This window comes from Rhizobium sp. 01L419, from assembly GCF_056400025.1.
This window is the reverse complement of record NZ_JBFTSM010000029.1, coordinates 1-51,263: the sequence shown is the minus strand read 5'-3', so window position 1 is coordinate 51,263 and position 51,263 is coordinate 1. Positions and strand designations below refer to the sequence as shown.

Annotated in this window: 45 protein-coding genes, 1 tRNA gene and 2 pseudogenes; 24 read left to right on the top strand and 24 right to left on the bottom strand. The window is 60.0% G+C overall.

The window, feature by feature from the left end; genetic code table 11:
• The 6 genes and pseudogenes from AC1DUP_RS34425 to AC1DUP_RS34400 all read right to left on the bottom strand — a co-directional run.
• Positions 1–124, bottom strand: a pseudogene (locus AC1DUP_RS34425) (IS5/IS1182 family transposase); the annotation flags it as partial.
• A gap of 74 nt (positions 125–198) precedes the next feature.
• Positions 199–1,029: a glycoside hydrolase family 16 protein gene (locus AC1DUP_RS34420; protein WP_477836995.1), complete on the bottom strand. Its 831-nt coding sequence runs from the start codon at positions 1,027–1,029 to the stop codon at positions 199–201.
• 50 nt (positions 1,030–1,079) lie between these two features.
• A complete protein-coding gene (locus tag AC1DUP_RS34415) occupies positions 1,080–2,561 on the bottom strand; it encodes an oligosaccharide flippase family protein (protein WP_477836993.1) in 1,482 nt (493 codons plus the stop codon).
• Between the two features lie 97 nt (positions 2,562–2,658).
• Positions 2,659–3,903, bottom strand: coding sequence for a glycosyltransferase (locus tag AC1DUP_RS34410; RefSeq protein WP_477836991.1), 1,245 nt, complete (start codon positions 3,901–3,903; stop codon positions 2,659–2,661).
• Positions 3,900–5,291 carry a glycosyltransferase family 4 protein gene (locus AC1DUP_RS34405; protein ID WP_477836989.1) on the bottom strand — a complete coding sequence of 464 codons (1,392 nt, stop codon included), beginning with the start codon at positions 5,289–5,291 and terminating at the stop codon, positions 3,900–3,902. Before AC1DUP_RS34405 ends, AC1DUP_RS34410 begins: the two co-directional genes overlap by 4 nt.
• Before the next feature lie 118 nt (positions 5,292–5,409).
• Positions 5,410–6,147 carry a Crp/Fnr family transcriptional regulator gene (locus AC1DUP_RS34400; protein WP_113299902.1) on the bottom strand — a complete coding sequence of 246 codons (738 nt, stop codon included), beginning with the start codon at positions 6,145–6,147 and terminating at the stop codon, positions 5,410–5,412.
• A gap of 471 nt (positions 6,148–6,618) precedes the next feature.
• Between AC1DUP_RS34400 and AC1DUP_RS34395 the strand changes: the two genes are divergently transcribed.
• The 5 genes from AC1DUP_RS34395 to AC1DUP_RS34375 all read left to right on the top strand — a co-directional run bounded on the left by AC1DUP_RS34395 (position 6,619) and on the right by AC1DUP_RS34375 (position 13,178).
• Positions 6,619–7,332, top strand: coding sequence for a sugar transferase (locus AC1DUP_RS34395; protein ID WP_113299903.1), 714 nt, complete (start codon positions 6,619–6,621; stop codon positions 7,330–7,332).
• A gap of 86 nt (positions 7,333–7,418) precedes the next feature.
• The gene (locus AC1DUP_RS34390) at positions 7,419–9,170 is read left to right on the top strand and encodes a Wzz/FepE/Etk N-terminal domain-containing protein (protein WP_113311930.1); all 1,752 of its coding nucleotides are present in this window, start codon (positions 7,419–7,421) and stop codon (positions 9,168–9,170) included.
• Positions 9,167–10,117 (top strand): glycosyltransferase family 2 protein, encoded by a 951-nt coding sequence (locus AC1DUP_RS34385; protein WP_477836986.1) that lies wholly within the window; start codon positions 9,167–9,169, stop codon positions 10,115–10,117. The genes AC1DUP_RS34390 and AC1DUP_RS34385 overlap by 4 nt, the downstream gene beginning before the upstream one ends.
• An 8-nt stretch (positions 10,118–10,125) precedes the next feature.
• On the top strand, positions 10,126–11,493 hold the full coding sequence (locus AC1DUP_RS34380) for a polysaccharide biosynthesis/export family protein (RefSeq protein ID WP_113299906.1): 1,368 nt from the start codon (positions 10,126–10,128) through the stop codon (positions 11,491–11,493).
• 233 nt (positions 11,494–11,726) lie between these two features.
• Positions 11,727–13,178 (top strand): hypothetical protein, encoded by a 1,452-nt coding sequence (locus AC1DUP_RS34375; protein ID WP_113299907.1) that lies wholly within the window; start codon positions 11,727–11,729, stop codon positions 13,176–13,178.
• Positions 13,179–13,207: 29 nt separating this feature from the next.
• On the opposite strand, the gene AC1DUP_RS34370 is transcribed toward AC1DUP_RS34375, so the two are convergent.
• Positions 13,208–13,504, bottom strand: coding sequence for a hypothetical protein (locus tag AC1DUP_RS34370; protein WP_477836984.1), 297 nt, complete (start codon positions 13,502–13,504; stop codon positions 13,208–13,210).
• Positions 13,505–13,609: 105 nt separating this feature from the next.
• Here AC1DUP_RS34370 and AC1DUP_RS34365 point away from each other — a divergent pair, with 105 nt between their 5' ends.
• From AC1DUP_RS34365 to AC1DUP_RS34315, 11 genes and pseudogenes are all read left to right on the top strand, one after another.
• Positions 13,610–13,795 carry a hypothetical protein gene (locus AC1DUP_RS34365; RefSeq protein ID WP_162747205.1) on the top strand — a complete coding sequence of 62 codons (186 nt, stop codon included), beginning with the start codon at positions 13,610–13,612 and terminating at the stop codon, positions 13,793–13,795.
• Entirely contained in the window at positions 13,788–14,699 is a 912-nt protein-coding gene (locus tag AC1DUP_RS34360; protein ID WP_477836982.1) for a glycosyltransferase family 8 protein, read from the top strand. Before AC1DUP_RS34365 ends, AC1DUP_RS34360 begins: the two co-directional genes overlap by 8 nt.
• Positions 14,700–14,766: 67 nt before the next feature.
• Positions 14,767–15,870, top strand: coding sequence for a glycosyltransferase family 2 protein (locus AC1DUP_RS34355; RefSeq protein ID WP_477836980.1), 1,104 nt, complete (start codon positions 14,767–14,769; stop codon positions 15,868–15,870).
• 131 nt (positions 15,871–16,001) lie between these two features.
• Entirely contained in the window at positions 16,002–17,213 is a 1,212-nt protein-coding gene (locus AC1DUP_RS34350) for an alpha/beta hydrolase (RefSeq protein ID WP_113299911.1), read from the top strand.
• 184 nt (positions 17,214–17,397) lie between these two features.
• Positions 17,398–19,031, top strand: a pseudogene (locus AC1DUP_RS34345) (arylsulfatase).
• Positions 19,032–19,102: 71 nt separating this feature from the next.
• Positions 19,103–20,080, top strand: coding sequence for an AAA family ATPase (locus AC1DUP_RS34340; protein WP_113299913.1), 978 nt, complete (start codon positions 19,103–19,105; stop codon positions 20,078–20,080).
• A complete protein-coding gene (locus AC1DUP_RS34335) occupies positions 20,077–21,030 on the top strand; it encodes a DUF58 domain-containing protein (RefSeq protein WP_477836977.1) in 954 nt (317 codons plus the stop codon). The genes AC1DUP_RS34340 and AC1DUP_RS34335 overlap by 4 nt, the downstream gene beginning before the upstream one ends.
• Positions 21,030–21,542: a DUF4381 domain-containing protein gene (locus AC1DUP_RS34330; RefSeq protein ID WP_477836975.1), complete on the top strand. Its 513-nt coding sequence runs from the start codon at positions 21,030–21,032 to the stop codon at positions 21,540–21,542. The genes AC1DUP_RS34335 and AC1DUP_RS34330 overlap by 1 nt, the downstream gene beginning before the upstream one ends.
• Entirely contained in the window at positions 21,529–22,518 is a 990-nt protein-coding gene (locus AC1DUP_RS34325) for a VWA domain-containing protein (RefSeq protein ID WP_115034141.1), read from the top strand. Before AC1DUP_RS34330 ends, AC1DUP_RS34325 begins: the two co-directional genes overlap by 14 nt.
• Entirely contained in the window at positions 22,515–24,071 is a 1,557-nt protein-coding gene (locus AC1DUP_RS34320; protein WP_477836973.1) for a VWA domain-containing protein, read from the top strand. The genes AC1DUP_RS34325 and AC1DUP_RS34320 overlap by 4 nt, the downstream gene beginning before the upstream one ends.
• A complete protein-coding gene (locus AC1DUP_RS34315; RefSeq protein WP_477836971.1) occupies positions 24,068–25,366 on the top strand; it encodes a hypothetical protein in 1,299 nt (432 codons plus the stop codon). Before AC1DUP_RS34320 ends, AC1DUP_RS34315 begins: the two co-directional genes overlap by 4 nt.
• 36 nt (positions 25,367–25,402) lie before the next feature.
• Here the strand turns inward: AC1DUP_RS34315 and AC1DUP_RS34310 are convergent, their stop codons facing one another.
• On the bottom strand, positions 25,403–26,158 hold the full coding sequence (locus AC1DUP_RS34310; RefSeq protein WP_477836998.1) for a transporter: 756 nt from the start codon (positions 26,156–26,158) through the stop codon (positions 25,403–25,405).
• A gap of 231 nt (positions 26,159–26,389) precedes the next feature.
• Between AC1DUP_RS34310 and AC1DUP_RS34305 the strand changes: the two genes are divergently transcribed.
• Both AC1DUP_RS34305 and AC1DUP_RS34300 read left to right on the top strand, forming a co-directional pair.
• A complete protein-coding gene (locus AC1DUP_RS34305; protein ID WP_477836969.1) occupies positions 26,390–27,424 on the top strand; it encodes a formylglycine-generating enzyme family protein in 1,035 nt (344 codons plus the stop codon).
• Complete coding sequence (locus AC1DUP_RS34300; protein ID WP_477836967.1) at positions 27,399–28,415, top strand: HAD family hydrolase; 1,017 nt, start codon at positions 27,399–27,401, stop codon at positions 28,413–28,415. Before AC1DUP_RS34305 ends, AC1DUP_RS34300 begins: the two co-directional genes overlap by 26 nt.
• Positions 28,416–28,456: 41 nt before the next feature.
• On the opposite strand, the gene AC1DUP_RS34295 is transcribed toward AC1DUP_RS34300, so the two are convergent.
• From AC1DUP_RS34295 to AC1DUP_RS34285, 3 genes are all read right to left on the bottom strand, one after another.
• A complete protein-coding gene (locus AC1DUP_RS34295) occupies positions 28,457–29,239 on the bottom strand; it encodes a DUF481 domain-containing protein (RefSeq protein WP_113311916.1) in 783 nt (260 codons plus the stop codon).
• Between the two features lie 252 nt (positions 29,240–29,491).
• On the bottom strand, positions 29,492–31,237 hold the full coding sequence (locus AC1DUP_RS34290; protein WP_477836965.1) for a hypothetical protein: 1,746 nt from the start codon (positions 31,235–31,237) through the stop codon (positions 29,492–29,494).
• Positions 31,238–31,363: 126 nt separating this feature from the next.
• Positions 31,364–31,663 (bottom strand): hypothetical protein, encoded by a 300-nt coding sequence (locus AC1DUP_RS34285; RefSeq protein WP_477836963.1) that lies wholly within the window; start codon positions 31,661–31,663, stop codon positions 31,364–31,366.
• Between the two features lie 240 nt (positions 31,664–31,903).
• Between AC1DUP_RS34285 and AC1DUP_RS34280 the strand changes: the two genes are divergently transcribed.
• The gene (locus AC1DUP_RS34280; protein ID WP_113311913.1) at positions 31,904–33,841 is read left to right on the top strand and encodes a mechanosensitive ion channel family protein; all 1,938 of its coding nucleotides are present in this window, start codon (positions 31,904–31,906) and stop codon (positions 33,839–33,841) included.
• Between the two features lie 132 nt (positions 33,842–33,973).
• Here the strand turns inward: AC1DUP_RS34280 and AC1DUP_RS34275 are convergent, their stop codons facing one another.
• The 4 genes from AC1DUP_RS34275 to AC1DUP_RS34260 all read right to left on the bottom strand — a co-directional run bounded on the left by AC1DUP_RS34275 (position 33,974) and on the right by AC1DUP_RS34260 (position 36,948).
• A complete protein-coding gene (locus AC1DUP_RS34275; protein ID WP_477836996.1) occupies positions 33,974–35,029 on the bottom strand; it encodes an NAD(P)H-dependent flavin oxidoreductase in 1,056 nt (351 codons plus the stop codon).
• 66 nt (positions 35,030–35,095) lie between these two features.
• A complete protein-coding gene (locus AC1DUP_RS34270; RefSeq protein ID WP_477836961.1) occupies positions 35,096–35,341 on the bottom strand; it encodes a tautomerase family protein in 246 nt (81 codons plus the stop codon).
• 62 nt (positions 35,342–35,403) lie between these two features.
• Positions 35,404–36,117, bottom strand: coding sequence for an SDR family NAD(P)-dependent oxidoreductase (locus AC1DUP_RS34265; RefSeq protein ID WP_477836959.1), 714 nt, complete (start codon positions 36,115–36,117; stop codon positions 35,404–35,406).
• Positions 36,118–36,165: 48 nt separating this feature from the next.
• Positions 36,166–36,948, bottom strand: a complete 783-nt coding sequence (locus AC1DUP_RS34260) for an MBL fold metallo-hydrolase (protein ID WP_113299928.1) — start codon at positions 36,946–36,948, stop codon at positions 36,166–36,168.
• Positions 36,949–37,026: 78 nt separating this feature from the next.
• Here AC1DUP_RS34260 and AC1DUP_RS34255 point away from each other — a divergent pair, with 78 nt between their 5' ends.
• Positions 37,027–37,914 carry a LysR family transcriptional regulator gene (locus AC1DUP_RS34255; RefSeq protein ID WP_113311909.1) on the top strand — a complete coding sequence of 296 codons (888 nt, stop codon included), beginning with the start codon at positions 37,027–37,029 and terminating at the stop codon, positions 37,912–37,914.
• Between the two features lie 31 nt (positions 37,915–37,945).
• Here AC1DUP_RS34255 and AC1DUP_RS34250 read toward each other — a convergent pair whose 3' ends face one another.
• From AC1DUP_RS34250 to AC1DUP_RS34220, 7 genes are all read right to left on the bottom strand, one after another.
• A complete protein-coding gene (locus tag AC1DUP_RS34250) occupies positions 37,946–38,710 on the bottom strand; it encodes a FadR/GntR family transcriptional regulator (protein ID WP_477836957.1) in 765 nt (254 codons plus the stop codon).
• Between the two features lie 24 nt (positions 38,711–38,734).
• Positions 38,735–39,796: a four-carbon acid sugar kinase family protein gene (locus AC1DUP_RS34245; protein ID WP_477836955.1), complete on the bottom strand. Its 1,062-nt coding sequence runs from the start codon at positions 39,794–39,796 to the stop codon at positions 38,735–38,737.
• Positions 39,793–40,785 carry an ABC transporter ATP-binding protein gene (locus tag AC1DUP_RS34240; RefSeq protein WP_477836953.1) on the bottom strand — a complete coding sequence of 331 codons (993 nt, stop codon included), beginning with the start codon at positions 40,783–40,785 and terminating at the stop codon, positions 39,793–39,795. The genes AC1DUP_RS34245 and AC1DUP_RS34240 overlap by 4 nt, the downstream gene beginning before the upstream one ends.
• A complete protein-coding gene (locus tag AC1DUP_RS34235; RefSeq protein ID WP_113299933.1) occupies positions 40,785–41,789 on the bottom strand; it encodes an ABC transporter ATP-binding protein in 1,005 nt (334 codons plus the stop codon). Before AC1DUP_RS34235 ends, AC1DUP_RS34240 begins: the two co-directional genes overlap by 1 nt.
• Positions 41,789–42,748 carry an ABC transporter permease gene (locus AC1DUP_RS34230; RefSeq protein ID WP_477836950.1) on the bottom strand — a complete coding sequence of 320 codons (960 nt, stop codon included), beginning with the start codon at positions 42,746–42,748 and terminating at the stop codon, positions 41,789–41,791. Before AC1DUP_RS34230 ends, AC1DUP_RS34235 begins: the two co-directional genes overlap by 1 nt.
• A 2-nt stretch (positions 42,749–42,750) precedes the next feature.
• A complete protein-coding gene (locus tag AC1DUP_RS34225; RefSeq protein WP_113299946.1) occupies positions 42,751–43,707 on the bottom strand; it encodes an ABC transporter permease in 957 nt (318 codons plus the stop codon).
• Positions 43,708–43,840: 133 nt separating this feature from the next.
• On the bottom strand, positions 43,841–45,481 hold the full coding sequence (locus tag AC1DUP_RS34220; RefSeq protein WP_477836948.1) for an ABC transporter substrate-binding protein: 1,641 nt from the start codon (positions 45,479–45,481) through the stop codon (positions 43,841–43,843).
• Between the two features lie 276 nt (positions 45,482–45,757).
• On the opposite strand from AC1DUP_RS34220, the gene AC1DUP_RS34215 reads away from it, so the two are divergent.
• The 4 genes from AC1DUP_RS34215 to pdxA all read left to right on the top strand — a co-directional run bounded on the left by AC1DUP_RS34215 (position 45,758) and on the right by pdxA (position 50,340).
• A complete protein-coding gene (locus AC1DUP_RS34215; RefSeq protein ID WP_477836946.1) occupies positions 45,758–46,663 on the top strand; it encodes a dihydrodipicolinate synthase family protein in 906 nt (301 codons plus the stop codon).
• 11 nt (positions 46,664–46,674) lie between these two features.
• Entirely contained in the window at positions 46,675–47,859 is a 1,185-nt protein-coding gene (locus AC1DUP_RS34210) for a sialidase family protein (RefSeq protein ID WP_477836944.1), read from the top strand.
• A 320-nt stretch (positions 47,860–48,179) separates the two neighbouring features.
• Positions 48,180–49,313: an iron-containing alcohol dehydrogenase gene (locus tag AC1DUP_RS34205; protein ID WP_113311902.1), complete on the top strand. Its 1,134-nt coding sequence runs from the start codon at positions 48,180–48,182 to the stop codon at positions 49,311–49,313.
• A 28-nt stretch (positions 49,314–49,341) separates the two neighbouring features.
• Positions 49,342–50,340 carry a 4-hydroxythreonine-4-phosphate dehydrogenase PdxA gene (gene pdxA, locus AC1DUP_RS34200; RefSeq protein ID WP_477836942.1) on the top strand — a complete coding sequence of 333 codons (999 nt, stop codon included), beginning with the start codon at positions 49,342–49,344 and terminating at the stop codon, positions 50,338–50,340.
• Positions 50,341–50,464: 124 nt separating this feature from the next.
• On the opposite strand, the gene AC1DUP_RS34195 is transcribed toward pdxA, so the two are convergent.
• Positions 50,465–50,695 (bottom strand): hypothetical protein, encoded by a 231-nt coding sequence (locus AC1DUP_RS34195; RefSeq protein ID WP_477836940.1) that lies wholly within the window; start codon positions 50,693–50,695, stop codon positions 50,465–50,467.
• A 413-nt stretch (positions 50,696–51,108) separates the two neighbouring features.
• Positions 51,109–51,185, bottom strand: a tRNA-Met gene (locus AC1DUP_RS34190).
• Between the last annotated feature and the right edge of the window lie 78 nt (positions 51,186–51,263).

Below are 51,263 nucleotides of genomic sequence, written 5' to 3'. Positions count from 1 at the left end.
GGACGTGGATAATCCCGCTGATCACCCGGCGGTCATCAGTTCGATGAGCGCCGGGTTGGTTCGTCGGAAGCAGAGGAGCGATCACCGCCCACTGTCGGTCATCAAGCCAGAATTCTCCTGCCATGATTCAAACTCCCATTATTACCGAAGTGACTCATACAGAGATAATTTAATCAATAGTTTGATTGGGTTTTAACCCTAGTCCTTATTCGCGGAAACGAGGCTCTTGCGCTGATAGACATGGATATAATCGACCAGCAGATAGGACGGGTTCGGCGTTTCATCGATCGGCCAGCCTGACCCGAGCGCGAGGTTGACCAGCGGATAGAAGGGCATCTCGAACTCCGGCGGCGTATCGAAGCTCCAGAGAGGGTTGCGATCCAGATAAAAGGTCGATTTCTGCGGGCCGATATCGACGCCAAAAGTATGGTAGTCGCTGCTGAGCGAGCCTTCGGGCACATTCGTCAGATGGCCGTCTGTCGTATGCTGGTTGCTCGGCCGCCAGACATGATAGCCCATGCTGAACTCGCCGGGCGCTCGCCCGTAATATTCGATCACGTCGATTTCCGAAGTGAATTTGGATCGGTCGAGGCCGATCAACCAGAAAGCCGGCCAGACGCCCTTGCCGGGCGGTAGCTTCATGCGCGCTTCAAAATAGCCGAACTTCTGGGAGAAACCTTCTCCCTTCGGATTGGTGGAGGCGAGCAGACCGGAGCGCCACTTACCATCCGCATCCTTCCGCGCCTCGATCCGCAAGATGCCGTTATCGACGCTGAAGGGGAAACCGTCCATGGGGTCGGTAAAACGGGCATCGCCGAAATCGCCGTTCCATGGCGTATGCGCAATCCAGCGTGATCCGTTCTCGCCCCAGGCCGAAACGTCGAGCGTGTTGAAGTCTTCGGCAAAGGTCATCTGGAAATCGTCGAGGTTTAGCGGCTCTTCCGCCTGGCTCACACGGGGGCCTGGCGGGCCGAAAAGGCCAATGATCATAAGAAGCGCAAATCTTCCGGCGAATTTCGTATAGCGCATTTTCTCCCTCCCGGAGATTCCAGACCTGTTGTTGGGTTTTTGAAAGCCGATCATGAAACGACGGCTCCGTTTCGCCGGGGCATGATCTTCCTGACGACGATGGCTTCCAGCCCGTCGGGCCGCCCGACGACCTGCCACAAGAGCAGGGAGGAAACCCAGAAGATTGCAAACGCGGCACCGCTGCAGAGGCCGACGCCGACAACGAGTTCGATGCCGAGCGGCATGGCAATCAGAGCGGGCTGCACCAAGAGCAGGAAACCGATCATCGGCAGGCTGGCCGCGAGCGGCCGGATGAATGCATAAAGCTGCGCGCCGATCGAGACGCCGATCAGTTTCCATGTGATGGCAAGGCAGACGACATAGGCAACAACGGCAGCGATGACGCGCGCCGCCAACGCACCGTCAAGCCCGAACATGACGACGCCGAGCACGGTAACTGGCGCCCTCACTGCAAATTCAGCGAACATCCGGAGCGCCACGTAGCGGGTCTTGTCGAGAACCATAACGAGCGGCGGCATAATGGTCGTCGGCAGGCCGATCAGGCTGGCGATGCAGAGCCACTGCAGGATCGACGCCGCAAAGGCCCACTTCTCGCCGACGACGATGCGCAGGATCGGTTCGGCCAGGAAAATGATGACGAGCAGGATGGGTGCCGCCACGACCATGATCGCATTGGTCGCCTTCAGATAGGCTGTGATCTGCTTGTCCCGGTCGCTGACATTGGAAAAGGCAGCCATCAGCGGGCGCATCAGCGGCCCGACGAACGTCTGATAGGGAATGCCGGCGAGATTATCCGCGACGCTGAAGGCGCCATAAGTGGAAAGGCTTGTGAAGCGTGGCAGCAGCAGGCGGTCCATCTGCCAGTTGAGCGAGTTGAGGACCTGAGAAACCGTATTCCAGCCGATCATGTCCTGGAAGTGTTTCCATTCCGAGAGGCTGAGCTTCAGCCGCATCGGCGCGAAGATATAGGAGGCGATGGTTCCCGCGGTCGGCCCGGCGACAGCGCCGATCGCCAGCCCCCAGTAACTGTCGGTCGCAAGCGCGACGCCGACACCGAAGATCAGGGTCGATCCCTTGGTAATGAGATCGATGGCGAATTCGCGGCGGAAGTCGAAACGCTGCATGAAAATCACCATGCGCGGGCTGATCACGCCCCGCATCGCAGGCGCAATCGAAACCACGGCCACGAGCGAAAAAAGCCGCGGATCGTCGTAGATGAGAGCCATCGGCCAGGCGATGATGATTATCAGCAGGCTGATCGCCGTCCCTCTGATGAGGCTCAGCGTAAAGGCAGTGGCGAACATCCGCTCGGATGGCGATGCAACGCGCACCAGCGCCTGGGTGAGTGGCAGGTCGAGGATCGCCTCGACGATGACGAGAACCGACGTGGCGATAGCGACGATCCCGAAATCGGCCGGGCTCAGAAGTCTCGCGAGGACGAGCAGGCTCACGAAATCGAGAAGCCGTGCCAGGAATTTTCCGCTGATTGTCCAGATACTTGCTGTCGCCGTTCTATGCGATACGCTTGACACGATCTATTCCTTGGCCATGTACAACGAACCTCTTCCGGGGAGCGCCGGGGTGCCCGCCGCTCCGGGGTTTTGCCGACCTTTCGGCCGGTTGGGCGTGTCAGCTTGCTTTCTTCCTGTTGGGATTTGCGGCCTGATGGCCATGCTTGGCGAGTTGCTCGTCGATGAGTGAACCGAGGCGGTCGCGGAAAACTGATGCGGAGAATTTCAAGGAGTGGTTATGGATCGCCACCGGATCAAGCGTGTCCTCGACCGCTTCGAAGGCAGTGATCGTTTCCATCAGCGCTTCCGTACTCTGCTCGGCAAAGCGGAAGCCGACATGCGGTGCGCAGACGGTCTCGCGCGCGCCACCCGCATCGAAAGCCAGAACCGGCCGGCCGGACGCCATCGCTTCCACCGGGAGAATGCCAAAGTCCTCGATGCCGGGAAACAGCAGCGCGCGGCAGCGCGACAGGTGATCGCGCAGAACCGGGAACGATTGATGACCGAGGAACTGCACCGTCGGTCCGGCGATTGATCTCAGATAGGCTTCCTGCTCGCCCTCACCGATCACGACGAGATTGCGGCCCATTTCGGTGCAGGCCTTCACGGCAATATCCGGCCGCTTATAGGCGGTGAGTTGGCCCGCATAGAGATAGAATTCGCCCTTGCCTTGCCCGATGGTGAAATCGTCGGTCGCAACCGGCGGATAGATAACGACGGCGTCGCGGTCATAGAAGCGGCGGATACGGCCCGCGACATAGCTGGAATTCGCTACGAACGTGTCGACGCGTGAGGCGGTCGTCACGTCCCAGGCACGCAGCATCGGTGCCGTGAGTGACATCATTGCCTTGCCGATCCAGGAAACACCGCGCCGATAAAGGTGAAACTGATCCCAGATGTAGCGCATCGGCGAATGGCAGTAGCAGATGTGAAGTGCATCCGCCCGTGTGATGATACCCTTGGCGGGACCAGATTCGCTCGAAATGACAAGATCATAGTCCTGAAGGTCGAAGTGCTCCAGCGCGAAGGGCATGAGCGGCAGCATCTTCGTGTAATGGCGCGTCGAACGCGGGATCTTCTGCAGGAAGGACGTACGGATGTTGCGGCTGTTCAGGAAGTCGCTGGTGCGATCGGGATTATACACCAGCGTGAAGATGTCTGCCTGCGGGAACATGCGGCAGAGTTCTTCCACCACCTTTTCGCCACCGCGCATCGATACCAGCCAGTAGTGGACGATAGCGACACGAAGGGGCTTCGCATCGGCCCTACTGCCTGCTTCGATGGCTCGGCTTCTTGCCACGACGGGCGCATCGCCACGAAATGCCATTGCTTCGGGCAGAGAGCTTGCTGCTTTTACGGTCACCTGAACGCTCCTTGTACGATCGCCCCGCCCCTCGGCTCGGGCACCACATGTGTCGGAATCAGACTGCGGTATTGTGCGAGAAGGGCATCGCGCCATTCTTCGTGTGTCGTTGCCAGATTGGGCGACAGCCGGAAGGCACGTTCGCTCATGAGGCGGACATCCTCTTTCGGCAGGCTGCGGAAGGCCGTCAGCGTTGCGGCGAAGCCTTCCTCGTCCATCGTGTTGCAGGAGATCGCCATTCCGGCCCTCTCCATTTCCTCGGCAAGGAAGGCGCCCTTGGTCATGATCACAGGAAGGCCGCTGCGCGCCGCCTCGATCGCCACAAGGCCGAACGGCTCCGGATAGCGGGACGGCATGACAAGCGCACTTGCAGTGCGGATGATCCGGCCGATCTCCGCATGCGACTGCCAGCCCATGGCCCTGACATGATCACCGGCCGCCATGACCTTCGGCATCAGCGGCCCGTCGCCAACGACGCAAAGCCTTGCTCCGGCCCTGCGCACAGCGGCAAGCGCGTCTTCGATGCCTTTTTCCTCGTCCAACCGGCCGATGAAGACGAACTCGTCATTATCCTCGGCCGTGATACGCTCGGCCGTCAGTGGCGCGACCGGATTGCGGATGGTGACGAGCCGTTCCGGCCGATAGCCGGATTGCACCAGGAACTCGGCCATTTTTTCATGGAGCAGGATGATCCTGCCGAAGGCTGGACGGCTCCTCAGCGCACGGAAGAGATTGGCGCCGCGAACCGTCCGCCACAGCTTTTGCGCATAGCTGCGCTTGTCGCAGGAGGTGGAAATGCAGCCTGTCCCGAGCGGACGCCGCTTGCAGATCTCCTGCGCCTGATAATCGAAAAAGGCCCCATTGGGACAACCGTTGAAGAAATCATGTGCGTGAACGACGCATCGATCGGCAACAGGTGTGAGCGCGTCGAAGACAGCCGGCGACAGTATCTGATGCCAGCCATGGACATGATAGGCTGTCCTGGGCGTATCGTTGGCGCGTACCCAGGCGGAAATCATGCTGCCGGCTGCGGGATTGTGAATGCCGGTCGCGAAAGCCTTGGCGCGGCTGGAACTCAGGAGGTCACGGCTATTCAGGTTGACGATTGAAACGCCGAGGGATGCGAGCTCCTGGTTCGCTCCATCGTCGCCGCAGATATAGGTCACGGCAATGCCGAGTCCGCAGAAGAGCTTTGCCGACAGCACCGCAAGGGCGGTCGCCCCACCCCTCGCCGTCGAATAGTCATCGATGATGACCACACGGTCGAGCGCCGGGCACGCAGCGATGCCGTCCCTCCATAATTTTGCATAGCGACCTGAAGCCGGCCACCGTAACGTCGAAACGGCGGACCCACTCTCATCAGGACGCAGTTGGCCGATGTCGTTCATAGAAGCTCTCCGACGACAGACACAATGGATGCTTTGACGGCTAGGCCCCTACGCCGTCCATGAGGGGTGAAGTGGTCACGGACCGGCTGCGGATGGCAGCCGGATCGTGACGAAGGCGTTATTTTGCCGACGCTGCACCGTCGGCATAGGCTTCCAGTGCCTTGCGGTTGAGGATACGGATCTTGCCCTGGGCTCCGTCGATCACCTTGCATTCGCGCAGGCGCCGCAAGCACTGGTTGACTTTTTCACGGGAAGCCGGAAGCGTCGCCGCCAGATCGTTCTGGGAGATGACCAGCACGTCCCGGTTGGCCGGCGTGTCCTTTCCGTAAACCGAAGATAACCGCAGAAGCATTGCTGCCAGCCGCGACTGCAGGCTCGATCCGGCATTCGAAATGATGCGGCGCTCCAGCTCTGAAACACGCGCAAGCGTTCTCGAAAAGACCTTCTCCTGAAACTGCGGATCGGTTGCGTACCTTTCCCGCAGCAGACGGCCTTCGAAGAAGTATAGCTCGCAATCCGAACTGGCTCTATACTCCAGATTCAGAATTTGCTTGCGCAATACTTCAAGCTCGCCGATCAAACCGCCCCTCGGAATGATCTCGACGATGAACTCCCTGCCGTCCGGCAACATCGTGCTGGCGCTAACAAGTCCGCGCTGCACGCGGGCGAACATATCCACGAAGACTCCAGCACCTGCAATAAGTTCGCCGCGACGGAAGTTGCGTATAGTCGCGCGGCAGAACGGGAAGTCGTCGTCACTTGAGATGCGGTTGTTCAAAGATGTATCCGGAACAACGCTAATAGCCGCTTTGCCCATAGCGACCCGATAGTCTCGCGTTTGTGTAGCTCCGTCCATGCGCATAACTCCCCAACAAACAGATTGGTCGTAAGCTGATGCTGCACTGCATCATTTATATTGTCCTAACTTGAGAGTCAAATAACAATCGAATATGACAAGAGCATCTCAAATAATAGTGACAACACCAGCAGTTATAGAGATTATATTTTTCTAGCATCCGTCGAATTCGGGGGGCGTATTAAGCCGAATTGCCCATTTTTGGGGCGATCCAAATTAAAATTGTCTAAAAAATAGTTACAACGCCCGGCTTTATCTATTCAAGCCGTGCGCGTAGAACGTCATATAAGTTAAATTCTCGAATAAAATTAGGATGTAGAAATCCCCTGCCGCCGAATTCGTAGAGAACTCCATAGCATCGTAGTATTAGCATAAAGAATTTGCTAATCATTATGACCGCGGTCACAGACAAGCACATTGCGCTGCACCAGACTTCATTAGGTTCTAACCGGAAACTTTTGGAGTCGGTCGATGACTTGGGAAGCACAGAGTATTGAAGTTCGTGAACCCTGGCCGAACGTTGAGCAGTCCGGGCCGAATAACGATCGCCGCATAGTAACGCGGCCTCATGTGGTCGGCAGAGCATCCAAGCGGGCGGTTGATATCGTGATGGCAGGCACCGCTCTTGTCCTGCTTTCGCCTCTGATGCTGATCGTAGCACTCATCGTAAAGTTGAGCGGCCGGGGGCCGGTCTTCTATTCGCATACGCGCATTGGATATGGGGGGGCGGCCTTCGGCTGTCTCAAGTTCCGCACCATGAAGACCGATGCCGCCGCCCAGCTCGCCGACTTGCTGCGCGCCAGTCCGGCTGCGCGGGCAGAGTGGGAAACGACGCGGAAGCTGAAGAACGATCCGCGCATCACCGCCGTCGGCGAGATTCTGAGGAAGTCCAGCATCGATGAGCTTCCGCAACTCATCAATATCCTGCGTGGCGAAATGAGCGTTGTAGGCCCGCGGCCGGTGACGGCTGAAGAACTCGCCCGCTACGGCGAGCATGTCACGAGCTACATGGCCGCAAGACCAGGCCTGACCGGACAGTGGCAAACCAGCGGCCGAAACGATGTCAGCTACGAGTATCGTGTCGCGCTCGATGTCCAATATGTCCGCGACTGGTCGCTGACACGCGATTTCATCATCATCGCCAAGACCGTTCCCGCCCTGTTTTCGCAGCGCGGCTGCTACTAGTCCAAAACGGCGTATGGCCCGCCTGGGCCAAACGCACCTGCTGGATCTCAACAAAGAAGACCCTCTCGCCCTTGGATCAGGACACTATGAACTCAAATCACGTCTTCAGCAGCGTCTCCCCGATATCTTTGCCGGCCACCGCCAGCGGCAATTCGTCGCTGACGCTGCGGGACATGTCCTTTTTCGTCAGGATGCGCTGGCCGTGGATCGTGTTTACCACACTGGTCTTCCTGGCACTGGCCGCCGGCTACCTCTTCATTGCCAAGCCGACCTACGTGGCCAGTACCCAGCTCATGGTCTTTCCGCAGGTAAACGGCTCGGACGCTCAAAGGGCCTTCGCCGAAGATGCCTTCATCGATGCTCAGCTTGAAATAGCGAAGTCCAGCGACGTTCTTGGCGGCGCCACCAGTGCGCTCAACCTCGCCAACGATCCGGTCTTCTCCAATCAGACCATTTCCCTGCAGGACAAGGTCAAGGACTGGCTAACGGGCAACCTCGCCGGCACCACCCAGTCCGAGCCTGCACCGGGCGATGCAGCCTCGGGCGGTGCCCAGTCCGTTGCAGCAAGCCAAGAAGCGCGGCGGACCGACCGTGCGATCGCGCGGCTGCGCAATATTGTCGCAATGCGCCGCATTGGCCAGTCGACGATCCTCGAGATCTCCGCATCCGCTCCCAACCCGCAGAAAGCGGTCGAGATCGCCGACGCAGTCGCCCAGCAGTACATCAGCAAGAACGTCCAGATGAAGGCAGCTGCTGCCCAGCAGTACAGCGAATGGCTGGAGCAGTTCGTCGATGAGCAGCAGCGCGGCCTTGCCGAAGCCGCCAGCGCCCTTGCCACCTTCAAGGCAAATCCGCGTGACCAGTTCAAGCTTGCAGAGTTGCAGAGCGCGACCGATGCCCGCCGCACGCTCTTTGAAAACACCCTCACGCAATATACCGAGGCCAAGCAGCGCATCTCCTATCCGGTTTCAGACGCCACCATCGTTTCGCGCGCCACCTCACCACTCGCCAAGGCACAGCCGAACAATTCGCTGATCCTCGCCTTCGCGCTGGTGGTCGGCGCCGGTTCCGGCCTCGGCCTTGCCATGATCCGCCATGTCAGCGACCGGCGCATCATGCGCACGCAGCAGCTCTCGCAGGCGGCTGGCCTGTCTTTCGTCACGCCGCTGGGACGTGCAAAGCGGACCGGTCGTGCTGCGACGCTGCCTGCTGCCACCGATAATGGCACCGTCGCCTATCCGCTGATCCCCGGAATGGCTGAACTTGGTGCGACTGTCACCGGCTTCCGCCGCAGACGGCGCGTGGTGATCGGTATCGTAGCCGTCAACCCTGGCGGCGGCGCATCCACCATCGCCTGTGAGCTCGCCGTTCTCTCGGCAATATCAGGCTCGCGTACCCTGTTGATCGATGCTGCGGCGACAAAATCTTCCCTGAGCAAGTCCATTGCGCCGAACAGCTCAGCGGGCCTGATCGACGTGCTTGACAATATCGAGGCGATCCGCACCGCCACCCTGTCGCTGACGCCGACGCTGAAGTTCCTGCCGCTCGGCAAAGTCCGCGCAGTGACTCCCGCCATCCGCCTGAGCTCGCGTCGCACCCAGCTCAACTTCAATGACCTGAAGAAGGAGTACGACGCCGTTTTCGTCGATATCTCCGCCTTCACCTCGTCGCCGGACGCCAACGCGATCGCTCCAGAGCTGGACGGCGTCCTCGTCGTAACCTCTTACGGTCGCACGTCGATTGACGAGACCGTTCGCGTCGTCGACAGCATGCGCAATGTCGGCGCAGAAATCCTCGGCGCGATTGTCAACAACACACCATCGAGTGCTCGGATATGATGGTTGCGATCCCACAGGCATTGAAGCTGAAAATCGCCGTCGGCATTGCCTCGGCGGGCCGGCCGGCAACGCTTCTGGAGACAGTAACCTATATCGATAGCCTCAAGCCTCATCCGGAGCGCATCATCGTCTGTGTTCCCAACCTGGATGACGCTGCCGGGCTCGCCAACCGAAAGGGCGTGGAATTGATGGTCGGGGCCCGCGGCCTGACCTGCCAGCGCAACCGGATCATCGAGGCCGCAAGCGCGGACATGGACGTGCTGATCTTCCTCGACGACGACTTCATTCCCGCGCCAGGCTTCATTCCGCGCGTGGCAACCGTCTTCGCCGACAATCCGGATGTGGTCATCGCGACCGGCGACGTGCTTGCCGACGGCATTCTCGGCAAGGGGCTGACCCAGTCTGAAGCCATACATGTCATCAAGACTGCAGGCGAAAGAGGCGAGCAGGTGACCGAAGTCTATAACGCCTACGGGTGCAACATGGCAGTTCGGCTGGCGCCAGTCGTTGACCACGGGCTCACCTTCGATGAGAACCTGCCGCTCTACGGCTGGCTCGAAGACGTCGATTTCAGCCGGTCCATCACCCGCTATGGACGGTCGGTGCATATTTCGGGCGCCTGCGGCGTCCATCTCGGCGTCAAGTCCGGACGCCAGCCCGGCAAGAGGCTCGGCTATTCACAAGTGGCAAATCCCGTGCATCTGATGCGCAAGGGCACCATGTCCTGGACCCGTGCGCTGACGCAGATCGGCCGCAATATCCTGGCGAACGCCCGCGGCGCCCTCTTCAATGACCGCGCAGTCGACCGCCGTGGCCGGCTGAACGGCAATTTCCTGGCTTTGTCCGATCTTCTGATGGGACGTGCATCTCCCATGCGCATTCTCGAACTCGGCCAATCCTCAAATCGCGAGATGTCTTCGCCATCCATCGCGGCAAAACGGAGGTAACAGGCGCTATGCGGCCCATGTCTTTCCTTGATCGTCTTCCATTCGTTGGCCTTGCCGCCGTCTTCACCTGCGCGCTGGGATGGAGCGCTGCCCATGCCGACAGCTATACGCTTGTCCCGGAGGACAGGATAAAGCTGCGGGTCGTGGAATGGCGTTCCGCCGATTCCAAATATGCGAGCTGGGAAGCTCTCGATGGAGCCTACAGCGTCGATGACGCAGGCAATCTCTCGATCCCGATCGCCGGTCAGATCAGGGCATCCGGCCAGACGACCGAGCAGCTTTCGGATGCCATTTCAGACGCACTGGCCGACAAGGCCGACCTTCCCGGAAGGCCTTTCATCGCTGTCGAAATTGACCAGCATGCGCCGATCTTCGTCAACGGCAGCATCGAGCGGCCGGGACGCTATCCCTTCGAGGCCAATATGACCGTCATCAAAGCCGTCAGCATTGCAGGCGGTTACATGCGGTCGCGCGACGACAACAGCTACTTTCAGCGAGACCGCATCCAGTCGGCCGGCGACTACCGCTCGGCCCTCCTGAATCGCCGCGATCTCCTGATGCGTGCCGCGCGCCTGCGCGCCGAGATCGCCGGTCAGTCCGATTTCGACATTCCTGCCGAGATCGTCGGTGTGCCCGATATCGACAAGCTCAAGGCGGAGGAACTGAACCTGATGCGCCTGCGGGCTGTCGAATCCAATAGCCAGATCGAGGCAGCAGACGATCTGAGCCGGCTTTATACGCAGGAAATCCAGTCGCTCGAAGCCAAGATCGTCTCCCAGAAGCGGCAGATCGATCTCGCGCAGCAGGAACTCAACAACGTCAACAACCTCGTCAGCAAGGGCCTGACCAGCAATACCCGCCAATATTCGGTCGACCGCGGTCTGGCTGAAACACAGAGCGAACTGCTGGACCTCGAAATCGCGCTGACAAAATCCCGCCAGGGTCTGAACGAGAGCCAGCGCGAAAAGGCGACCATCATCAACAAGCGAAACGCCGAAAACCAGCAGGAGCTGAATACCCTCAGCCTCGCCATCAACAAGGCGGGCATCGACATGCAGGTGGCGCAACTCCTCGGCGATCAGGCCGGATACAGCGCCGAACTCGCCCGCATGGGTGCGGAATCAACGCTCCTCGGCACGACGAAGAAGAACTTCAAGATCGTTCGCCGCAACGAGGACGGCAGCTACAGCAATATCGTCGCAGACGAAAACACCGCCCTGTTGCCGCATGACATCATCGAGATCGGCGTTCAGGCAGCTGCCGATACGTCGGCTGCCGCATCGCAGACGCAGCAGCCGGCCGCCGCCCTCATTCCCAATGTCGCCCGAACCGATGCACCCCGTCCGAACTGGGTATCGCAGGCGGGATCGAACTAGAGCAATTCGGCAAAAGTGTACGGCGATTTTGCGTCCGGTATTGCGTGAAAACAAAGAGATAGAGCATTTCCGCGACTCGGAGAAAATGGAAATGCTCCAGGAGACCACGGTAGGAATATGCCTGTTAGCGTCGGGGTTGAGTTCATGTCTGCATTTGCCGTCTTTTCGTGCCGCACGCAGGGCCTGCGTGGCGTAACCGCAGAGAATCTTCGATCCGGTTCGGAGGTTGCAGCATGACAATTGAACCGATCGGCTTCCTCGTCTTCCTGCTCGGCCTGGCGCTCGTCTATTATGGATCCCGCTTTGCGATCACTGCGCTCTGCATCTCCACGCTGCTCGGTGCAGCCGCAGCCTTCCAGCTTCCCGCACTCGGCGGCAGCAGCATTCAGCCGAGCCACCTCCTGCTGCTCTTCGTCACGATCGGTGTGCTATTACGTCCGCGCCAAAAACAGGCGGCCCTGACGAGCATGGCTTATCCCGGCCCTGGCTTCTGGTTTGCGGCCTATGTTTTGTTTTCCGCCATATCGGCCTTTTTCCTGCCGCGCATTTTCGCCGGCGCGACGCTGGTTTACTCCTCCGCACGCAGCAGTTCTGGCTTGATGTCGATCATGGCATCGCCGCTGGCGCCGGGTTCCTCGAATCTCACGCAGTCCGTCTACCTGCTCGGCGACCTCGTCTGCTTCGCCATCGTCTGCGGCCTTGCCCGGTTGGGGCATGGACGCTTCATCGCCCGCCAACTCATCGTCACGGCGCTCGTCTGCCTGGGTTTTGCCCTGCTCGATATTGCAACGTTCACGATAGGCCAGCCCGACCTGCTCGATTTCATGCGCAACGCTAACTATACGATGCACACAGCGGAGGTGATCGGCGGATTCAAACGCATCGTCGGCTCCTTCCCGGAAGCAAGCGCCTATGGCGCCGCGGCTTTGGTGTTTTTCAGCTTCACGCTCATCCTCTGGCTTGAGCGCTTCCCGAGCCGCTTCACCGGCTTTGCAACGGTATCGATCGGTCTGACCCTGATCCTCTGCACCTCGACGACTGCTTATGTCGCCGGCCTCTTCATGATCTGCGTCGCGATCCTGTTCAGTCTCAAGCGTCTTTTGAGCGGCCAGGCGACACGTCCCTATGCGACCTTCCTCTTGATCACTCTGCTCATGGTGCCCTGCGTGATCATGGCTGTCGCCCTGATCCCAAGCGTCTGGGACGCCGTCGGCGATTTGGCGAACATCACCCTGGCCAACAAGCTCGAATCGCAATCCGGCGAGGAGCGCACCGCCTGGAACACACTGGCGCTCATCTCTTTCGTAGAGACGGCCACCTTCGGGGCGGGCCTCGGCACTGTTCGCGCATCGAGTTTCGCAGCCGCACTTTTGTCCAACGTCGGCATCACCGGCACAATTCTCTTCGTGCTCTTCCTCTACAGCCTCCTGACGGCTGCTGCTCGCAGCAAGCTGGTGAGCCGTGAAAACCGGGCGATTGGCATGGCCGCCGTTTTCGCCTCGGTCGCGCAGATCGCCTCGGCGACGATTTCCGGAAGCAGTACCGACCTCGGCCTGCTTTTCAGTATTACGGCCGGGCTTGCAAGCGGTTGCTTGACCGTGCCCTACGCGCAACCGAACCGCATGACCCGTCTGCAGAGGACACCGGCATCTCTGATGAGCACGCCGGTATTTTCATCGCGATGAAGTGTGGGGCAGAAAAAATGCCGGTGATGTCAGCTTTGCCGCTGCTTGCTCGGCACGGGCGCCGGATCGGCGATCGCACTATCCTTGGACGGCTTGCGACTGCGGCGCCAGAAGCCGGCCACGAAGACGCCCGTCACGTAGCAGACTTGCATCAGCATGAGGATGCCGAGACCGTAAAGTGCTGCTTCAAGCAGCGAGGCACTTTGATGGGCCACGATACCGAAACCAAGAGCGATGACGATCGCGAAAATGGCGAAGGCCCAGGCGCGAATGGCCGCTCCGGCTGCGAGCGAAATCAGTATCACAATGATCGTGCCGTTCAGCATTGCGATGTCTTATCCCTTTCTATCGTCCCACATGCGCCCCGTGCCGATCTTCACATTACAGGGACAAATCCACAACACCTACGTTTTGGTAGTGGAGCGATAGTAATGGTTAATTTTCTCACAATCCGCCGCGATCAAAACGCCGGTGAGACGCCATTGGTTCCCCGCCGGATGCGCGATTTCCTGATCGCAACAAGTACAGGACAGCACCTCGACAAAGAAAAACTTGCAACAGAATCAATAAAGACACTTCCCGGCGAAGAACTACGAGAAGGATTGTACCATGAGTAATCAGTGCGTGGCCTACGTTACGGATGTCGAATATTCCTTTCCGACTATTCTTTCAGCGCTGCAGGCTCGAAAGTTTGCAAGTCCTGAGACCGATATCTGTGTCCTCATATCGGAGCATCTCGACAATTTCGAGGAGTTGAAGAGCCTGCTGGCCCTGAGCGGCGTCAAGCTGATGGACGCAACGGAAGCGCTACACGAATCCCTCGGCGCGCTCGATGGTTCGCATTTCATGGGCCGCATCAGCGTCAGCACCATGGCCAAGCTCGTGCTCGCCCAGATCCTGCCTGAGAATTATACCCAGATCATCTATCTGGATGGCGACACGCAGATCGTCAGCAGCCTTGCCGATCTTGAAAATGCATTCGCGCCCCCTGGAAAGTTCTTCGCAGCGCGCGATTACACCTCCATCCACGGCCTGCTGCTGAACGGCAAGGACAGCAGTTACTTCAATGCCGGCGTTTTGAAATTCCACCGAGACGGCTGGATCGGTCCGGAAGCGCTGCAGCTCTTTGCCACGAACCCGGACGCTTGCGACGGCAAGCACGATCAGGGCGCGTTGAACTATGTCTGCGGCTCCTCGCTCATCCTGGTATCGAACCGCTGGAACTTCCCCAAGCAGTTCCTGCATCTGGTAGACATGTCCTCGCTCGCCATCGTCCACTATATGGCGCACCCCAAACCCTGGCACGGCACGTTCTTCCCGTGGAGCGATACCGAAAGCCAAGTCTACATCGATTTGCGCAGGACGCACCCTGCCTACAACGCGCTCTACCGGGGCATCAGCTTCGACCGCAAGGTGGTCTACAAGTATCGCTCGATGCGCGAGCGCATGAGACATGCCCTGCAGAACGAGACGCCCAATCCGCGTGTCCAGACGCTGCTCGCCGGCGACTATGTCGTCTGACGAAGTCGGTCCGATCCCTGCAGGCAGAGCCGGTCCTTAAGGCCGGCGCGAATGTTCAGGAGCAGAAATGAGCGCTTTGACGACCAGCATCTCGCACTATGCCAAGGCTCGGCTGCGCCGTTCGTTGAAGGCCGGCCAGGTCGGCTATGGCGGGCTGCGCGACAGCTTGAAGCAGGCCCGCCATGTCCTGGTCTGCGTGATCCGCGACGAAGGACACCGGATGGAGTTCTTCCTGCAATATTATCGCGATCTCGGCGTCGAGCACTTCATCTGCATCGACAACGGTTCGGGCGACGGGACCGTCGAACGCCTGTCCGGCATGGAGGATGTTTCGCTGCTCTCGGCCACCGGTTCCTACAAGGCGGCACGCTTTGGCAATGACTGGATCAACGCGGTCATGAACCGCCATTGCCAGGAAAAATGGGTTCTCTATGTCGATGCGGATGAGTTTCTCGTCTATCCGCATTGCGACACGCGCTCGATCAGCCAGCTGACCGCCTATATGGAATCCGTCGGCGCCCGCTCGCTGCGCTCCGTCATGATCGACATGTACAGCCGCGATCCCGTCAGCGAAAATATCTGCGAGCCCGGCCGCAACCCGCTCGACGTATGCAGCCTCTTCGACTGCTCAGGCTATGAATCGCATTTCGACAAGAACAGCCGCACCATCTGGATCAAGGGCGGCGTGCGCGGCCGTGTCTATTTCCGCGGCCGCACCTGGGATGGCCCAGCACTCAACAAGATCCCGTTGATCTACGTATCCGGCGAGCGCCTTTATCTCAAATCCTCGCATCAGGTCTGGCCGCTCTCCCTCAATCTCGGCGAAATGCGCGGTGCCGTGGGCATCACCAGTGCCCTCCTGCACTTCAAGTTTCTGTCGAGCTTCCTTCACAAGGTCGCCGATCCCGCCAACCGTTCGGAGCATACTGCCGAATACACGATGTACTCTTCTCCCGAAGATGCCCGCAACTTCGTCTATACCGGCACCGGCACCTATCGCCACTGGAAGGATCTCTCCGACAACGGCCTTATACAGGGCGAGGGCTGGCAACTCTGGCACAGCGCATCCGATGCCGAGGTACAGCAGAAGAGCTCGCCCGCTCCTGAGAAAGCGTCTTCTCCGGCGCAAAGAGGGGCCATCATCTCGGGCGATGCAACACCTTCGCGCTGATGCTTCGGAGGACAACCAATAAACGGAAGCATACCGTAAACGCCTGTATTAACATCCGCGTTTACGGTAACTTACTTCCCCACACGATCATGCGGCCTATGGTACCATTCTGGTGAAACCAGGAAGCGATTATGCTGAGACGCATTCTCCTCGCAGGGCTCTGCGTACTTGCAGGCTGCGGCCATCCTACCGGGGTAATGACCCCTGTCGCTCTCACAGCCGGCACGCCGAAGACATCGCAGGTGGACATGCTGGTGGCCACCACACGCCAGCCGTCCGGCGACGCTGCGACGCTTTTCAATGGCGAGCGCAGTCCCAAGCCCTACCTGACGGACATTGCCATTTCCATTCCGCCGAAACGTGCGGCCGGCACCGTTCAATGGCCCGAACGGCTGCCACCGAACCCGGCGACCGATTTCGCTGTCACGCGGGTCGAGCAACTCGAGACGCGGACGGAGGGACGCGCCTGGTTCAAGCAGCATCTCGTGGACGGTCACGCGCTCGTCTTCGTGCATGGCTTCAACAATACATACGAGGATTCCGTATTCCGGCTGGCCCAGATCGTCCATGACAGCGGCATGAAGGCCACGCCGGTCCTCTTCACCTGGCCTTCGCGTGCACAGCTGACAGCCTATGAGTATGACAAGGAAAGCACGAACTATTCGCGCACCGCACTCGAACAGGCCCTGCGGATCCTCGCGCAGGATCCGAGCGTCAAGGATATCACCATCCTTGCCCATTCCATGGGAACCTGGCTTGCAATGGAATCCCTGCGCCAGATGGGCATTCGCGACGGACATGTGAATCCCAAGATCCGCGACGTCATTCTTGCCTCGCCTGACATCGACATACAGGTCTTCGCCAAGCAGTTCGTGGAAATGGGCACGCCACATCCGAAATTCACGATCTTCGTGTCGCAGGATGATCGGGCTCTGGCGGTATCGAGCTTCATCACCGGCAAAGTTTCACGGCTCGGCGCAATCGACCCATCCAAGGAGCCCTATCGCAGCAGGCTGGAAGAGGCCGGCATTACCGCCATCGATCTGACAAAGGTCGACACCGGCGACAAGCTCAACCATGGCAAGTTTGCCGAAAGCCCCGAGATCGTCCAGCTGATCGGCCAACGGTTGATGACCGGTCAGCCGCTGACGGATTCCAATATCACCCTCGGCGAAGGCGTCGCCGCCGTTGTCGGCGGCACAGTTCAAACAGTGGGCAAGGTCGCCGGTACCGCCGTCGCCGCCCCGCTGGCAATCGCCCAACGTCCGCCGGTCGCTGCAAAGCCGGTGGAGGTCGAGGATACATTGCGCGGCGATCCGCAATCCAAACCGCTGACACAGTAACGGCGTGATTTACGCAGCCGTTACATCTCGCAACAGCGGCATTTACGGTAACGTACTTCCGCAAATAGCCTCAAAGTAGAAGTCTCTCCCGGTCGAATGGCGACGATCCAGTTGTGGCAGGCTCTGCCCTGCCCAACACCAGGGAGAGCGTAATGTTGAACGACCGTGCGAAGGGGAAGATGTGATGGCCACCAGCTTCTCCAGGAGACTTCTTTCGGCAACCGCGGCAGTCGCAATGAGCCTCGCCGCAGCTCCCCTCGTTTCGATGGCCTACGCACAAGAGGCAGCCCCTACCGCACCGGCAGCGCCAGCTTCTCCCGAAACACCCGACAAGCCGAACATCCTCGTCATCTTCGGCGACGACGTCGGCCAGACCAATATCAGCGCCTATTCCTTCGGCGTCACGGGTTACCGCACGCCCAACATAGACCGTATCGCCAAGGAAGGACTGATGTTCACGGATTATTATGCCGAGAACAGCTGCACGGCGGGCCGCTCTACCTTCATCACCGGCCAGGTCTGCCTGCGCACCGGGCTTTGCAAGGTCGGGATTCCCGGCGCGACAGTCGGCCTGCAGTCGCGAGACATTACCATTGCCCAGGCTCTTAAGCCGCTCGGTTATACGACGGGCCAGTTCGGCAAGAACCATCTCGGCGACCGCGACGAATTCCTGCCGATCAAGCACGGTTTCGACGAGTTCTACGGCAACCTTTATCACCTGAATGCCGAAGAAGAGCCGGAACGTCCCTATTATCCGAAGGACGATCAGGAATTCGTGCGCACGAATTCGCCGCGCGGCGTTTTGAAAGCGACGGCAGACGGCAAGATCGAGGATACCGGCGCACTCAACACGAAACGCATGGAAACCATCGACGACGAGACGACCGCAGCGGCGATCGATTTCATGGACAGGCAGGCCAAGGCGGGCAAACCCTTCTTCACCTGGATGAATACCACCCGCATGCATGCCTTCACGCATGTGCGTGAATCGATGCAGGGCCAGAGCGGCATGCCCGGCAACGAATATGCGGATGGCATGATCGAGCACGACGGCGATGTCGGCAAGCTCTTGAAAGCCCTCGACGATCTCGGCATCGCCGACAACACGATCGTGGTATACACGACCGACAACGGCCCCAACCAATGGTCCTGGCCCGATGCCGCCACTACGGCGTTCCGCAGCGAGAAGGATACCAACTGGGAAGGTGCGTTCCGTGTCCCCGCCCTGGTTCGCTGGCCAGGACACATCAAGCCCGGCGAAGTATCCAACCAGATGATGTCCGGCCTGGACTGGTTCCCGACGCTGCTTGCGGCGGCCGGCAATCCCGACATCAAGGACAAGCTCGCGAAAGGCACGACGATCGGCGGCAACCAGTTCAAGGTCCATCTCGACGGCTATAACCAGTTGCCATATCTGACGGGTCAGGAACAGAAATCGGACCGCCACGATTTCTACTACTTCAACGATGAAGGACAGCTCGTCGCCTATCGCTACAACGACTGGAAGATCGTCTTCTGCGAACAGCGGGAGCCAGGCGGCTTCGTGGTATGGGCCAACCCCTTCGTTTGCCTGCGCGCACCAAAGGTCTTCAATCTCAGGATGGATCCGTACGAGCGCGCGGATGTCGTCTCCGACCAGTATTACGACTGGCTGGCCAAGAACGCCTACCTCATTCAGTACGGTGTCTGGCGGGTAGCGCCGTTCCTCCAGACTTTTCGCGAATTCCCCCGAGCCAGCGCTCAGCAAGCTTCAGCGTCGACCAGATGGTCGAGGCGCTGATGCGGTCGCTCGAGCAAAGCCCAAGTGGCGCCCAATAGCGCCACCTGTCGAAAGATCACAGGCGCGGCGAATCCTATCGCGCCTGCAATTCGAACTCCGCGGAGCGCACATGACGGCACGTGACGATATTCTCGATCTCGGCAAGCGCATCGGCCAATCGATCATCGGTCAGGAGACGATGGTCGAGCGTTTGCTGCTCGGGCTCCTTGCCAATGGCCATCTGCTGGTCGAGGGCCTGCCGGGCCTCGCCAAGACGCGCGCAATCAAGAGCCTGGCGAAAAACCTCGATTCAGAGCTTTCTCGCGTCCAGTTCACCCCGGACCTGCTGCCCGCCGATATCACGGGATCGGAGGTTTACTTCTCCGAAGGCGGCAAGGGCGAGTTCAAGTTCCAGCAGGGACCGATCTTCGCCAATCTCATCCTCGCCGACGAGATCAACCGCGCGCCCGCCAAGGTGCAATCGGCCCTGCTGGAGGCAATGGAGGAACGGCAGGTCACCGTCGGCGGCAAAAGCTATCCGCTGCCTGATCTCTTCATGGTCATGGCGACGCAAAACCCGATCGAGCAGGAAGGCACTTATCCCCTGCCGGAAGCGCAGCTCGACCGTTTCCTCATGCATGTCGAGGTCGGCTATCCGGACGAACAATCGGAAGCCGCGATCATGCGGCTCAACCGAGACGAGGAGAACGCCGCCCACAACAAGGGCTCCGCGCCAGCCACCGAGCGCCTGAACCCGCAGGCCGTCTTCGACGCCCGCACGGAAATCGGCGCGGTGACGGTCTCCGAACCGGTCGAGAAATATATCGTCGCTCTCGTCTTCGCGACGCGTTATCCGGATCGTTACGACAAGGATCTGGCGAAGCTCCTGCAGGTCGGCGTCAGCCCGCGTGGCGTCATCGGCCTCGACAAGGTTTCGCGCGCCTATGCATGGCTGAAGGGCCGCGATTATGTGACCCCTGACGACGTGAAGGCCATCGTCAACGATGTCTTCCGCCACCGCCTCATCCTCTCCTACGAGGCGCATGCGGCCGATACGAGCGCCAATCAGGTGATCGACCGCATCACCGAACTGGTTGCGGTTTCATGAGTGCGGCGGCCAAAAGCAGCGATGGTGTTCATGTCACGACGGAACAGCTCGTCGCTCTCGAGGGCCGCGCCCGCAACCTGACCTTTATCCAGAAGGCGAAAAGCCACCAGCAGCTTGCCGGCCGCATGCAATCGGCGCTGCGCGGCCGCGGCCTGATCTTCGAGGAATTGCGGGAATATCTGCCGGGTGACGATATCCGCTCCATCGATTGGCGCGTGACGGCCCGCACGAACAAACCGGTCGTGCGCATTTATGGCGAGGAGAAGGAGCGGCCGGCGATCCTCGTGGTCGACCAGCGGATCAACATGTTCTTCGGCAGCCGTCGCGCCATGAAATCCGTCACCGCCGCCGAGGCCGCCATACTCTGCGCCTGGCGCATTCTCGGCTCGGGCGATCGGGTCGGCGGCTTCATCTTTGGCGATGGCGACATCGAAGAGGTCAAGCCATATCGCAGCCGCAACGCCGTCATCGCGCTTGCCGACAGGATCGCCTCCAAGAACCAGACCCTGAATTCGCGGTTCACCGACATACCCTCCCCCGCCTCTCTGGACACGGTACTGCAGCGCGTGGCCGCAATCGCCCATCACGATCACCTTGTCGTCGTCATCAGCGATTTTGATGGGCATGGGGAAACGACGCGCAATCTGATGCTGGCGCTCTCGGCCCGCAACGACGTGATCTGCCTGCTGATCTACGACCCTTTCCTTTTGGAGCTTCCCAAAGCCGCCAATATCGTTGTGAGCGGCGGCGGATTGCAGGCGGAACTGTCCCTGAGCGAGGCAGGCGTCCGCAAATCCATCGATACTTTTGCCCGCAACCGCGGCCGCGAATTGATGGCCTGGCAGCGCGAACTCGGCCTTCCCATGCTGCCTGTCTCTACGGCAGAGGAGACTGCTCCACAGCTTCGCCGCCTGCTCGAACAATCCACCTGGCGGCAACGGAGGCGATGATGGAGCCGAAAATTCAGCTCGATCCCATCACCGAGACGGCGCTACGCTCTTTGCATGACATCGCGGTTCCGCCGCCAGTGTCCTGGCTGCCGCAAACCTGGGGCTGGGCAGCACTCGCCACTTTGCTCGGCATCCTGTTGCTCTCAGCTTTGCTTGTCTGGCTGAGACGATATCGCCGCAATGCCTACCGGCGGGAAGCGCTGCGATTGCTTGACGGCATCGCGGCAGACATCCGCAACCCGATCTATCGCGAAAAGGGCGTCCACGAACTGACGGAACTGCTGAAGCGCACTGCGCTCGCGGCATCACCAAGGAGCGATGTCGCATCCCTTACCGGTCACGCATGGGCACGGCGTCTGAACAGCCGCGGAGCGGATAATGCATTTAGCCGCCTCCTCGATGATCTCGAATATCGCGATGACGCCGCCATTGCGGCACTTCCTGATGATGTTGCCGACCAGCTCGTCCTCAAATCGAGACGGTGGATCAGGGGGCACCATGTACCAGCTTGAGCATGCATGGCTGCTTCTACTGCTTCCGCTCCCCCTGCTGGTCTGGTGGCTGCTGCCGGCGCACAGGGAAACGTCGGCATCGATCCGCCTGCCCTTTTTCGATCAAGTGGCTCATGCGGCAGGGGTTCAGCCGACGGAAGGTTCCGTAGTGCCAAAACGGACATGGCATCAGAGCCTTGCCGAAGGTCTTGCCTGGTGCTTCGTCGTTCTCGCGCTTGCCCGGCCGCAATTCGTCGAGCCGCCGCTCGAAAAGGTGGAACCGCAACGTGATATCCTGCTGGCCCTCGACCTGTCGCAATCCATGGAAACGCGTGATTTTCCATTGCCTGACGGCAGTCTGGGAGCGCGCGTCGACGCCGTGCGAACCGTGGTCGCCGATTTCGTGACGAAACGACCCAGTGACCGGCTTGGTCTGATCGCCTTCGGCGATGCGCCCTACCCGCTGGCACCTTTCACCATGGATCACGACCTCGTCCGACTGATGATCAACGGACTGCTGCCCGGCATCGCAGGTCCGCGAACATCGCTTGGAGATTCGATCGGCCTGGCGCTCAGAATGTTCGAAAAGACAACCGCCCCCGAAAAGGTGCTGATCCTGCTCACCGACGGCAACGATACGGCCAGCAAGATGCCGCCGTTGAAGGCGGCAGAGATCGCCGGAAAGAATGACATCGTCATCCATGCAATCGGCATCGGTGACCCGGCCGCCATGGGCGAGGACAAGCTGGATACAAGGACACTCCAGAAGATCGCCGCCGATACCGGCGGCCGCTATTTCTTCGGCGGTGACCAGAGCCAGCTCGCGACCATATACGACGTTCTCGACCAGATCACGCCGGAAGACCAGAAAATGCTGTCCTGGCGTCCGCGTATCGAACTGTTCCATTGGCCGCTCGGCGCGGCGATCGTCATTCTCGCCCTCTATTATTTCCTCGCGGGCTCTCTCGGTCTGATCCGCCGGAGGGCAGCGGCATGATCACCGACCTGCACTTTCTGCGGCCATGGTGGTTACTCGCCCTGCTCGTTCCGCTCGTTATTCTCTGGTTTGCGGCCCGCTCGGACGATATTCGCGACCGCTGGAAGGGCATGATCGCGCCGCATCTGCTCGACAAGCTGATCGTCGAGGCAAACCGCCACGGCCGGATCAATCCATCATGGCTGCTCGCCGGCCTGCTGGCTTTGGGCACTATTGCCGCAGCAGGCCCGGCATGGCAGCACGAGGCACCCCCCTTTGTCGAGGATACAGCGCCCCTTGTCATCGCCATCGATCTTTCGCCGACCATGGATGCGATCGATATCAGCCCCAGCCGCATCGAACGCGCAAAACTCAAGATCCGGGATATCCTGACAGCGCGGCCCGGAGCAAAAACCGCAATCGTCGCCTATGCCGGCACCGCCCATCTCGTCGTGCCGCTGACGGAAGATGCATCCCTTATAGAAAGCTATTCGGATGCGCTGGCGACACGCATCATGCCAGAGCCCGGCAAGAACACGTCAGGCGCGCTTGCACTTTCGAACAGCCTCTTCAAGACGGAGGGGATGGTCGGCACGATCCTTTTCCTGACGGATGGTATCGAACCGGCCGGGCTCGACGCACTGAAGGCCACGAATGCCAACGGGGTGGTTATTCTCGGTATCGGCACCGCCGAGGGTGGGCCGGTCAAGACGGCCGACGGCAATTTCCTGACCAATGCCGGCGGCGGGCGCCTCCTGCCTAAACTCGATGTCGAGGCCCTGAAGCAGGTGAAGTCGGCAACCGGGGCCGATGTCGCCACGATCACCAATGACGATACCGACGTCCGCTGGATCATCCAGCGCATCAGCACGAATTTTGCGGATGCAGAAACCTCAGAAGGCAATCGTTGGCGCGATGCCGGCTGGTGGCTGGTCGCTCCGGTCGCCTTGCTGCTTGCTCTCTCCTTCCGGCGCGGCTGGGTGGTCAAGGTCGGCGCCATGCTTCTCGCCATCCGGCTGCTGACGCCGTCCCCGGCCGAGGCGGCTGACTTCATGGATCTATGGCTGACGCCGGATCAGCAAGGGCGACTGGCTTTTGAACGGGCCGACTTCGAGGGGGCCGGCGGCCATTTCCAGGATCCCATGTGGAAGGGCGTAGCGCTTTACAGGACCGGGCATTTTGAGGATGCGCTTGATGCCTTCGCTGCCGTCGATACGGCTGAAAGCTGGTACAATCAGGGAAACACCCTCCTGCATCTCGGCAAGTTCGAGGAAGCTGTCGCGGCCTATCGGAAAGCAACCGAAAGACGGAAGGACTGGCCGGAGGCTCAAGCCGATCTCGTGATCGCCGAAAGGCTTTTGAAGGAGCAGCAGGAGAAAGAACAGGAGCAACCGCAGGAGCCGAATGAAAAGCCCGACAGCGTCCAGTTCGACGACAAGGGAAAGCAAGGCAAGGAAGGGCAGATCAGCATTGCCGAGCAGACCTCGGAAATGTGGATGAAGAATATCCAGGTCAGCCCGGCCGACCTGATGGCGCGCAAATTCGCGATGGAAGCGAAAGGGGGCAAACCATGATCCGGTCAGCCCTGTTGCTTTGGCTGTTCATCTTGGGAAACGCATTGGCTGCCGAACCATTCGCCCGCGCGGCAATCGAGGGGAACGGTGACATCGTGCCGGGGCAACAGCTGCGCCTGACGGTCGATGTCTTTGTGCCGGACTTCTTCATCTCGCCGCCGCAGTTTCCCCTATTCGCCGTTCCGAATGCCATGGTCACCCTGCCGGACGAGCGCGGCTTCAATCTGACCCAGACAATCGACGGCGTGCAATATTCCGGCATCCGCCGCAGCTATGCGGTCGTGCCGGAAGCGTCTGGCCCCTATACCCTGCCGGATATCCCGATCGAACTCGGCTATTCGGTGGGAGGAAAGCCGACAAAGGCAACCATCACCATCCCAGGCATTTCGTTCAAAGTTGGCGGCAGCTCCCTTCCCGGCCAGCCAGTATTTGCCGCCGATGGCTTGACGATCGAACAATCCTTCGATCGCGACCCGTCCAAGCTGAAGGCAGGCGATGCGCTTTCCCGCATCATCGCCATCACGGCCCTGGACACACAGGCGATGATGATCCCGCCGGTTGAGCTCGGCCACGCATCCGGCCTGCAGCAATATGTGAAGCCGCCGAAGATCGAGGACGGCATAGACATCAACAGGGAAACGGCCAGCCGGCGCACCGAAACCATCGTCTATACCGCCGCCGCTGCCGGGACATTCGACATACCGGCGGTTTCCTATCCCTGGTTTGACGTGGACAGCAAAGCGGAAAAAACAGCAGCACTTCCTGACGTGAAAGTTTCGGTCAGTCCCGCATCCGTTAAAGAGGCAATCGCGCCGCAGCTCTCGGAAGAAGCGGGCAGCTCATCGCGCCAGGGCAGCATCTGGCTCATCGCCGCAATCGCCACGGCACTTGCGGCCGCCGTTTTCATTGTCCGCTGGCTCGCACCCCGGTTTGCGGCATGGCGCTCGAAACGCCGGGATCTCTGGCACAATTCCCATTCCTACAGGCTTCGCCAAATAACGCAGACCATCGAGGCCGGAAACGAAACCGCCGTCTATGCGGCTCTACAGGCTTGGGCCTCAGAGCTCGGATACCGAACCATCGCTGATTGGCTGGCAAAGGAGGGTTCCCCCGTCCTCAAACAGCAGGCCGATATTTTGGAACGCAAGCTCTTTGGAGCACAGGTGGGGCTGAAGGTAGACCGGGCGGCAATCGCAGCAGCCCTTGCCCGGCATGGCCCTGTGATCGACGAGAAAAAGCGATCGAGCCTGCCGCCCCTCAATCCGGTCGCGGCTGACGGAACAGACCCTGCCTGACAGCGCTGCACCCGGCCTCTATTTTCGGAAACAGGCCTATTTCGGAAACAGGAATGTCATGCCCGCGCGAAAGGCCCAACCTTCGGCACCGTTATCGGGCGCATCGGCCCAGTAGCGAACGCCGGCGGAAAGGCTGACCGGCTGCTGTCCAAATTTCAGGAGTTTCGAAGCCTGCAGATTGATCGGCACGGACCACTGGTTGGCTTCCCAGTCATAGGTGCTTTCCGTGTTGAGCGTGAAGGTCCAGGCATCTTTCGTGGTATAGGAGAGGAAAGGCTGCAGGAAGGTCGAGCTTACATCCGCTCTGTCGCTCTGGCCCGCAAAGGACCAGATGTGATTGGCAAGGATGCCATAGGTCCAGGGACCGTCCTGCTTGAGCAGCACGGCCGTCGGCCCTGCACCCCATTTGCCGCTGCCCAGTAATTCGTCCGTCGCCGTCGGAAGAAGAAAGACCGGGCCGACACCCCAGATGAGTCCACCAGGTCCAGGCTGCTTGGGGGAGAAGAAGAAGCTCTGCGTGATATCGCCGATGCCGAACTGATGACCGGAGGAGCCAGCAATATCATTCTGCCAGATCACCGGAAGAATGGTGCGCGATATGACGTTCCAGTCTTCGTTGATCGAAAACGGAATGACAGGCTGGATATTGAGCGTCTCGCGATTGCCGTCCTCCGGGCCGAAACCGCGGTCGTAATTGAACTGGAAGGGAACGCTGATCAGCGAGGCGACCGGATTGCTGAGCTTCTTGGCAAGATCGCTGTTGGAGTCCTGCGCGGCTGCGGCGTCGATCATGCCGAAGAGCCCTGGCAAAAGCGCCAGCAGGCAAGACGCGAACCTGAACCGGCTCATCATATCCCTCCGATACCCGTGAGACACGAGAAGACAGAGGCTCGACCTGGCAAACAAGTACGTTACGGTAAATTTACGCCCACCGTTACGCAGCACTCGAATGCGTTTACCGTAACGTACTTCCGTCTCCTTCGCTTACGCGCGAAGCTCCCAGCCGACACTCCGGAGACGACGATGGCACTGGCATTCGAAGACGCACATGCCTCGAACGCGGCCCCTGAAGGCATGATCTGGATTCCTGGCCGGACCTTTACGATGGGATCGAACGATCACTATCCGGAGGAGGCGCCTGCCCATCCCGTGAAGGTCGATGGCTTCTGGATCGATGAGATCCCGGTCACGAACCGCAGGTTCACGGAATTCGTCAAGGCGACCGGCTATGTCACCTTCGCTGAAAAGACGCCAGATCCCAAGGATTACCCCGGCGCCAAACCCGAGATGTTGCGTGCGGGATCGCTGCTCTTCTTCCAGCCGAAGACCGTCAGCGGGCCTGACATCACGCAGTGGTGGACCTTCAAATTCGGTGCGAACTGGCGCCGGCCGCTCGGCGGATTGAGCGATCTGCGAGGCAAGCTCGACCATCCCGTCGTGCACGTGGCCTGGTGCGATGCCAAGGCCTATGCGGATTGGGCGGGCCTTGAGCTGCCGACCGAAGCGGAATGGGAGCTTGCGGCCTGCGGTGGCCTCGACGATGCGGAATTTGCCTGGGGTAACGAACTGATGCCCGGCGGCGCTCCCATGGCTAACACTTGGCAGGGTACTTTCCCGGTGAAGTCCACGAAACCGAAAGGCCACGAACGGACCTCTCCCGTACGCAGCTTCCCGCCGAACGGCTACGGCCTCTACGACATGATCGGCAATGTCTGGGAATGGACTACGGATTACTGGTCCGATCGCCACCCCGAACCATCGGCAAAGGCCTGCTGCATTCCGGATAATCCGCGCGGCGGCGGCGTGGAGACAAGTTACGACCCTCGCCAGCCCAATATCCGTATTCCGCGCCGTGTGCTGAAGGGCGGCTCTCATCTTTGCGCACCGAACTACTGCCGCCGCTATCGCCCGGCCGCCCGCCATGCCGAGCCGGAGGATACCTCGACGAGCCATCTCGGTTTCCGCTGCATCAGGAGAGCACCAGCGTTCCAAGAGCCCGCGTCCCAGGAGCCCACGTCGCAGGAGAATGTTCATGAGACGATCCACTCAAGCCATTGATGCCTGCCTCGCCTCCCTCGCCGTCGCACTCATTCTTCTGATCGCGGCCGTATGGAGCCCGGCCCTCGCGCAGGAACCCCTGCCCTCATGGAACGATACGACTGCCAAAACCCGCATCATGGATTTCGTCAAGGCAACCGTCACCGAAGGCGGAGAGGGCTATGTCGCGCCGGCCGACCGCATCGCCGTTTTCGACAATGACGGCACGCTCTGGTCCGAGCAACCCTTCTATGCCCAGCTCGGCTTTATCCTCGATCGGGTCAAGACGCTCGCGCCGCAGCATCCCGAATGGAAGACCAGGGAACCCTTCAAGAGCGTTCTCGATGGCGACCTGAAAGGCATCGCCAAGGGCGGCGAGAAGGGCATGGTGGAACTCATGATGGCAACGCATGCCGGCATGACCACCGACGAATTCAGCAAGATCGTCACCGACTGGTTCGCCTCATCAAAACATCCGAAGACCGGCAAGCCCTATACCGAGATGACCTACCTGCCGATGCGCGAACTGCTGGACTATCTGCGCGCCAACGGCTTCCGGACCTATATCGTCTCGGGCGGCGGCGTAGAGTTTATGCGTCCGGTGACGGAACAGATCTACGGCATCCCACCCGAACAGGTCGTCGGCAGCACGATTGCAACGGAATACGATCTTGTCGGCGACGTTCCGGTTCTCAGACGGCTGCCGAAAATCGATTTCATCGACGACGGCCCCGGCAAGCCCGTCGGCATCAACAAGTTCATCGGCCTCAGGCCGATCTTCGTCGCCGGCAATTCGGATGGCGACTACGAAATGATGCGCTGGACGACAGCGGCCAAAGGTCCAGGCTTCGCGATGCTGGTCCATCATACGGATGCCGAGCGCGAATATGCCTATGATCGGGATTCGGCCTTCGGAAAGCTGGACAAGGCGCTCAACGAGGCCGAGCGCCGCAATTGGCTGGTGGTCGACATGAAAAACGACTGGAAAAAGATCTTCGCCTTCGAACAGTGAAGAAGCACTCGCGCGATTGCCGCGAGCGCCCTCACACAATCTCAGAAATGAAAGACGACGCCCAGGATCGGGCCATGCTCGACGATATCGTTGGTCAAGGTATCGTTACTATAGTTCACGCCGAGAGCACGATAGCCGGCAACGGCGGAAATGGCGTCGTTCCATTTGTAGCCGATTGCCGCCATGACATCCCAGTCGAGATCGGCACCGCCGGCGCCGATCAGACCCCACCCGGTCAGATAGACCGAAGGCGTAATAGAATACATCCCTCTGACACCGGCCATGGCATCGACCCAGGTGGCATCGTCAGTGCCCGACACGCCGCCCAGCGGGCCGCCGGAAAAGGAGATCGTCGTTTCGGTATACCAGATCTTCACGCCGCCGATCACATCGAGGCGACCCTGGGGCTCGTCAATCACCGAGTAACCCGCACCGATCATCGCCGTGAAGGTTTCCGTTTTGAGGTCGACCTCGTCGGCGAATACGCCGCGCGGCGTGGCCGAGTCCGTTGTTATGCGGGCATAGATAATATCGGTCACGATGCTGAAACGGTCATAACGGGCATCGCCCGCTGCCATGAAGCCGAAATCGATATCCGAGAGAATATCGCCGAAACTCTCGTCGACATGAACCTCCGGAAGGCCGAAAACGCCGGTGTCGCCCGTGATCCCGGCTGCCCAGAAATAGGGCGATATCGAAAAGGTCCATTTATCGGGATCTGCAGGCCTCGGCTGCGGAGCGAGAACGGGAGCAATATCCGCAGCCTGCACGACTGCGGGAGCGGCCAGAACGACCGCGGAAAGCAATAGCATGGTGGTTCGCATCCAATATCTCTCTGATGACCCACAAAGTTAAATTGCCCCTGTAACGATAGGATACATCTCCGGCTTTAGACGGAAGTACGTTACGGTAAACCGCACCGTAAATGATGCCGTAAACGGGCCTATCGTTTTCGGAATTTGCGCCGCCTTTGCCATGGAAGCCGAGAGGAAAGGCGCTTCGAATTTTCTCATCCCACCAGCCGACCGGTTTATTGACGAACTCTGCAGACAGCAGGAGCGAGCATCTAGTCCCATCTATGGGCTCACAGCTCCGGTCACGTCGTTGAATGCGAACACGGCCCCAGCCTTGGTAAGGCCATCCTGGATCTCTGCGGACAGCACCGGCTGCAAGCGTCTTGCCTCCAGCTTGCGCCTCAAGGTGCGCTCGAAATCCGGATCCCGGCCCCGCACATCGGCAAGCCGCTGTTTTGCCTGATCGGACCCAAGCTGACCGAGTGCTGCCGCCCGCAAGGCACGCACGACGAAGTCGGTGCAATTGACCTGTTCGGCAAGCAGAGAAGCCTCCGACCACTCGCCGCGACGATAGGCATCCAGGGCAAGAACAAGCATGGCGTCGCGCGGTACGATATCCACGGCCCGTCCCGCATCCTGCGCCATGGCGACGCCGGCTTCGAAGTAACCGGCTGAAAACAGCACCGAGGCAAGCTTTGCCGCCGCATCCGGATTGCTCGGATTGAGCGAGATCGCCCGATTTCCGGCCTGCAGGGCCGCATCGATGCGCCCGTCGGCGAATTGCGTCATCATCAGCGCCACATAGGCACGATCGGACATGGGGGCGATCGAAACCGCGCGGTTCGCCAGATCAAGAGCGCGGGCACGCACCACGGCATCTCCGGCCCCTGTTTCCTCCGCGATAAGGACACGAGCAAGCAGCGCTTTGGCGTCGGAATTATTCGGATCGACGACGAGCGTCCGCTCGAGGCAGGAACGCACTGCGGTCATATTGTCCGATCCGCCATCATCGACCTGATATTCGGCGCGCAGCACGCAGGCGTTTCCGAGCGACTCGGTACTGCTGGCATGCGTTTCAATATTGTTGATCGCCCCACGCGCCGCGCCAAAGCGGCGAGCAAGAACATCGACGATCTCCTGGCGGATCGCTGCCGGACTCTTTCCGTCGATGGCGATCGTTTCGAGCCCCGATTTCAGGACGTCGCTGGACTGGCTGTCGACGATCTGCCACCAGACGCTCCTGATATCGCCGTCGCCGTAGTATTTCATGTCGATTTCATAGGCCCGCCCTGCAACTTTCTGGGTTCGCACGCCGGCGTAACCAGCCTTCGCCACCGTCAGCGTCTGGAACTGGGTCAGCGCCGTCAGCAGCATGTCGCGCGTCTGGCTGGCCTCTCCTTGCATCCTGGTGTCAACCGCGTCCATGGAAAGAGCGACCGAAGGGCGTACTGTCAGGGACGGCTTTGAAGCGTAGAAAACGACACCGGCAGCGATCGCCGCGCAGAGCAGCAGCGCCATTCCCGTATGGATCATCAGGAGCCAGGCAGAAGCGGAAGCGGAAGCGGAAGCGGGGCCCTCCGCAGCCGGGGAAACAGGAAGATCATCAGGCGTCTCGGGCAGATCGCTTTCCAGCGCCACCTCTTCCTCGTCATCCTCGTAGGGCACGTGCGAGCGAGGGAAAAGCGTCACATAAGTACCTTTGGGGATGTGGATCGTCACATCCCGCTCGGCACCGAAGGCTTCATAATAGTTCTCGACCGACGAACGCAGCCGGCTCACCTCGATGCGCACGATCGGATCGTTCGACGCATCGAAATTGCTCGCTCGCCCGAGAACATCAAGTGCGATGGAATAGGCTTTGACCCCCTCCTCACAGCCGGCGAAACGCCTTTCCGCAAGATATCTGAGAATGGCCCGTTGCCGTTCCGTGGCGTGGAATCTCGGATCGGACAGAATTCGTTCGAGTTCCGCCCTGGCCTCCGGCAACGATACTTCGCATGCCCTGGTCTCGACTACTTCAGCACCCATGATCGCCCCGTACGCGCTGATTAGGCTAAAGTATAACAGAGATGTTTATCGCCGAGACAGCAACAGGTTGCAACTGAAAATGCTAACAAAACCAGCGGACGATCGATTTTAACGCGAGTCTGCGCCTCAATCCGGCACGCTCGGGCGGTGCTCCAGGACATATTGGATGATGTCGGATTCGATTTCGGCACAGATGGTCTCGTACTCGACGACCATCGCACAATGCTCGTCCCCGGGCTGCCGCATGAGGCGTTCCAGGGCAAGGCACGCTTCCTCATAAGCCTCGAAGAGATCGTTAAGCGAGCGGGATTTCGATGCGAGAAGCTGCAGTCTGCCGCGCATTKCAGGCAATTTCAGCATGAGCCGCCACAGCCCGTGCTGTGCGGTTTCGGTAGTGTTGCTGTTAATGCCTCCTTTCCCACCCATGGAATTTCGGCCTCCTGCTGATCCAGCCGACTATGAAGTGACAGGTGGAAGATGGAAGTACGTTACCGTAAATGCGCAGTCGTTTACGTCTCTTCCCCGGCCTTTACGCCAGAGTTTACCGTAACGTACTCCCGCAGAGGCTCCTGCTGTGCTCATCCTTGTATCGTGGAGGAAGCGGCGCATGGACAAATCGGTGACGACGTCTCCTGCGGCCGGCTATTCTGCCGGGAGACATAGCGAATGATCAGGCTGGCAGTATTTCTTCTAGCTTTCCTCGTCGTGACCTCGGCGGCGGCGCAAACCGCGCCACCACCGCCCCAGCAGAAGATTGACCAGCTGATAGGCCTGCTGCAGGATCCCGAGATCCAAACCTGGCTGGAAAGTCGCAAGAAGGAGCAGGACGCAACAGCCGCAGCAGCCCAGCCATCAGGCTTTGCGACCTGGGAAGCGCGGCTGCGCTCGCGCATCGATGGTATTCTTGCTGCAGTTCCGCGTATCCCCTCCGAAATGTCCCAGGGCGCCGCACGTGCTCGCCAGGATGCCGTCTCACACGGATATGCACCGATCTTCCTGATTTTTGCGGGCTTGGTCGCGGTAGGTGCGGCCGCCGAATGGCTCTTCAGGCGCGCCCGGTCCCCGTCGATCGGCCCGGTCGCCCGCCTTCTTCCGGTCGCGGTTTTCACCGTGGTCGTCGCAATCATATTCTTCGCCGTTGAATGGCCGCCACTCGCCCGGCTGGTTCTCCTCGCCTATCTGGTTGCCTTCATCGCCTACCGCGTCGCCGCTGTCTTGATTAACCTCGTGGAAAGCAACCGCCCCTCGCTCGCCATCCGCGCCCAGCTTTTTGTCGGCATTGCATTGTTTGCCGCGGCAACCGCGACGCTCGGCGCACCGCTAGGCGTCGATCGGGCCGTCACGGAGGCCATCTCCTACTGCTTCTCGGTTCTTCTGTTGGCGCTCGCGATCGAAACAGTCTGGTCGGCATTGGCCCAATCCATTTTCATAAAGGCAGGCCTCACCGGCTTCCTCGCTCTGTTGTGGATCCTCTGGTGCCTTGATCTGCAAGGCCTTTTCTGGCTCGGCGTCTATGCCCTTGTCCTGCCGGGTTTGTTGCGTGCCACGGGCACGGCAGCGGCAACGCTCACGACGGCGCCGTCAGAAAGCCCCAGGAGCATATTGCTCGTCCGCGGCAGCCGGGCAATCATCATTGCGCTCGCCGTCGGCTGGCTGGCTCTCGTCTGGCGCCTTAGTCCCGATTCCCTCGCAAATCAGAATGCGACGTTGGCTGCCGTCCTCTATGGATTGCTGAAAGGCGTTATCGTGCTGCTGATTGCCGATCTCCTCTGGCAGCTTGCCAAGGGCTGGATCGACCGCAGCATTGCGACCTCGGCAGACGCGACCGGCCTCGCCCCTGCCGAAGTGGCGAAACGTGCGCGATTCCGGACATTGCTGCCGATTTTCCGGAATGCGCTCGCCGTCATGGTGGCGGTCATGGCCGGCCTGATCGTGCTGGCGCAGCTCGGAGTCGAAATCGGGCCGCTGATCGCCGGCGCGGGCATCTTCGGGGTGGCCATCGGCTTCGGCTCGCAGACCCTCGTCAAGGACGTCATCAGCGGCGTTTTCTACATGCTCGATGATGCCTTCCGTGTCGGCGAATATATTCAGGCGAAAAACTACAAGGGAACGGTGGAAGGCTTCAGCCTGCGCTCGGTGCGGCTGCGCCACCATCGCGGCCCCGTCTTCACCGTACCGTTCGGAGAGCTTGGCGCTGTGGAAAACATGAGCCGCGACTGGGTGATCGACAAGTTCCGTATCTCGGTCGCCTACAACACCGACATCAACAAGGCCCGCAAGATCACCAAGACGATCGGCGCGGAGTTGAAAGAAGATGCCGAGGTCGGCCCGCTTTTCATCGAACCGCTCAAGATGAAGGGTGTCGAGGAATTCGGCGACTACGGTATCGTCCTGAGCTTCGCCATGACGACGGTGCCCGGCATGCAGACCTATATCCGCCGCAAGGCCTATGCCATGATCCGCGAAGCCTTCCAGAACAACGGCATCGAATTCGCCCAGCCGATGGTGCAGGTCGGCGGCGACGACAAGAACGGTGCCGCAGCTGCCGCAACCACGCTACGCACCGCCCAGCAGGCGAAGGCCGCCGGTAGCGCGGAGGGCTGAGAGGCGGCCGGGCGCAGAACAGGACACCGGTATCCACATTATGCACGGCAACCCTGGCAACGTATTTGTCTCTACGTCCGGCTCGGCCCGATCACAAAACCACTGCGGTTTTTGTGACAGCAGCGCGCAATTCTAATCCGCCTCGACAAGATACCGCGTCAGTTCCGCTGCAGACATTTCGCGCGCGAGGCTTGCCGCCTGACCGGCCCACATATTGCTGAAATCCGATCTGCTTTCCTTCTCGGTCACCGCCCTCAGCGGCGCAAGCGCCCCGCCTGCGGTCGGGAATGCCGGCGCAGCTTTGGCCAGCGGCCCGATCTCGCGCATGATGCGGTTGACGATTCCCCGTGCCGGGCGACCGGTGAAGATGTTGGTGACGGCCGTATTGTCATCCCGCGCCGACTTCAACGCTTCACGATGAAACGCGGTAACCTTGGCTTCCGGCGTAAACAGATAGGCCGTGCCTACCTGAACGGCGGATGCACCGAGCACGAAGGCGGCACGAACCCCGCGCCGATCGCTGATACCACCCGCAGCAATGACCGGCACCGAAACGGCATCGACAATCTGCGGCACGAGCGCCATCGTGCCGACCTGTGTCGCCATGTCATCGCTTAGGAAATTGCCGCGGTGCCCGCCGGCTTCCAGCCCCATGGCGATGATGGCATCGACGCCACGTTCGGCAAGCCAGCGTGCCTCTGCGACCGTCGTTGCCGAAGCTGTGATCTTTGCACCGGTCTGTCGCACGCGCTCCAGCAGTTCCGGCCCCGGCAGGCCGAAATGGAAGCTGACGACTTCCGGCCGATAGCTTTCGACGAGGCCACAATAATTGTCGTCGAAGGGTGCCCTTCCTGCCGCCGGAACTGGTGCTGCAGGATCGAGCCCAAGCTCGACATAATAGGGCGCAAGAGCGGTGCGCCACGCCATCAGGGCAACGGGATCTGCCGCTGGATTGGCGTGTGCGAAGAAATTCATGTTGATCGGCTTTGAAGTCGCCGAGCGGATCTGATCGAGCGACGCTTTCGTCTGTTCGATCGTCAGCAGCGCGGCGGGAAGCGAACCGAGGCCGCCAGCTTCACTGGCCGCGATCACCATTTCAGGCGTAGTCGCACCCGCCATCGGTGCCTGAATAATAGGAAGCTCGATCCCGAAGAGGTCGACGATACGATTGTCCTGCCAGTTGCCCATCACACGATACTCCATGCGTTCCGCTTGATCATAAAGCGAGTGGCGGCCTTGCGGGCCGCCACGACACTATTTCTGTTTTGCTGCTTTTTCTGCAAGCTGCTTGCGATATTGAGGCACAGGCAGACCGCCGACGCCCCAGCTTTCCATTTCGATCTCGTCGATGACGACGAAGGTGCTGTCATGTGGCTTGCCCAGGATATCGAAGAGCAGATCGCTGACACCCTTAATCAGAGCGGCCTTCTGCTCCGCCGTCGTGCTTGTCGCACCCGGAGCCGTGCCTTCACGCGTCACTTTGATATTCACATAAGGCATTGTCGTTCTCCTTGAGGACGGGCGCTATCGAGCGCCCCGCCCATTGCCTCCTGCTGCAGCAATTACCAACGGCCGGCGTGCTGGCCGCCATCGACATTCAACGTCTCGCCGGTGACAAAGCCGGCACGCTCCAGATAGAGCACGGCATCGACGACTTCGCTCACCTCGCCCAACCGGCCGACCGGATGCAGGGCGCTGAGGAAAGCGTGCGTTTCGGGCGCATGCATCGGCGTCCTGATGATACCAGGCGCCACCGCATTTACGCGAATGCCGCTCTTGGCATATTCGATGGCAAGCCCACGGGTGACGGCGTCGAGACCGCCTTTGGTCAGCGTCGCCAGACCCGAGGGAACATCGGCGATGGGCTGATCCACAAGGGCCGTCGTGATCTGAACGATGTGACCATGGCCCTGCTTCAGCATCTGGGCAATGGCAAATTGCGTGATGTGGAAGAAGCCGGCAACGTTGACATTGATGACGTTGTTGAAGTCTTCGACTGTGTAGTCGGTGAACGGCTTGCCGATGAAGATACCGGCATTGTTGATCAGCGTATCGACGCGACCGAAACGCTCGATGGCCGTCTTAACGACCTGTTCGGCCACGCCACGCTCGCCAATGCTGCCGGGTACTGCGACAATGCCTGCATCGGACGAAGGCTGGATGTTGCGGGAGTTGGCGACGATAACATAGCCTTCCTTGCGATAGGCTTCGACGATGCCTGCGCCGATGCCCTGCGAGGCACCGGTAACGATTGCGACTTTCTGTTCATTGCTCATGGTATCTCTCCTTGGAAGATGGCGCTTTGCGCCGTGTTTGAGAGGTGATCAAGCCGTCAGGTCGACGGCGAGCGGTTTACCTTTTTCGAAGAGCTTCAGGCGCTCCTCGAGGTTGAAGACCGAGAAGGTATGTGCGAGCTGGTCCTGCGTTTCGCGGAAATGCACCCAGCCTTCGTTATGCGCGGATACGAGGAGCGCGTTCGGGAAGGCATGCGCCGCCTCCAGAGCATCCTCGCTGCCCATCGTCACATGGAAGCGCCCACGGGGCTCGGCAGCGCCCGTAAACAGCAGCACGACTTTGGGAGAAAAGAGCCGCGCGACCTCGGCCGTGCCCTCGTACCAGACCGTGTCACCGGTCACGTACAGAAGGTCGCCCGGCTTTTCACGGCCGAGGGCAAAGCCGACGACATCGCCGGAAATCGGCTCGATACCGACGGGGCCGTGGCGGGCGGGCGTTGCAGTGACCAGCAACTTCTCACCGTCGGCGCCTTCCAGCGTGACGGTTTCGAAGGGAGCAAGGCCAAGGGCATTGCCGCCCAGGCGCTCCGCTCCAGCCCTCGTCGTGAAGGTGGTGCCAACGGCAGGAAGCATCGCCCGGCCTGCACTGTCGAGATTGTCGAAGTGCTGGTCGTGGCTCAAAAGAACCGCGTCCAGCCGGCCGATGTCTTCGACCGACAAGGCAGGGCCGGACGTCTTTTCGAAACGGACGGGCGTTTCCTTGTAGAGACCCGGCGGGTCGAAGGTCGGATCGGTGAGGAGCCGGAGCGTGCCATATTCGATCAGCACGGTCGGCCCGCCGATAAGCGTGAGATTAAGATGGGAAGAGGTCATGTCGGCAACCTTTCTGTTTCGAGGTCGCCTTCTGTTTAGTCCCGTTCCTTTCTGCGAAAAATTCGCTATTCTTTGCCAATGGCTGATAAAAAACGCACAGAGCCAGACTGGCAGGATATCAGGGTCTTCCTCGCATTAGGACGGCACGGCAGCCTGTCAGCCGCGGCTCGCACATTGCGCGTCAACCATGCAACGATCGCTCGACGGCTTCATTCACTGGAGGAAACGCTCGGCGAAAAACTGGTCGAGCGTCGCCCGGACGGCTATGTGCTGACCCCCGCCGGAACCCGTGCGCTCACCGCGGCAAGCGACATGGAAGCCTCAGTCCAGACGCTCGGGCGTGGCTGGAAGGATGACACGCCGAAAGGCCTGGTACGCGTCAACGCGTCGCCCGCGCTCTCGCAAGGCTTCCTGATCCCCCGTCTGGCGGAAATCACCAAACAATATCCGGGCCTCGATATCGACCTTGCGACCGACCTGCGCACCATAAGCCTCGAACGCCACGAGGCCGACATCGCCATACGCCTGACAAAGCCGCAGGACGGCGATCTCATTGCCAAACAGCTTGCGACGATCGGATACGGATTTTACGGAACGCAGGAGGTCTGCCGGCAGGTCGAAATCGGCGCGGAACCCGTCTTTGTCGGATTTGACGAGGTGAACGGGTATGTGCCCGAGGCAATCTGGCTGGCGCGTCAGTTCCCGCAGGCCCGCGTGTCTTTCCGTGCCAACAATCAGGTTTCCCAGGCGATGGCTGCCAAGTCAGGCGCCGGTCTGGCGCTGCTACCAAATTATATCGGCCGCACGGAAAGAGGCCTCTACCCTTGCCCGCTCGAGCCCGTCCCGCCACCGCGGGAAGTCTGGCTTCTCACCCGACGCCAGCACCGCAAGGATCTGCCGATCCGGACCGTTGCTGAATACCTGACGAAGATATTCGCGACGGAACGTGCCTTGTTCGAGGCATAAAACCCCAAGTTTACATCCGGAACAGGCTTTCTCAGAAGGACAGGTCGAGAACGCGACCCTCGAACAGACGGTCCCGTGAGCCCTCGAGATGCGCCCGCATCAGGTCACGAGCATGCTCTGCCTTGCCCTCGGCGATCGCTTTATAGATTTCGTTATGCTCCTGGAACACCTGCTCCAGGCCCGGCCGTGGACCAAGCAGCGAAAGCCCGTGCAGATGCATGCCGACGGCGATATGTGCTTTCAGCGCATCCATGGAGGCCGTGTAATAGTGATTGTTGGCCGCCTCGGTGACGGCGCGGTGGAAGACGAAATCGGCATCCACCCGGTGCAATTGATGGCTGGTTGCTTCGCGCAGATCCGCAAGGGCTGCGGCGATCTTCTGGATCGCAGCATCGTCGCGGCGCTTGGCGGCAAAATAGGCGGCAGCCGGCTCGATCGTGAGGCGAAATTCGTAGCAGCGCTGGATATCGGCAATCGTCTTGACCGGCGAATAGGCAAGCTGCGCTGTCGGCGAGCCATGCGCGCTGACGAAAGTACCGGCCCCCTGCCTTGCATAGACAATCCCCTGCTCTCTGAGACGCGCCAACGCATCGCGCACGATGGGCCGCGAAACGCCGAGCAGAGAGGCAAGTTCATGTTCACCCGGAAGCCGTGAATCCGGCGGATAATTGCCGGCGCGGATGCGCTCCATCAACTGATCGAAGACACGGTCGACCAGCTTCACAGCCTTGCCGCGCTCCGGCCGGGCTGCAGGCGTCGCCTCCGGATTCACCGATCCGCCATTCGCTTCATCCACTCTCATTCTCCCTGCTGGCATACGTTACGCCGCCTGATTCCGAACGATCAGTCTTAGCAAACTATCGGAATTGCCGAAGCCCCCCGACTTGACGGCGCACCGGAATTGCCGCCCGTTGATATCCTTAACGTCGAACCAGGGAACGCCGGCCTCGATTTCACCCTTCGGCAACAAGACTGTGACACCCAGTTCCCGGAAAACGGCAAGCGCAGTATCACCGCCACCAACCATGATCATGTCAGGTTTCGTATCATCTATGACCGATTTGACGCCCTTCGCGAAGCGAGAGGCGACAAGCGCGGCATCATTCTTCATCTCGCCCGTGCAGCGCAGCATCGCTGGCAGTGCCAGCCCCTCGCCGCTCTCGACCGCGCCCATTGGCGCATCAACGACGATGCGAAGCGCATGGGAAGCTTCGAGACGATCCATTTGCACGACCGTGATCGGATCGCGAGAGCCGAAGGCAAAGAGCGTCTTCCGCGTCGCGAGAAACTCCGGCGTGAGCCGTGCGGCCTCGCCGAGCCGGCGCGCCAGTGCGGAACCCAGACCGCGAGCGCCGACGGCAAGCGTCGAAAGCCAGTCATTCTCGGCAACCACTAAGTCGAGATCGGCATCGTCCTCGGCATCGGCGACCGATACTTCGCGGGCAAATCCGGCAAAGAGGTCGGCAATCGGTAACGGATGCTCAACGCCGCGCCCGACCACGCAACCGCGATAGGTGATGCGCTCCTGATCAGGAATGGCAGGCGCCATGAGAATAGTCTTGAGACCCAGCACGTCGGCCAGCGCAATGCTTTCGGCCGCAACATTGCCCTTCAGCCGGGAGTCGATTTTCTTCATGAAAATGGCGGACCCGGCAGCGCGCAGGGTCTCGGCGACAGCCCGCACGCGCGCAGCCGCTTCCTCCTCCGGCAGGCCGCGCGAGGCGGTATTGACCACCACGACTTCGGCACCGGTTTCAAGCGCCTTGCCGGCCGCTTCGACATCGATCGCCACAGCGACTGACAGCCCTGCCTCTACAAAGGGCGTACCCGTATCGAGAGAGCCGGTCAGATCGTCGGCAATGATGGCGACTTTCAATGTCATGAGTCCTGCCCCGGATTGACGGCATGGCAGGCGACGAGATGGCCGGGTTTTGCTTCCTTCCATTCGGGAATGACCTTGCCGCAAACCTCCATGGCGATCGGGCAACGCGTATGGAAACGGCAGCCCGTCGGCGGGTTCAGCGGACTCGGTACATCGCCTTGCAGGATCTGGCGCTTTCGGGTGCGCTCTAGCTCCGGATCGGTCTCGGGGACAGCCGAAAGCAGCGCTTGCGTATAGGGATGCAACGGGTTGTCGAAGAGTTCTTCGCGCGTTGCCAACTCGGCCAGACGGCCGAGATACATGACGCCGACGCGGGTGCTGATATGGCGAACGACTGCCAGGTCATGGGCGATGAACAGGTAGGTCAGGCCGTATTTTTCCTGCAGGTCGAGTAACAGGTTGATGATCTGCGCCTGGATCGACACGTCGAGTGCCGAGATCGCCTCGTCGCAAACGATGAATTTCGGCTGGCAGGCAAGCGCACGGGCAATGACGACACGCTGCCGCTGGCCGCCCGAGAGCTCGTGAGGGTAGCGCTGGGCAAAGCGTGTCGGCAGGCCGACATCGGTCAACAAAGCTGCGACCTTGTCCTTGAGCTGAGCCCTGGTGGCAAGCTTGTGGAAGAGGATCGGCTCGCCAATCGCCTCGCCCACCGTCATGCGCGGGTTCAGTGTCGAATAGGGATCCTGAAAGACGATCTGCAGGTCGCGGCGGAAGGGCCGCATCTGCTTTTCGTCCAGCGTCGCAAGGTCCTGGCCCTTGTAGACCACCTTGCCGCTCGTCGCCTTGTAGAGATTGAGAATGGTGAAACCGGTCGTCGACTTGCCGCAGCCGGATTCGCCGACGAGGCTAAGCGTCTCGCCTTCCATGATCTCGAGATTGACGTTGTCGAGTGCATAGACGGTCGCCGAGCGTTCGCCGAAGGCACCGAGCTTGACGTGGAAATGCTTGACGAGGTTTTCGACCTTCAAGAGCGGTTGAGCACCCATCACGCGGCCTCCTGCATTCTCTGGACGACGAAACAAGCTGCACGATGGGCGCTGTTGCCGGAAATCGGCTCCAGGCGCGGCACGCGCTCATGACAGACGGCTTCGGCCAGCGGGCAGCGCGGCGCAAAGGGGCAACCCTTCGGACGGCGGCCGGGCTCCGGTGGCGTGCCGCCGATCGAGGACAACCGGCTCGTCGGCGCATCCGAAAGCTTCGGGATCGAGGAGAGCAGACCGCGTGTATAGGGGTGGCTCGGACGCGCATAAAGCTCGTCCACCGGCGCATCTTCCACGACCGTGCCGGCATAGAGCACGGCGACGCGATCGACGAGACCGGCGATCAGCGCGAGGTCATGGGTGATCCAGACCACGGACATGCCGAGCTTGGAACGCAGATCCTTCACGAGGTCGACGATCTGCGCCTGGATCGTCACGTCGAGCGCGGTTGTCGGCTCATCTGCGATCAAAAGCTTCGGATTGCAGGCAAGGCCGATCGCGATCATCACACGCTGGCGCATGCCGCCGGACAGCTCGTGCGGATAGGCCATCAGCCGCTCTTCCGGCCCCGGAATGCCCACGAGGCGCAGAAGCTCGACGGCGCGAACCCGTGCCTCTTTCCTGGACATGTTGCGGTGATAGATCAGTGGCTCGCAGATCTGGTCGCCGATCCGCATGACCGGATTGAGCGAGGTCATCGGATCCTGGAAGACGAAGCCGACATCGCCTCCTCGCACCTTGCGCAGTTCGCTATTGGACATCTTCTGCAGGTCGCGGCCGTCGAATTTGGCCGTGCCCTTCGTCACCTTGATCTTGTTTGGTAAGAGCCGCATCAGGCTCAACATTGTCAGGCTCTTGCCGCAGCCGGATTCACCGACGACGCCGAGCGTTTCGCCCTTGTTGACGTAGAGGTCGATGCCATCGACGACGACGGCGGGGCCGCGGCGCGTGTCGATCTCGATGGTGAGATCCTTTACGTCCAGCAGGCGTTCACTGGTGGTTGCGTTCATCACTTGCTGCCCCGCGGATTGAGTGCGTCGTTGAGGCCATCGCCAAGGAAGCTGAAGGCCACCGAGGCAAGACCGAGCACGGCCGCCGGAGCGGCGAGGAGATGCGGATAATGCTGCCAGACGCGCAGGCCGTCAGAGATCATGTTGCCCCAGCTCGGCGTGGGCGGATTGACGCCGACGCCGAGGAAGCTGAAGGCGCTCTCCAGCACCATCGTCGTACCAAGGCCGGCGCTGACGGAAACGATCAGCGGTCCGAGCGCATTCGGCACGATATAGCGCATGATAACGATCCAGTTGGAAAGACCGAGCGCCTGCGCCGCCATGACATAGGGACGATTGCGGATCGACAGCACCTGGGCGCGGACGAGGCGCGCATAAGGCGGCCAGGAGATCAGGGCCATCGAGCCAAAGACAAGGAGGAAGTCCACCCAGACCGTCTGTCGATAAAAGGGATTGAGGGTCGCGAGATACTGCGCCTCCATCCATTTGGTGATCGGCGTCTTCAGCGATGCATTGATGACGACGACGAGCAGCAGGTTCGGCACCGACATCGTCACATCGGTCAGCCACATGATCGCCCGGTCGTAGGGGTTGCCGAAGAAGCCGGCGACGGCGCCGAGCAGAAGGCCGATCATAACCGCGATGACAGTGACGATGACGGAAACGAGGAAGGCCGTGCGCGTCCCGAACACGATACGGCTGAAGACGTCGCGACCGAGATCATCAGTACCGAAGAAATGCGCCAGCGACGGCGGCGCATTGCGCGAGGCGAGATCCTGGCTGAGATAGTCGTAGGGCGTCAGATACGGGCCGAAGATTGCCGTGAAGGCAAGGATCACGATCACGATCAGGCCGAAGATTGCAAGCTTGTTGCGCTTCAGGCGATGCCAAGCGTCGCGCCACAGATTGACGGGCGGTTCCTCGGCCGTGTCGATCGTCGAGAGAGGAATAGCGGACATGATCAGCGGCTCCTTCTTGAATCATTGGCTCGCGGATCGAGCAGCGGATAGAGCACATCGACCAGCAGGTTCGACGCCATGACCAGGAAGGATCCGATCAGGGTGATCGCCAGAATGACGGGATAATCGGAATTGATGAGCGCCTGCACGGTCAATCGGCCAAGACCCGGCAGGCCGAAGACGAGCTCGACAAAGATGGCGCCGTTGACGATCGTGATCATGATGAGGCCGAGCTGCGTGACGACAGGCGTCAGCACCGGGCGCAGGATATGCTTCAAGGCGACCACGATCTCCGGCACGCCCTTGGCACGCGCGGTGCGGACGAAATCTTCAGACAGCACCTCGATGACGGCGGCGCGCGTCTGGCGCACGATCAGTGCGATCGGCTGGAAAGAAAGGACGATGAGCGGCAGGATGATGCGCATGTCGAAGACGCCGCCCCATCCATAGGGCACCTTGATCATCGGCAGAAGCACGATCAGCGCCACCATCAGCAGGGGGCCTGCGACATAGGCCGGGATCGCCCAGAGGAAAAGGGCCGTACCGAGGATCGTGTAGTCCACGCGATTGTTCTGGTTGAGGGCAGCGATCATCCCGAGCGGAATCGCGACGACAGCCGTCAGGATGATGGAACAGAGCGCAAGCTGAAAGGAAACCGGCGCGGCCGCCGAAACCATCGCCCAGACGGAGCGGCCCGATGTCAGCGAATTGCCGAACTGCCCATGCAGCAGGTTCCAGACGTAGAGGCCGAACTGCTCGATAAAGGGCTTGTTGAGACCCGCACTTTCACGGATCGCCTCGATACGCTGCGGATTATAGGCGACGTCACCAGGCGCGCGAAGGAAGATCAGCTTGATCGGGTCGCCGGCACCATAGAAAGCCATCGCGTAGACGGCCATCATCACGACCAGGACCGACGGAATCCAGATGGCGAACCGCGTGAGCACATAGCGTAGCAAGGCCACCTCCCATTCTTTCCCGGCGCATTCCCGCGGGAGGCCGCAGCCGCCGGTTCTTCTTGAAATAGTGTGCGAAGGCCTTTCGGCCTTCGCACCGCTGCTTTGGCCGCATCATGCGGCCCTGCTATCGGCGTTAGCCGATGGAAACATCCCAGGGAGCCACAACCTGCCAGTCGAGGTTCTTTTCCATGGCCTTGACCTCCTTGGTGGCCCAGCGCGACATCGCCTGAGAATACCACGGAAGGAAGGCCCAGTCGTCGCGGAAGGCCTTCTGGGCTTCCTGCGCGAGCTTCACGCGATCCGGATCATCGACAGCCTTGGTCGCGGCTTCCGCAAGCAGGCTGTCCACCTTGTCGTTCTTGTATCCGCCAAGCTTGTTCTGGGCGTTCGACGAAGTGGAGGCGATGGAGCCGGCGAGATAGGAGACCGCATCGGGAACACGCGTGCCGACGTCATCGCGGAAGATCTGCACCGCGTTCTGGTCCGGACCGGCATAGGCGTCCTGCTGCGGCTTCATATCGACGGCGGTGATGCCGAGGTTCTGGCGCCACTGCTCGGCGATGAACTGGGCAGCCGCCTGGATCGCCGGGCCAGAAATGCCGACGAACAGCAGCTTTGGAAGACGCTCGGGACCGCCATAGCTCGATTCAGCCAGCAGCTTCTTGGCCGCTGCGGGATCATACGGATAGGGTTCGAAGCCGGAATTATCTGCACCCGGAACAGAGTTCAGGATCTGGTCAGCCTTCTTGTGAGGACCATCCGGATAGGAAGCCTTGAACAAACCGTCGCGATCGACCGCCATGATCAGCGCCTGACGAACCTTTGGGTCATCCATCGGTGCGCGCGACGTGTTGAACCAGAAATGCTGGCTGGTCGGGATCAGCGGACCGGCAGAAAATTCCGGACCGAGGTCCTGGATGATCGTCGAGGTGACGAGCTCGGTGTGAGCATTGTACTCACCGGACTTGATCAGCGAGGTCGCAGTCACGTTGTCTTCGATCGAGCTGATCTCGATGCGAGCGAGCTTCGGCTTCGGTCCGAAAAACTTCTCGTTCGGCTCGAAGGTCAGCGTGCCGGCATCGATATCGAGGGCGGTCAGCTTGAAGGGGCCGGAATAGACGGCGTTGCTGTCAGGCTTGTACCAATCGGCCACTTCCTCACCATCGCTGCCGCGCGACTGGGCGGCTTTGGTGATCGGTACGATGTGGTTGGCAAGGCGCATGAAGAAGATCGGATCTGCTTCCGTCAGCGTGCAGACAACCGTCGATTCATCAGGCGTTGTTACGCCGGTCAGCTCGTTCGCCGAGCCGGCAGAGATTTCCTTGTAGCCCTGCACCTTGCTCAGCAACTGGTCGACGCGCTGGTTCTTCGTATTGGGCATGGAAGAAACTTCCCAGGAGCCCTTAATATCGGCCGCGGTGATCTTGCTGCCATCGGAGAAGACTGCCTTCGGATCGATCTTGAACGTCCAGACCTTCTTGTCCGGCGAATCCCAGCTCGTGAAGACGTAAGGCTGGATCTTGCCGTCGGCGTCGAAATACATCGGCGACGYCCACCAGAATGAATTCCAGCGGAAGGTTCGACCGCCGCCGCGCAGCGGCGACCAGTCCTGGTCGAAGGCGGGATTGATGGCCTTGAGGACCTGGCCATCCTGCGCCAGGACGATGCGTGCGCTCGCGCCGAAGAGCGAGAAGCCGACGCCGGCCGCGAGCCCCAGCTTCAGGGCGCTGCGGCGGGAAATCTGCGAAGAGTTTTGGTCGTTGCGAATTGTCATTTGCTCCTCCGTGGCAAATAGCGCGCCTTTCGAAAGACCTCCCCGAACCTGCGCGATATGCCGCCGACATTTGCGCGATAATGTAAATCTGTCAATGGAAAATAACGGGATAAGCATCAAAACGGAAATGCGAAAATATTTAATATGCAAAATCAATTGGTTAAAAAATGATACCTCAGGTTTTCAAATTTGTAAGATTGACAACTGTGATGCGTTGGGATGAATACGACAGTGTAGGAACGTGCCGGGAAGGCCCGGTCTGACGAGGAGGATACCTTGAGCAATCACAAGATTACAGGCGTCTACAGCGCCGCAACCACCCCTCTCAATACCGACGGCAGCCCCGATCTCGGCCTCTTCACAGAACATTGCCAGAGGCTGATCGAAGAAGGCTGTCACGGCGTTGCGCTGCTTGGAACGACGGGCGAAGCCAACTCCTTCTCCTCCACCGAACGCCGTATGATCCTCGAAGCCGCGTTGAAAGCCGGTATTCCGGCCGACAAATTGCTGCCTGGCACCGGTGTCGTCGCCATTCCCGAGACGGTCGAACTGACGAAGCATGCGCTCTCGCTCGGTGTCACCAAGGTGGTCATGCTGCCGCCCTTCTATTACAAGGGCGTGTCCGATGAGGGCCTGTTCGCAGCCTACGCACAGGTTCTGGAGAAGATCGGCGATAGCAGCCTGCAGGTGATCCTCTATCACATCCCGCAGGTTTCGGGCGTTCCACTCTCCATTCCGTTGATCAGTCGGCTGGTCGAAGCCTTCCCAGAAACCGTGGTCGGCATCAAGGAATCTGCCGGCGATTTCAATAATATGCAGGCGATCATCGCAGCCTGCCCGGGCTTCTCGGTACTTTGCGGCGCCGACCCGTTGCTGCTGCCCCTCCTGAAAGCCGGCGGCGCCGGCTGCATCACCGCCACCTCGAACCTCGTCGCAAATTCGCTGCGCACGGTTTACGACCATGTCCATGACGAGACGAAGAGCACCGAAGTCGACGCTGCACAGGCCCGCATCAATGCCTTCCGCACGCTGTCGAATTCCTATGTCCAGATCCCGACAATCAAGGCCATGGTCGGCCTGAAGACCGGCAACGCCGGCTGGCGGCGCACGCGCGCGCCGTTGGTGCCGCTCAATGATGCTGAATATGCAGCACTCGCCGAAGGCTACGCAAAGTTGCCGTAACGGAGGAAACCATGCAATCGACAGGTTTGAAACCCGAGGAAGTTCCTGCACTGATGGACGGCATGCTCAGGGCAAACACTGCCCGGACTGGCCGCTTTGACGCCTATCTGCCCTCCCCCTGCATCCAGAACCATGCTGCCAATCTCGCGTTTCTGGCGGACGGCACGCTCACCTGCGTCTGGTTCGGCGGCACGATGGAAGGCATGGGCGACATCTCCGTTTACATGTCGCGGCTGACACCCGGAGCGGACCGCTGGTCCGAACCGGAAAAAATGTCGGACGATCCGGCGAAATCCGAACAAAACCCGTTAGTTTTCAACGCACCGGACGGCCGCGTCTGGCTGCTCTACACCTCGCAGACATCAGGTGATCAAGACGGTGCAGTTGTCAAATGTCGGATTTCCGAAGATGGCGGCAAGAGCTTTGCTGCGCCTACCATCCTCTGCGATCTGCCCGGCACTTTCGTGCGCCAGCCCGTTATCGTCAACGGCAAAGGTGACTGGCTGCTTCCGGTCTTCCGCTGCATCAGCCTGCCTGGCCAGCGCTGGAGCGGCGATGCCGACACGGCAGGCGTATTGATCTCTCGTGATGCCGGGAGAAGCTGGCAAATGAGGGAGATAGAAGGCAGCCTCGGCGCCGTGCACATGAATATCGTGCCCCTCGATGACGACAGGATGATCGCCTTCTTTCGGGATCGTTTCTCGGAGAATATTCGTGCCTCACTATCCGCCGATCAGGGTGAGAGTTGGAGCGTGCCGGAGCAGACCAATCTACCCAACAACAATTCCTCAATCCAGGCCATAGGCTTGAAAGATCGAAGAATTGCAATGGTTTACAATCATAGCAGTGCTGCTACATCGGATGCGCGGCGTCAGTCGCTCTATGACGAGATCGACAGCGACAAGGCGCCCGTCGCTGAAACGCCCGACACGACGGCGAGAAAAGCCGTCTGGGGTGTCCCGCGCGCGCCACTCAGCCTCGCCATTTCCGTTGATGAAAACGGCAGTTTTGAGCGCAAAATCGATCTCGACACCGGCGACGGCTACTGCCTGAGCAACAATTCGAAGGATATGATCAACCGTGAGTTCTCCTATCCCTCGATAATAGAGGGACCGGACGGCGCCCTTCACGTGGCCTACACTTACTATCGGCGCGCCATCAAATATGTGCGCCTTCCACTGGAATCAATTGTTTAGCGGCCAGCACGATAGCGGCAGCGCAAGGAACGGCCGAATGCGCAAAATCAGTCGGCCGTTCCTTGCGCTCATATTTTACAAATGTGCGATAGTTGATTGACAAGTTCCGTCGCCCGGACAGATGGATTGCGCAAATGAAATTTATTTATTTTATTCAATAAGATATGAGTTTTTTGATCGCCAAGGATTAATGCAGAAGTCCCCTAACGGACCGAAAAACGATAAAGATCTCTATTCATTCTTGCCATAAATCGCCAGACAGGATAACAACTTTACATCATTGACGGTCAGTTTCCGTCGCACATCGGAGAGGACCGCATATGGTCAGTTTGGATTCACCTATAACCGTTGTCCGGCCACACCTGATCGAATTCGGTCTCGGAACCGCGGGAAAGCTGGGCGCCTGGGCGGCCGGCAAGGGCTATTCCCGAACGCTGGTCATTTCCGATGCCTTCAATGCAGCGCGCATCGAGGCGCTGCAGCTGAAGGGTGATGTTTCGGTCTTCTCGGACGTCACGCCCGAGCCGGATATTGCCAATCTCGACAAGGTGCTCGCCGCGGCAGAGACCGCACAGGCGGATCTCATCGTCGGCTTCGGCGGTGGCAGCGCTATGGATTTAGCGAAGCTCGCTGCCGTACTCGCCGGCTCGGTGCAGACGCTTCGCGAAGTCGTCGGTCCGAACAAGGTTCAGGGACCGCGGAAAGTAGCGCTCGCCCAGGTGCCGACCACATCGGGCACGGGCAGCGAAGCCGGCATTCGCGCGCTGGTCACCGATCCCGACACCAAGGCGAAATTAGCGGTCGAGAGCCTTCACATGCTCGCCGATATCGCCGTCATCGACCCGTCGCTGACCTTCTCCGTTCCAGCCCGCACCACCGCCGCAACCGGTGTCGATGCCATGGCGCATTGCGTCGAGGCCTTCACCAATCGCAAGGCGCACCCGATGATCGACATTTATGCGATCGAGGGAACGCGGCTCGTCGGCAAATATCTCGCGCGTGCCGTGCGCGACGGTTCGGATGCCGAAGCGCGTGCCGGTCTTTCGCTGGCCTCGCTCTATGGCGGCTTCTGCCTCGGCCCGGTCAATACGGCGGGTGGCCATGCATTGGCCTATCCACTTGGCACCCGCTGGCACGTCGCCCATGGCGCAGCCAACGCACTGATCTTCCCGCATGTTCTTGCCTTCAATACGCCGGCCGTGCCGGAAAAGACGAAAGCGGTGATGGAAGCGCTCGGCTATAGCACATCCGATACCGTCAAGTCGGTCTTTGACGCCGCCTACGCCTTCTGCGCGGAGCTCGGCATCGAGATGACTCTTTCGGGCCTGGGCGTACCCGAAAACGATCTCGACGCCATGGCTGACGACGCTTTCGCCATCCGCAGGCTCCTGGACAACAACCCACGCGACTTGACGCGCACTGACATACGTTCGATCTACGAAGCGGCCTATTGAGGCAGGGCTTTCAAGAGGAATTTGACTGATGGACATAAATGCAAAAGTCGCAGTAACCCTCGGTGATCCTGCTGGTGTTGGCCCCGAAGTGATCGTCAAGGCGCTGGCTGCATTGCCGGCGGCCGAACGTCGGGATTTCGTCATCGTTGGCAACACGGAAGCGCTGGAACGGGCCGCACGTGCGACCGACGTCAGCCTCGCTTTCGGCCCCTCCGCCTCCGAGGATGGGAATACCATCGCCGTGGATGAGGTTTCGCTCGACGCCCCCCTCCCCGAGATCGGCAAGGTCAGCCCGGTCGCCGGCGACGCGTCCGTTCGCTATATCGCTCGAGCCGTCGATCTCGCAATGTCGAAGGAGGCCGACGTCATTGTCACGGCGCCGATCAACAAGGAAGCCATGAACCTTGCCGGTCACCATTATGACGGCCATACCGGCCTCCTCGCGCACCTGACCGGTTCCAAGAGCTCCTTCATGCTGCTCGCCTCCGAGCGGCTGAACACCATCCACGTCTCGACCCATATCTCGCTGAAGGGCGCGATCGAGCGGGCCAAGACCGAGCGCGTGCTGGCAACGATCGAAGCCGGCCACAATCACTTCATGCGCCTCGGCAAGAAGGCCCGCATCGCCGTCGCTGGCCTCAACCCACATTGCGGCGAAAACGGCCTCTTCGGAACCGAGGACACGGAATTCCTGGCGCCTGCGGTCGAGCTCGCACAGGCCAAGGGCATCGACGTGGTCGGCCCGATCTCCGCCGACACGGTCTTCGCCCGCGCCTATAACGGCGCCTTTGACCTGGTGATCGCCCAATATCACGACCAGGGCCATATCCCGATCAAGCTGGTCGCCTTCGAGACTGCGGTCAACGTCTCCTTGGGCTTGCCGATCGACCGCGTCTCGGTCGACCATGGCACCGCTTTCGACATCGCCGGAACCGGCAGAGCCAACCACGTCAACATGCTCTCGGCCATCGCCTATGCGCGACTGATGGCAAGATCGCCGCGGAAGGCTGCAGCGCTGGCGTCTTGAGTAAATCGCCTCAGACCGAAACTTCAACCTTGTATCCACAAACAAAAAGCCCGCTTTCGAAGCGGGCTTTTTGTTTGTGGAGTGAAGGCTGGCCGCTGTTTATCGATAATAGGGGAATCTCCGCTCATCCGCGCCGCGCAGTATCGCCACCGTCGCGCGCGGCGCAAACATTGCTATCAACAACGACTTCCCCGATCACGCTCTTATCCACGGAATAGTAGGTGCGACGTATTTTCATATCGAGAGACATCAGAACCTTAAACCCGACAGCCTCGCACACGTCGGCGGCATTTACTTCTCGCCAGTTTTCGCTCGCAAATGTCGAAACCTCTGAGATCTCATAGCGAGATGCCATGATATGATCAGTGTAATCGACACAGTAGAAATATTTCGAGTGCATAAAAAAAGAAATACAATGAGCGTTTCATCCTAAATGGATGTCCTATCAACGATACGCCAAGTCCGGGTGATATCACTGAAATGGTCCAAGAAATAAGAAACGAAACGAATGCGTTAGCTGTCAATAATTGATACGAAGTGCTTCCAGTCCACCAATCATCTACCTATGATTGCAATGCAGCCGATACAGCGTTCGGGAGCAAGGGGACATGATAGATAAAAGTCATAATCACACTCATCCACAGGCGACTGATGTCCCTTGCCTTTTTACCGGCCGCTGACGATGCGTTTTGCCCTGCGCTAGAACGTCGAAAGGCCCGCAGGTTTTGACCATGCGGGCTTTTTGATTGTTAGCTCGATATGGAAGATTGGTTGCGGGGGCAGGATTTGAACCTGCGGCCTTCAGGTTATGAGCCTGACGAGCTACCGGGCTGCTCCACCCCGCGTTATCCAGGCGACGCTAGCGTCGTCCGTCCAGGTATTTTGCCTATTGGCAAAATGCCGATTTGCACAAATCACAAATC

Excerpts from the sequence above, each read along its gene's own strand:
- AC1DUP_RS34420 (WP_477836995.1), bottom strand. The coding sequence starts at position 1,029 with ATGCGCTATACGAAATTCGCCGGAAGATTTGCGCTTCTTATGATCATT.
- AC1DUP_RS34405 (WP_477836989.1), bottom strand. The coding sequence starts at position 5,291 with ATGAACGACATCGGCCAACTGCGTCCTGATGAGAGTGGGTCCGCCGTT.
- AC1DUP_RS34400 (WP_113299902.1), bottom strand. The coding sequence starts at position 6,147 with ATGGACGGAGCTACACAAACGCGAGACTATCGGGTCGCTATGGGCAAA.
- AC1DUP_RS34395 (WP_113299903.1), top strand. The coding sequence starts at position 6,619 with ATGACTTGGGAAGCACAGAGTATTGAAGTTCGTGAACCCTGGCCGAAC.
- AC1DUP_RS34390 (WP_113311930.1), top strand. The coding sequence starts at position 7,419 with ATGAACTCAAATCACGTCTTCAGCAGCGTCTCCCCGATATCTTTGCCG.
- AC1DUP_RS34385 (WP_477836986.1), top strand. The coding sequence starts at position 9,167 with ATGATGGTTGCGATCCCACAGGCATTGAAGCTGAAAATCGCCGTCGGC.
- AC1DUP_RS34380 (WP_113299906.1), top strand. The coding sequence starts at position 10,126 with ATGCGGCCCATGTCTTTCCTTGATCGTCTTCCATTCGTTGGCCTTGCC.
- AC1DUP_RS34375 (WP_113299907.1), top strand. The coding sequence starts at position 11,727 with ATGACAATTGAACCGATCGGCTTCCTCGTCTTCCTGCTCGGCCTGGCG.
- AC1DUP_RS34370 (WP_477836984.1), bottom strand. The coding sequence starts at position 13,504 with ATGCTGAACGGCACGATCATTGTGATACTGATTTCGCTCGCAGCCGGA.
- AC1DUP_RS34365 (WP_162747205.1), top strand. The coding sequence starts at position 13,610 with ATGGTTAATTTTCTCACAATCCGCCGCGATCAAAACGCCGGTGAGACG.
- AC1DUP_RS34360 (WP_477836982.1), top strand. The coding sequence starts at position 13,788 with ATGAGTAATCAGTGCGTGGCCTACGTTACGGATGTCGAATATTCCTTT.
- AC1DUP_RS34355 (WP_477836980.1), top strand. The coding sequence starts at position 14,767 with ATGAGCGCTTTGACGACCAGCATCTCGCACTATGCCAAGGCTCGGCTG.
- AC1DUP_RS34350 (WP_113299911.1), top strand. The coding sequence starts at position 16,002 with ATGCTGAGACGCATTCTCCTCGCAGGGCTCTGCGTACTTGCAGGCTGC.
- AC1DUP_RS34340 (WP_113299913.1), top strand. The coding sequence starts at position 19,103 with ATGACGGCACGTGACGATATTCTCGATCTCGGCAAGCGCATCGGCCAA.
- AC1DUP_RS34335 (WP_477836977.1), top strand. The coding sequence starts at position 20,077 with ATGAGTGCGGCGGCCAAAAGCAGCGATGGTGTTCATGTCACGACGGAA.
- AC1DUP_RS34330 (WP_477836975.1), top strand. The coding sequence starts at position 21,030 with ATGGAGCCGAAAATTCAGCTCGATCCCATCACCGAGACGGCGCTACGC.
- AC1DUP_RS34325 (WP_115034141.1), top strand. The coding sequence starts at position 21,529 with ATGTACCAGCTTGAGCATGCATGGCTGCTTCTACTGCTTCCGCTCCCC.
- AC1DUP_RS34320 (WP_477836973.1), top strand. The coding sequence starts at position 22,515 with ATGATCACCGACCTGCACTTTCTGCGGCCATGGTGGTTACTCGCCCTG.
- AC1DUP_RS34315 (WP_477836971.1), top strand. The coding sequence starts at position 24,068 with ATGATCCGGTCAGCCCTGTTGCTTTGGCTGTTCATCTTGGGAAACGCA.
- AC1DUP_RS34310 (WP_477836998.1), bottom strand. The coding sequence starts at position 26,158 with ATGATCGACGCCGCAGCCGCGCAGGACTCCAACAGCGATCTTGCCAAG.
- AC1DUP_RS34305 (WP_477836969.1), top strand. The coding sequence starts at position 26,390 with ATGGCACTGGCATTCGAAGACGCACATGCCTCGAACGCGGCCCCTGAA.
- AC1DUP_RS34300 (WP_477836967.1), top strand. The coding sequence starts at position 27,399 with ATGAGACGATCCACTCAAGCCATTGATGCCTGCCTCGCCTCCCTCGCC.
- AC1DUP_RS34295 (WP_113311916.1), bottom strand. The coding sequence starts at position 29,239 with ATGCGAACCACCATGCTATTGCTTTCCGCGGTCGTTCTGGCCGCTCCC.
- AC1DUP_RS34290 (WP_477836965.1), bottom strand. The coding sequence starts at position 31,237 with ATGGGTGCTGAAGTAGTCGAGACCAGGGCATGCGAAGTATCGTTGCCG.
- AC1DUP_RS34280 (WP_113311913.1), top strand. The coding sequence starts at position 31,904 with ATGATCAGGCTGGCAGTATTTCTTCTAGCTTTCCTCGTCGTGACCTCG.
- AC1DUP_RS34275 (WP_477836996.1), bottom strand. The coding sequence starts at position 35,029 with ATGGGCAACTGGCAGGACAATCGTATCGTCGACCTCTTCGGGATCGAG.
- AC1DUP_RS34270 (WP_477836961.1), bottom strand. The coding sequence starts at position 35,341 with ATGCCTTATGTGAATATCAAAGTGACGCGTGAAGGCACGGCTCCGGGT.
- AC1DUP_RS34265 (WP_477836959.1), bottom strand. The coding sequence starts at position 36,117 with ATGAGCAATGAACAGAAAGTCGCAATCGTTACCGGTGCCTCGCAGGGC.
- AC1DUP_RS34260 (WP_113299928.1), bottom strand. The coding sequence starts at position 36,948 with ATGACCTCTTCCCATCTTAATCTCACGCTTATCGGCGGGCCGACCGTG.
- AC1DUP_RS34255 (WP_113311909.1), top strand. The coding sequence starts at position 37,027 with ATGGCTGATAAAAAACGCACAGAGCCAGACTGGCAGGATATCAGGGTC.
- AC1DUP_RS34245 (WP_477836955.1), bottom strand. The coding sequence starts at position 39,796 with ATGACATTGAAAGTCGCCATCATTGCCGACGATCTGACCGGCTCTCTC.
- AC1DUP_RS34240 (WP_477836953.1), bottom strand. The coding sequence starts at position 40,785 with ATGGGTGCTCAACCGCTCTTGAAGGTCGAAAACCTCGTCAAGCATTTC.
- AC1DUP_RS34235 (WP_113299933.1), bottom strand. The coding sequence starts at position 41,789 with ATGAACGCAACCACCAGTGAACGCCTGCTGGACGTAAAGGATCTCACC.
- AC1DUP_RS34230 (WP_477836950.1), bottom strand. The coding sequence starts at position 42,748 with ATGTCCGCTATTCCTCTCTCGACGATCGACACGGCCGAGGAACCGCCC.
- AC1DUP_RS34210 (WP_477836944.1), top strand. The coding sequence starts at position 46,675 with ATGCAATCGACAGGTTTGAAACCCGAGGAAGTTCCTGCACTGATGGAC.
- AC1DUP_RS34205 (WP_113311902.1), top strand. The coding sequence starts at position 48,180 with ATGGTCAGTTTGGATTCACCTATAACCGTTGTCCGGCCACACCTGATC.
- pdxA (WP_477836942.1), top strand. The coding sequence starts at position 49,342 with ATGGACATAAATGCAAAAGTCGCAGTAACCCTCGGTGATCCTGCTGGT.
- AC1DUP_RS34195 (WP_477836940.1), bottom strand. The coding sequence starts at position 50,695 with ATGGCATCTCGCTATGAGATCTCAGAGGTTTCGACATTTGCGAGCGAA.